This is a genomic window from Microbacterium sp. CnD16-F, from assembly GCF_024124465.1.
Lineage (GTDB): Bacteria > Actinomycetota > Actinomycetes > Actinomycetales > Microbacteriaceae > Microbacterium > Microbacterium gawkjiense.
In genome coordinates this window covers 1-57531 of sequence record NZ_JAMXSA010000012.1, presented here as the reverse complement: position 1 = coordinate 57531, position 57531 = coordinate 1, and the positions used below count along the sequence as shown (strand labels likewise).

The 57531-nt window shown below is 70.8% G+C and carries 52 protein-coding genes and 1 riboswitch (1 of these 53 only partly in view); of the genes, 31 read left to right on the top strand and 21 right to left on the bottom strand.

Translation table 11 applies throughout. The annotated features are described in order from the left end of the window. A protein-coding gene (gene glpK, locus NH287_RS05480) for a glycerol kinase GlpK (protein ID WP_253034797.1) crosses the window boundary here: on the bottom strand, positions 1–563 show its beginning. It extends 970 nt beyond the left edge of the window; only the first 563 of its 1533 coding nucleotides appear in the window; the start codon lies at positions 561–563; its stop codon lies beyond the left edge, outside the window. A gap of 54 nt (positions 564–617) precedes the next feature. Continuing rightward, positions 618–2315, bottom strand: coding sequence for a glycerol-3-phosphate dehydrogenase/oxidase (locus tag NH287_RS05475; protein ID WP_253034796.1), 1698 nt, complete (start codon positions 2313–2315; stop codon positions 618–620). Between the two features lie 130 nt (positions 2316–2445). Here NH287_RS05475 and NH287_RS05470 point away from each other — a divergent pair, with 130 nt between their 5' ends. The 8 genes from NH287_RS05470 to NH287_RS05435 all read left to right on the top strand — a co-directional run bounded on the left by NH287_RS05470 (position 2446) and on the right by NH287_RS05435 (position 10247). Further along, complete coding sequence (locus NH287_RS05470; RefSeq protein ID WP_253034795.1) at positions 2446–3405, top strand: sugar-binding transcriptional regulator; 960 nt, start codon at positions 2446–2448, stop codon at positions 3403–3405. Between the two features lie 278 nt (positions 3406–3683). Next, complete coding sequence (gene ribD, locus NH287_RS05465) at positions 3684–4703, top strand: bifunctional diaminohydroxyphosphoribosylaminopyrimidine deaminase/5-amino-6-(5-phosphoribosylamino)uracil reductase RibD (protein ID WP_253034794.1); 1020 nt, start codon at positions 3684–3686, stop codon at positions 4701–4703. After that, a complete protein-coding gene (locus tag NH287_RS05460; RefSeq protein WP_217531042.1) occupies positions 4703–5350 on the top strand; it encodes a riboflavin synthase in 648 nt (215 codons plus the stop codon). The genes ribD and NH287_RS05460 overlap by 1 nt, the downstream gene beginning before the upstream one ends. Further along, complete coding sequence (gene ribA, locus NH287_RS05455; RefSeq protein ID WP_217531041.1) at positions 5347–6627, top strand: GTP cyclohydrolase II; 1281 nt, start codon at positions 5347–5349, stop codon at positions 6625–6627. The genes NH287_RS05460 and ribA overlap by 4 nt, the downstream gene beginning before the upstream one ends. Beyond that, positions 6624–7097 (top strand): 6,7-dimethyl-8-ribityllumazine synthase, encoded by a 474-nt coding sequence (gene ribH, locus NH287_RS05450; protein ID WP_253034793.1) that lies wholly within the window; start codon positions 6624–6626, stop codon positions 7095–7097. The genes ribA and ribH overlap by 4 nt, the downstream gene beginning before the upstream one ends. 63 nt (positions 7098–7160) lie before the next feature. Continuing rightward, positions 7161–7508, top strand: a complete 348-nt coding sequence (locus NH287_RS05445; protein WP_253034792.1) for a Fe-S protein — start codon at positions 7161–7163, stop codon at positions 7506–7508. A 170-nt stretch (positions 7509–7678) separates the two neighbouring features. After that, positions 7679–9127 carry an MFS transporter gene (locus tag NH287_RS05440; RefSeq protein WP_253034791.1) on the top strand — a complete coding sequence of 483 codons (1449 nt, stop codon included), beginning with the start codon at positions 7679–7681 and terminating at the stop codon, positions 9125–9127. A gap of 127 nt (positions 9128–9254) precedes the next feature. Further along, positions 9255–10247 carry an NADP-dependent oxidoreductase gene (locus tag NH287_RS05435; RefSeq protein ID WP_253034790.1) on the top strand — a complete coding sequence of 331 codons (993 nt, stop codon included), beginning with the start codon at positions 9255–9257 and terminating at the stop codon, positions 10245–10247. Positions 10248–10250: 3 nt separating this feature from the next. Here the strand turns inward: NH287_RS05435 and NH287_RS05430 are convergent, their stop codons facing one another. Genes NH287_RS05430 through NH287_RS05420 form a run of 3 tightly spaced genes read right to left on the bottom strand, consistent with a single transcriptional unit; the run spans position 10251 to position 12888 of the window. Next, positions 10251–11072 (bottom strand): ABC transporter permease, encoded by an 822-nt coding sequence (locus NH287_RS05430; protein ID WP_253034789.1) that lies wholly within the window; start codon positions 11070–11072, stop codon positions 10251–10253. After that, positions 11069–11950 (bottom strand): ABC transporter permease, encoded by an 882-nt coding sequence (locus tag NH287_RS05425; RefSeq protein ID WP_253034788.1) that lies wholly within the window; start codon positions 11948–11950, stop codon positions 11069–11071. The genes NH287_RS05430 and NH287_RS05425 overlap by 4 nt, the downstream gene beginning before the upstream one ends. Further along, entirely contained in the window at positions 11947–12888 is a 942-nt protein-coding gene (locus NH287_RS05420) for an ABC transporter ATP-binding protein (RefSeq protein ID WP_253034787.1), read from the bottom strand. Before NH287_RS05420 ends, NH287_RS05425 begins: the two co-directional genes overlap by 4 nt. 59 nt (positions 12889–12947) lie before the next feature. On the opposite strand from NH287_RS05420, the gene NH287_RS05415 reads away from it, so the two are divergent. Then, complete coding sequence (locus NH287_RS05415; protein ID WP_253034786.1) at positions 12948–14822, top strand: ABC transporter ATP-binding protein; 1875 nt, start codon at positions 12948–12950, stop codon at positions 14820–14822. An 89-nt stretch (positions 14823–14911) separates the two neighbouring features. On the opposite strand, the gene NH287_RS05410 is transcribed toward NH287_RS05415, so the two are convergent. Then, on the bottom strand, positions 14912–16813 hold the full coding sequence (locus NH287_RS05410) for a phosphoenolpyruvate carboxykinase (GTP) (RefSeq protein ID WP_253034785.1): 1902 nt from the start codon (positions 16811–16813) through the stop codon (positions 14912–14914). 110 nt (positions 16814–16923) lie between these two features. Between NH287_RS05410 and NH287_RS05405 the strand changes: the two genes are divergently transcribed. After that, a complete protein-coding gene (locus NH287_RS05405) occupies positions 16924–18357 on the top strand; it encodes a helix-turn-helix transcriptional regulator (protein ID WP_253034784.1) in 1434 nt (477 codons plus the stop codon). A gap of 187 nt (positions 18358–18544) precedes the next feature. On the opposite strand, the gene NH287_RS05400 is transcribed toward NH287_RS05405, so the two are convergent. After that, entirely contained in the window at positions 18545–18889 is a 345-nt protein-coding gene (locus NH287_RS05400) for a DUF6054 family protein (RefSeq protein ID WP_253034783.1), read from the bottom strand. Positions 18890–19059: 170 nt separating this feature from the next. On the opposite strand from NH287_RS05400, the gene NH287_RS05395 reads away from it, so the two are divergent. After that, positions 19060–20718 carry a thiamine pyrophosphate-binding protein gene (locus NH287_RS05395; protein ID WP_253034782.1) on the top strand — a complete coding sequence of 553 codons (1659 nt, stop codon included), beginning with the start codon at positions 19060–19062 and terminating at the stop codon, positions 20716–20718. A 157-nt stretch (positions 20719–20875) separates the two neighbouring features. Further along, positions 20876–22036, top strand: a complete 1161-nt coding sequence (locus NH287_RS05390) for an MFS transporter (protein ID WP_253034781.1) — start codon at positions 20876–20878, stop codon at positions 22034–22036. A 118-nt stretch (positions 22037–22154) separates the two neighbouring features. On the opposite strand, the gene NH287_RS05385 is transcribed toward NH287_RS05390, so the two are convergent. Next, on the bottom strand, positions 22155–22523 hold the full coding sequence (locus tag NH287_RS05385) for a helix-turn-helix domain-containing protein (RefSeq protein WP_253034780.1): 369 nt from the start codon (positions 22521–22523) through the stop codon (positions 22155–22157). 73 nt (positions 22524–22596) lie between these two features. Here NH287_RS05385 and NH287_RS05380 point away from each other — a divergent pair, with 73 nt between their 5' ends. Further along, complete coding sequence (locus tag NH287_RS05380; RefSeq protein WP_253034779.1) at positions 22597–23007, top strand: RidA family protein; 411 nt, start codon at positions 22597–22599, stop codon at positions 23005–23007. 19 nt (positions 23008–23026) lie between these two features. Here NH287_RS05380 and NH287_RS05375 read toward each other — a convergent pair whose 3' ends face one another. The 3 genes from NH287_RS05375 to NH287_RS05365 all read right to left on the bottom strand — a co-directional run bounded on the left by NH287_RS05375 (position 23027) and on the right by NH287_RS05365 (position 25060). Beyond that, a complete protein-coding gene (locus NH287_RS05375) occupies positions 23027–23209 on the bottom strand; it encodes a hypothetical protein (RefSeq protein WP_253034778.1) in 183 nt (60 codons plus the stop codon). A gap of 23 nt (positions 23210–23232) precedes the next feature. Next, positions 23233–24201 (bottom strand): squalene cyclase, encoded by a 969-nt coding sequence (locus tag NH287_RS05370; RefSeq protein ID WP_253034777.1) that lies wholly within the window; start codon positions 24199–24201, stop codon positions 23233–23235. Positions 24202–24265: 64 nt separating this feature from the next. Next, positions 24266–25060 carry an NAD(P)H-binding protein gene (locus tag NH287_RS05365; RefSeq protein WP_253034776.1) on the bottom strand — a complete coding sequence of 265 codons (795 nt, stop codon included), beginning with the start codon at positions 25058–25060 and terminating at the stop codon, positions 24266–24268. 170 nt (positions 25061–25230) lie between these two features. Between NH287_RS05365 and NH287_RS05360 the strand changes: the two genes are divergently transcribed. Genes NH287_RS05360 through NH287_RS05350 form a run of 3 tightly spaced genes read left to right on the top strand, consistent with a single transcriptional unit; the run spans position 25231 to position 27688 of the window. Then, positions 25231–26091 (top strand): ABC transporter substrate-binding protein, encoded by an 861-nt coding sequence (locus NH287_RS05360; RefSeq protein ID WP_253034775.1) that lies wholly within the window; start codon positions 25231–25233, stop codon positions 26089–26091. A gap of 20 nt (positions 26092–26111) precedes the next feature. Next, on the top strand, positions 26112–26957 hold the full coding sequence (locus NH287_RS05355) for an amino acid ABC transporter permease (RefSeq protein WP_253034774.1): 846 nt from the start codon (positions 26112–26114) through the stop codon (positions 26955–26957). Beyond that, positions 26954–27688 (top strand): amino acid ABC transporter ATP-binding protein, encoded by a 735-nt coding sequence (locus tag NH287_RS05350; protein ID WP_253034773.1) that lies wholly within the window; start codon positions 26954–26956, stop codon positions 27686–27688. Before NH287_RS05355 ends, NH287_RS05350 begins: the two co-directional genes overlap by 4 nt. A gap of 278 nt (positions 27689–27966) precedes the next feature. Here the strand turns inward: NH287_RS05350 and NH287_RS05345 are convergent, their stop codons facing one another. Together NH287_RS05345 and glyA are read right to left on the bottom strand one after the other, a co-directional pair. Further along, positions 27967–28857 (bottom strand): bifunctional methylenetetrahydrofolate dehydrogenase/methenyltetrahydrofolate cyclohydrolase, encoded by an 891-nt coding sequence (locus NH287_RS05345; protein WP_253034772.1) that lies wholly within the window; start codon positions 28855–28857, stop codon positions 27967–27969. Between the two features lie 124 nt (positions 28858–28981). Beyond that, positions 28982–30256: a serine hydroxymethyltransferase gene (gene glyA / locus NH287_RS05340; RefSeq protein WP_253034771.1), complete on the bottom strand. Its 1275-nt coding sequence runs from the start codon at positions 30254–30256 to the stop codon at positions 28982–28984. 38 nt (positions 30257–30294) lie between these two features. Further along, positions 30295–30378, bottom strand: a riboswitch (ZMP/ZTP riboswitch). 67 nt (positions 30379–30445) lie between these two features. Here glyA and NH287_RS05335 point away from each other — a divergent pair. Together NH287_RS05335 and nagA are read left to right on the top strand one after the other, a co-directional pair. Further along, complete coding sequence (locus tag NH287_RS05335) at positions 30446–31924, top strand: family 20 glycosylhydrolase (protein ID WP_253034770.1); 1479 nt, start codon at positions 30446–30448, stop codon at positions 31922–31924. After that, positions 31912–33060 carry an N-acetylglucosamine-6-phosphate deacetylase gene (gene nagA / locus NH287_RS05330; RefSeq protein ID WP_253034769.1) on the top strand — a complete coding sequence of 383 codons (1149 nt, stop codon included), beginning with the start codon at positions 31912–31914 and terminating at the stop codon, positions 33058–33060. Before NH287_RS05335 ends, nagA begins: the two co-directional genes overlap by 13 nt. 366 nt (positions 33061–33426) lie before the next feature. Here the strand turns inward: nagA and NH287_RS05325 are convergent, their stop codons facing one another. After that, on the bottom strand, positions 33427–34563 hold the full coding sequence (locus NH287_RS05325; RefSeq protein ID WP_253034768.1) for an ROK family transcriptional regulator: 1137 nt from the start codon (positions 34561–34563) through the stop codon (positions 33427–33429). A gap of 106 nt (positions 34564–34669) precedes the next feature. On the opposite strand from NH287_RS05325, the gene NH287_RS05320 reads away from it, so the two are divergent. Together NH287_RS05320 and NH287_RS05315 are read left to right on the top strand one after the other, a co-directional pair. Next, on the top strand, positions 34670–35068 hold the full coding sequence (locus tag NH287_RS05320; RefSeq protein ID WP_253034767.1) for a YrdB family protein: 399 nt from the start codon (positions 34670–34672) through the stop codon (positions 35066–35068). Then, positions 35065–36432: an FAD-binding oxidoreductase gene (locus NH287_RS05315; RefSeq protein ID WP_253034766.1), complete on the top strand. Its 1368-nt coding sequence runs from the start codon at positions 35065–35067 to the stop codon at positions 36430–36432. Before NH287_RS05320 ends, NH287_RS05315 begins: the two co-directional genes overlap by 4 nt. Here the strand turns inward: NH287_RS05315 and NH287_RS15200 are convergent. Continuing rightward, a complete protein-coding gene (locus NH287_RS15200) occupies positions 36423–36545 on the bottom strand; it encodes a hypothetical protein (RefSeq protein WP_290440369.1) in 123 nt (40 codons plus the stop codon). The genes NH287_RS05315 and NH287_RS15200 overlap by 10 nt on opposite strands. A gap of 87 nt (positions 36546–36632) precedes the next feature. Between NH287_RS15200 and NH287_RS05310 the strand changes: the two genes are divergently transcribed. The 3 genes from NH287_RS05310 (at position 36633) to NH287_RS05300 (ending at position 39120) form a co-directional block, all read left to right on the top strand. Next, positions 36633–37064 carry a hypothetical protein gene (locus NH287_RS05310; RefSeq protein WP_253034765.1) on the top strand — a complete coding sequence of 144 codons (432 nt, stop codon included), beginning with the start codon at positions 36633–36635 and terminating at the stop codon, positions 37062–37064. A gap of 111 nt (positions 37065–37175) precedes the next feature. Continuing rightward, positions 37176–38600 carry a L,D-transpeptidase family protein gene (locus NH287_RS05305; protein WP_253034764.1) on the top strand — a complete coding sequence of 475 codons (1425 nt, stop codon included), beginning with the start codon at positions 37176–37178 and terminating at the stop codon, positions 38598–38600. A gap of 67 nt (positions 38601–38667) precedes the next feature. Beyond that, complete coding sequence (locus NH287_RS05300; RefSeq protein ID WP_217531611.1) at positions 38668–39120, top strand: GNAT family N-acetyltransferase; 453 nt, start codon at positions 38668–38670, stop codon at positions 39118–39120. A 63-nt stretch (positions 39121–39183) separates the two neighbouring features. On the opposite strand, the gene NH287_RS05295 is transcribed toward NH287_RS05300, so the two are convergent. Further along, complete coding sequence (locus tag NH287_RS05295; protein ID WP_253034763.1) at positions 39184–41400, bottom strand: NADP-dependent isocitrate dehydrogenase; 2217 nt, start codon at positions 41398–41400, stop codon at positions 39184–39186. Positions 41401–41536: 136 nt separating this feature from the next. Between NH287_RS05295 and NH287_RS05290 the strand changes: the two genes are divergently transcribed. Then, positions 41537–42505 carry an acetylxylan esterase gene (locus NH287_RS05290; RefSeq protein WP_253034762.1) on the top strand — a complete coding sequence of 323 codons (969 nt, stop codon included), beginning with the start codon at positions 41537–41539 and terminating at the stop codon, positions 42503–42505. 6 nt (positions 42506–42511) lie between these two features. On the opposite strand, the gene NH287_RS05285 is transcribed toward NH287_RS05290, so the two are convergent. Beyond that, positions 42512–43516, bottom strand: a complete 1005-nt coding sequence (locus tag NH287_RS05285) for a LacI family DNA-binding transcriptional regulator (protein WP_253034761.1) — start codon at positions 43514–43516, stop codon at positions 42512–42514. 272 nt (positions 43517–43788) lie between these two features. Between NH287_RS05285 and NH287_RS05280 the strand changes: the two genes are divergently transcribed. The 7 genes from NH287_RS05280 to NH287_RS05250 all read left to right on the top strand — a co-directional run bounded on the left by NH287_RS05280 (position 43789) and on the right by NH287_RS05250 (position 52449). Then, a complete protein-coding gene (locus tag NH287_RS05280; RefSeq protein WP_253034760.1) occupies positions 43789–45105 on the top strand; it encodes an ABC transporter substrate-binding protein in 1317 nt (438 codons plus the stop codon). 14 nt (positions 45106–45119) lie between these two features. Next, positions 45120–46118 (top strand): carbohydrate ABC transporter permease, encoded by a 999-nt coding sequence (locus NH287_RS05275; protein ID WP_253034759.1) that lies wholly within the window; start codon positions 45120–45122, stop codon positions 46116–46118. After that, positions 46115–47011 (top strand): carbohydrate ABC transporter permease, encoded by an 897-nt coding sequence (locus NH287_RS05270; RefSeq protein ID WP_217531605.1) that lies wholly within the window; start codon positions 46115–46117, stop codon positions 47009–47011. The genes NH287_RS05275 and NH287_RS05270 overlap by 4 nt, the downstream gene beginning before the upstream one ends. Beyond that, positions 47008–49509: a glycoside hydrolase family 2 protein gene (locus NH287_RS05265; protein WP_253034758.1), complete on the top strand. Its 2502-nt coding sequence runs from the start codon at positions 47008–47010 to the stop codon at positions 49507–49509. Before NH287_RS05270 ends, NH287_RS05265 begins: the two co-directional genes overlap by 4 nt. A 26-nt stretch (positions 49510–49535) precedes the next feature. Then, positions 49536–50471, top strand: a complete 936-nt coding sequence (locus NH287_RS05260; RefSeq protein WP_253034802.1) for a 1,4-beta-xylanase — start codon at positions 49536–49538, stop codon at positions 50469–50471. Beyond that, a complete protein-coding gene (locus NH287_RS05255; protein WP_253034757.1) occupies positions 50468–51391 on the top strand; it encodes an N-acetylglucosamine kinase in 924 nt (307 codons plus the stop codon). Before NH287_RS05260 ends, NH287_RS05255 begins: the two co-directional genes overlap by 4 nt. Positions 51392–51612: 221 nt before the next feature. Beyond that, positions 51613–52449 carry an endonuclease domain-containing protein gene (locus tag NH287_RS05250; protein WP_253034756.1) on the top strand — a complete coding sequence of 279 codons (837 nt, stop codon included), beginning with the start codon at positions 51613–51615 and terminating at the stop codon, positions 52447–52449. 195 nt (positions 52450–52644) lie between these two features. Here NH287_RS05250 and NH287_RS05245 read toward each other — a convergent pair whose 3' ends face one another. The 4 genes from NH287_RS05245 to NH287_RS05230 all read right to left on the bottom strand — a co-directional run. Then, the gene (locus NH287_RS05245; protein WP_253034755.1) at positions 52645–54456 is read right to left on the bottom strand and encodes an ABC transporter ATP-binding protein; all 1812 of its coding nucleotides are present in this window, start codon (positions 54454–54456) and stop codon (positions 52645–52647) included. Beyond that, a complete protein-coding gene (locus tag NH287_RS05240) occupies positions 54453–56273 on the bottom strand; it encodes an ABC transporter ATP-binding protein (RefSeq protein WP_253034754.1) in 1821 nt (606 codons plus the stop codon). The genes NH287_RS05245 and NH287_RS05240 overlap by 4 nt, the downstream gene beginning before the upstream one ends. 314 nt (positions 56274–56587) lie before the next feature. After that, complete coding sequence (locus NH287_RS05235; RefSeq protein ID WP_253034753.1) at positions 56588–57079, bottom strand: methylated-DNA--[protein]-cysteine S-methyltransferase; 492 nt, start codon at positions 57077–57079, stop codon at positions 56588–56590. Continuing rightward, positions 57076–57531, bottom strand: a 456-nt coding sequence (locus NH287_RS05230) for a DNA-3-methyladenine glycosylase (RefSeq protein WP_374209364.1), incomplete at its 5' end; no start/stop codon positions are given. The genes NH287_RS05235 and NH287_RS05230, both read right to left, overlap by 4 nt.

Below are 57531 nucleotides of genomic sequence, written 5' to 3'. Positions count from 1 at the left end.
GCATTGGTGACGTCGGTGATGTGGATGCCGCCGTCGCTGCCGCCCGTGAGGTTCCAGACGACCCAGGTGTCGGGCGTCCCGAAGAGCAGGTCGCCGCGGCGTGCCGCCTCGCGCGCCCCGTCGACGTGGTTGAGGATCCACGCGATCTTCGACGCCGAGAAGTACGACGCGAGCGGGAGCCCGGTCACCTCGGCGAAGGCGTCGACCCCGCGCGCCTCGATGAGGCGGTCGATCGCGGGCTGCGTGCGGGTGTCCTGCCAGACGAGGGCGTTATGGATCGGCCGGCCGGTGCGACGGTCCCAGACGATCGCCGTCTCGCGCTGATTGGTGACGCCGATCGCGGCGACGTCGGCGGCGGACAGGCCCACCTGCCCGAGCGCGTTGGCGAGCACCCATTCGGTGTTCGTCCAGATCTCGACCGGGTCGTGCTCGACCCTGCCGGCCCGGGGGAAGATCTGCTCGTGCTCCCGTTGCGCGGTCGCGACGAGGGTGCCCTCCCCGTCGAACACGATCGCTCGTGTCGAGGTCGTTCCCTGGTCGATGGCGATCACGTGATCGGTCACGTCTCGTCTCCTCTTCGAGTGCTCATCGCCGGTGCGGCGACGGGGATGCCGGCGTCAGACGGCGACGGGATCGGCGGCGTGCACCGCGGCGAGCGCCCGATCGATCTCGGTGCGGCGCGTCGCGGCATCCCAGCCCATCACATCCGCGACGGCGTCGGCCACCTCTTCGACGACCTCGGGGGTCGCCTCGCCGCGGAACGCGATGTTGGTGCGGCGCAGCAGGATGTCCTCGAGGTGCACGATCGATTCGGTGCGCGCGATGTGGCGGAACTCGCCCGAGCTGAAGCGGGGCAGCGAGCTGAGGGGTGCGTCCTGGGCGTCCTGCCGGAGCGAGGCTGCCACGGCGAGGGCATGCGTGCCGTAGCGGTGCAGCAGACGGGTGCCGCGCTCGGCACCGAAGTCCGACAGGTGGTGGTGCACCCAGGCGTCGCGCTCGGCGTCGGTGCGGGGGAAGCCGACGGCGCCGCCGATGGGGAGCCCCTTCGTCGAGCGGACCCGCGTGCGTCCGATCCGGGACATCAGTTCGTCGGCCAGGCGTGCGGCGACGGCGCGGAAGGTCGTCCACTTGCCGCCGACGAGGCTGAGCACCGGCACGCCGTCGGAACCCGGCAGCGTCGCCTCCTCGATGCGGTAGTCGCGCGAGACGAAACCTGCGGCCATGTCGCCGTGACCGGGGAGCGGGCGGACGCCCGAGTAACGGAACACGATCTGGGACCGGTCGACGGGGATCGACGGGAAGACGTGGCCGATGAGGTCGAGGAAGTAGTCGACCTCCTCCTCCGTGCAGACGGCGGGCTCGGACATGTCGTGCTCGAGGTCGGTCGTGCCGACGAGGACCCGACCGTTGAGCGGGTAGATGAGCACGATGCGACCGTCGGAGTGCTCGAAGAAGATCTCCCGACCACCGGTCGCCTGCATCAGTTCGGGGTGGTCGAGCACGATGTGCGAGCCCTTGGTGCCGCCCATGTACCGGGTCGCGTCGCCGAGGGCCTCGTTGGCGAGGTCGGTCCACGGGCCGGCCGCGTTGAGGACGACGGATGCCGCGAACGGGAACTCCTCGCCGGTGACCTCGTCGCGGAGGACGACCTTGCCGCCGTCCACTCCGACCGCGGAGGTGTAGTTGGCGGCGCGGGCGCGGCTGCCGCCGAGCGCGACGCCGTCACGGACGAGGTCGAGGCCGAGGCGCTCGGGCTCGCGGAGGGAGGCATCCCAGTAGGTCGCCGTGTACTTCACGTCGGCGTTCAGGTCGGGGAGCTCCCGCAGCGAGCGGCGCCGACCGCGGAAGGTGTGCCGCGGGACGCGGCCGCCGCCGCGCGAGAACGAGTCGTAGATGATGAGGCCGACCTTGATCAGGAGGGCGCCGCGCTCGGTGGAGGCGGTCTTGCGGTGGAGCACCATGCGCAGCGGCGCGGAGAGCAGACCCGAGAACGTCGAGAAGATCGGCACGGTGGTCCGCAGCGGACGCACGTAGTGGGCCGCCGTCGTCAGGAGGTCGTTGCGCTCGGTGACCGCTTCGTGGACCAGGCGGAGCTCGCCGTTCTCGAGGTAACGGATGCCGCCGTGGATCATGTGGCTCGAGGCCGCCGACGCACCGGAGAGGAAGTCGCTGCGCTCGACGAGAGCCACGTCGACGCCCTGCAGCGCCAGGTCGCGGAAGGTCGCGACGCCGTTGATGCCGCCGCCGATGATGAGCACGTCCGCCTGCGGCCGCTCGCGCAGCGCCGTCGTCGCCTGTCGGGTCTCGGTATCCACGTCACACTCCCACTTCTGCCGGGCTCTCGCCCCGCTTGCCTCAGACCGCTTCCGAAGAAGCCGATGGGACCATGATGACAGCGGTGGACGGGATTGCAGTCCGGTTGCACATACGTGCACACTGTCATCCGTGGACGAGACCCTGGACCCCGACGACATCCGACGCGCGCTCACCGCGGCGCACCTGTACTACGTCCAGGACCGCACGATGGAGGCCATCGCCCGGGAGCTCGGCACCTCGCGGTCGACCGTCTCGCGTCTGCTGTCGCGCGCCCGCGCGACGGGCATCGTCGACATCCGCATCCGCTCCCCCTTCGCCGCTCCGCAGCTGCTGGAGCAGGAGCTCGCCGATCGTTACGGCATCACCGCTCACGTCGTCCCGGTCCCCGACGACGCGAGCGAGGTGGAGCGACTGGAGCGGGTCGCGACCGCCGCGGCGCACCTGCTCGGCGATCTCATCGAAGCGGATGCGACGGTCGGCGTCGCGTGGGGATCCACCACCGCCGCGGTCAGCCGCCGCCTCGTCCCCAAGGCCGTGCACGGCACGACCTTCGTGCAGCTGAACGGCTCCGGGAACACCCGCACCACGGGCCTGCTGTATGCGAGCGACATCCTGAGCCGCTTCGCCGTCGCCTACGGCGGCAGCGCGCAGCAGTTCCCGGTGCCCGCGTTCTTCGACGATCCGCGCACGAAGCAGGCCATGTGGCGCGAGCGGAGCACCACCCGCATCCTGGCCATGCAGGCGGCGATGGACCTCGTCGTCTTCAGCGTGGGGGCGGCGGATTCGCGCGTCCCCAGCCACGTGTACTCCGGCGGCTACCTCGAACCCGAGGAGCTCGCGGCGCTCGACCGCGAGGGCGTGGTGGGCGACGTCGCCACGGTCTTCTACCGCCTCGACGGGTCGACCCGCGGGATCGAGTTGAACGACAGGGCGACCGGGCCCCGCTTCGAGGTGCTGCGTCGCGTGCCGAGCCGGGTGTGCATCGTGTCGGGCGTCGACAAACGCGACAGCCTCCGGGGTGCGCTCGCGGCGCGGCTGGTCACCGAGCTCGTCGTCGACGAGGCCACCGCCCGCGCGTTGACCGGATGAGCGTCCGCGTCAAGAGATGACGGGGAATGAATCCGCGTCATCCCGGTTGACTACACTTCGAGAGCAAGAAACGTGCTCCGGGGTCGGTGGGAATCCGAACCGGCGGTGACAGTCCGCGAGCGGGACCCGAGGTCCTGCTGATCCGGTGGAAATCCGGAACCGACGGTGATGCGACGCGAGTCGCTAGTCCGGATGGGAGGCAGCACGGGCGCCTGCAGCGACCCTGCGGGACCGCCTGACGCGCCCGCGCCCCGGAGCACCCCATCGTGAGGATCCGGATGAGTGCCACCGACGCAGAGCGCGCCGCGCTCCGCCACGCTTTCGCGCTCGCTCAGCGTGGACCGCGGGGGGTCAACCCGCAGGTCGGCGCGGTCATCCTCTCCCCCGCGGGTGAGGTGCTCGCCGAGGGCTGGCATCACGGCGCGGGGACGCCGCACGCCGAGATCGACGCCCTCTCGAAGCTCGGACCGGATGCCGCGCGCGGCGCGACGGCCGTCGTGACCCTCGAGCCGTGCAACCACACCGGGCGCACCGGCCCCTGCGCGGTCGCGCTCATCGAGGCCGGCGTCGCCCGCGTCGTGTACGCCGTCGACGACCCGGGCGAGGTGTCCTCCGGGGGCGCCGCGCGGCTCCGCGACGCCGGCGTCGAGGTCGAGGGCGGCGTGCTGCGCGACGAGGGCGAGACGATCATCGCGTCGTGGCTGACCGTGCAGCGCCTCGGAAGGCCCCACGTGACCCTGAAGTGGGCGCAGTCGCTCGACGGGCGGGCCGCGGCATCCGACGGCACCAGCCAGTGGATCACGGGACCCGAGGCCCGCGCCGACGTGCACCGCCGACGCTCGCTGGCGGACGCGATCGTGGTGGGGACGGGAACCGTCCTCGCGGACGATCCCGCACTGACGGCACGGCGCGAGGACGGCGGACTCTACGAGGACCAGCCCCGACCCGTCGTGGTCGGCGTCCGCGCCGTGCCGCAGGAGGCGCGGGTGCGGAAGCACCCGCGCCCGTTCATGCAGGACGAGGGCGAGGACCTGCGGGACCTGCTGGACCGCCTCCGCGAGCTCGGCGCCCAGCGTGTGTTCATCGAGGGCGGCCCGACACTGGCGGCATCCTTCCTGCGCCAGGGGCTCGTCGACGAGCTCCTCGTCTACATCGCACCGACGCTGATCGGCGGCGACCGCCTCGCGGTCGGAGACATCGGCGTCGCGACCATCTCCCAGCAGCGACGCCTCGACATCACGGGCGTCGACCGACTCGGCGACGACATCCTCGTCACCCTCACCCCACAGGAGGCCTGATGTTCACCGGCATCATCGAAGAACAGGGCGTCATCACGGCGATCGAGCCCTCCGGCGACGGCGTGCGACTCACCGTGCGCGCGCCCCTCGCCGTCTCGGACGCGCAGCGGGGCGACTCGATCTCGATCAGCGGCGTCTGCCTGACGGTCACCGACCAGACCTCCGAGGGGTTCACGGCCGACGTCATGAAGCAGACGCTCGACATGTCGACGCTCGGCACCCTCGGGGTCGACTCCCGAGTGAACGTCGAGCGTGCCCTCGCCGCGCACACGCGCCTCGGCGGGCACATCGTGCAGGGACACGTCGACGGCACGGGCGAGGTCCTCGAGGTCCGCCCCGGCGAGCAGTGGCGCGTCATCCGCGTCTCGCTGCCGGCCGACCTCGCCCCGCTCGTCGTCGACAAGGGGTCCATCACGGTCCAGGGCGTCTCGCTCACCGTCTCGGACGTGTCCGAGCCCGACGCCGCGTCGCACTGGTTCGAGATCTCCCTCATCCCCGAGACGCTCGAGGTGACCACCCTCGGCACGCTCGCCCCCGGCGACCGCGTCAACCTCGAAACCGACATCCTGGCGCGGCACGTGCAGCGCCTGCTCCGATTCGCCTCAACCGACGGCATCCCGTCCGCAGAAGAAGGAGGCTCCCGATGAGCCTTTCGTCCATCCCCGACGCCCTGGCAGCCCTCAAGGAAGGCCGACCGATCCTGGTCGCCGACGACGAGAGCCGCGAGAACGAGGGCGACATCATCCTGTCCGCCGAGCTCGCCTCGCCGGAGTGGCTGGCATGGACCATCCGCTGGTCGAGCGGATTCCTGTGCGCGCCGATGCCCGCCGACTGGGCCGACCGCCTCGACTTGCCTCCCATGGTCGAGCAGAACCAGGATGCCCGGAGCACGGCGTACACGGTGAGCGTCGACGCGGCGGAGGGCGTCACGACCGGCATCAGCGCCTCGGACCGCGCCCGCACGGCCAACGTGCTGGCCGACCCGGACTCGGTGCCGTCCTCGCTCATCCGCCCGGGGCACGTACTCCCCTTGCGCGCCGTCGACGGCGGCGTGCGCGAGCGCGCCGGCCACACCGAGGCCGCCGTCGAGCTCATGCAGCTCGCGGGCCTGCAGCCGGTCGCCGTGATCGGCGAGGTCGTCGCCGACGACGGCAGCATGATGCGGATGCCGGGGCTCCTCGAGATGGGCGAGCGCGAAGGCATCCCCGTCATCACGATCGAGCAGCTCATCGCGCACGTCAGCGCGGCCGACGGCGACGGTACCGCCGCCCACACCGACCACACCGCCAAGCGCCGCGTGAGCCTGCGCGCCGAGGCGACGGTCCCCACCTCGCACGGCCAGTTCCGCTTCCTCGCCTACAAGGACCGGATCACCGGCACCGACCACATCGCCGTCGTCTCGGGCGACCTCACCGAGGAGGCACCGCTCGTGCGCGTGCACTCCGAGTGCCTCACGGGTGAGGCGTTCGGCTCGCTCAAGTGCGAGTGCGGACCGCAGCTCGAGGCGGCGCTCGACGCGATCGAGCAGGACGGCGGCGTCGTCATCTACATGCGCGGCCACGAGGGCCGCGGCATCGGCCTCATCAACAAGCTGCGCGCGTACAGCCTGCAGGAGCGGGGGCTCGACACCGTCGACGCGAACCTCGCGCTCGGCCTGCCGGCCGACGCCCGCGACTACGCGGCGGCCGCCGGCATCCTGTCCGACCTCGGCGTGAAGCAGATCCGTCTGCTGACCAACAACACCGACAAGGTCGCGCAGCTGCGTGCCCTCGGTCTCACCATCGTCGACCAGGTGCCCCTGCTGGTCGGGGTCGGCGCGAACAACCATCAGTACCTGGCGACGAAGGCCGACCGCATGGGCCACATCATCGACGCCGACGAACTGCGCGAGGCCCTCGCGCACAGTGAGGAGCACACCGCATGAGCGGACACGGAGCACCCCGGGCCGAAGCGGTCGACGCGAGCGGCCTGTCCGTCGTCGTGATCGCCGGGCAGTGGCACGACACGATCACCGACGGCCTCATCGCGGGCGCGAAGCGCATCCTCGACGCCTCGGGCGCCACGTGGCGCCTCGTGCGCGTACCGGGCTCGTTCGAGCTGCCCGTCGCCGCCAAGGCCGCGCTCGACGCCGGCGCTGACGCGGCCGTCGCGCTGGGCGTCATCATCCGCGGCGGGACCCCGCACTTCGACTTCGTCTCGTCCGCCGCGACGGACGGACTCACCCGCGTCGCTCTCGACACCGGCAAGCCCGTCGGCTTCGGCGTGCTGACGCTGGACGATGAGCAGCAGGGCCTCGACCGCGCCGGCCTCGCAGGCTCGAAGGAGGACAAGGGCGCAGAAGCAGCGGATGCCGCCATCCGCACCGCGCTCGTCCTGCGGGACCTCCGCGGCTGACGCGCGACGCGTCACGCCTTCTCGGTGCTGCGCGGGGTTTCGACCTTCAGGTAGCCTGAGGGCATGGAGATCCTGCGCAGCATCGTCGTCCTCGTCCACCTCGTCGGTTTCGCGACGCTCTTCGGGGCGTGGGTGGTCGAACTCGTCGGACAGCGCCGAGTGACGCGCATCATGCACTGGGGCCTCGGCATCGCACTCGTCGCGGGCCTCGCGCTCTCGGCGCCGTGGGGTCTCGACCACGACCTGAACTACGCCAAGATCGGCATCAAGCTCGTCGTCCTCGTCCTCATCGGCGGCCTCCTCGGTGCCGGCGCGGGACGCCTGCGGAAGTCGGGGTCGGTGCCCGCCGGGATTTTCTGGCCCATCGGCATCCTCACCGTCCTCAACGCCGGGCTCGCGGTCATCTGGTGACGACCCCCGCTCGCGGGGACATGCGGGAGTAGGCTTGAGGTTTGGCGCCGGCGACTCCGTCGGCGCCTCGGTGATCCCAGAGCTGTGATGTCCTCGCGTCACCCCTGCGAGGACGTCCGCCGCCGACGCGTCCCATGAGGACCCACCGCTTCGTTCCGAAGGTCCCCCGCATGTCATCCGCAGCACCCGCGGCATCCGCCGCACCCGCCAATCCCCGCTCCCGCGTCATCACGGCGAGCCTGATCGGCACCACGATCGAGTTCTACGACTTCTACGTCTACGCGACCGCCGCCGTCCTCGTCTTCCCCATCCTGTTCTTCCCCGCCGGCAACGACACCACGAACCTGCTGCTCTCGTTCAGCATCTTCGGCGCCGCCATGGTCGCCCGCCCCGTCGGCGCCGTCATCTTCGGCCACTTCGGCGACAAGTTCGGACGTAAGGCGACCCTCGTCGGGTCGCTGCTCACAATGGGTGTCGCGACCTTCGTCATCGGCCTCCTGCCGACGTTCGACCAGGTCGGCGTGCTCGCCCCGATCCTGCTGCTCGTCCTCCGCCTCGCGCAGGGCTTCGCCCTCGGCGGCGAGTGGTCGGGTGCCGCACTCGTCGCGACCGAGAACGCCCCGAAGGGCAAGCGCGCCTGGTACGGCACGTTCCCGCAGCTCGGCGCGCCGATCGGCTTCATCATCGCCAACACGGTGTTCCTGGTGATCTACTTCCTGCTGCCGCACCCCGACGGCCCCGCGCAGCGCAGCGAGGAGTTCCTCGCCTGGGGCTGGCGCGTGCCGTTCCTGTTCTCGGCGGTCATGGTGATCGTCGGCCTGTACGTGCGTCTCAAGCTCGTCGAGTCCGACACGTTCGCCAAGGCCGAGAAGACGGGCGCGATCCGCAAGTTCCCCCTCGGCGAGGTCGTCCGTCGCCACTGGAAGCAGCTGATCCTCGGCACGTTCATCATGCTCGCCACGTACGTGCTCTTCTACCTGATGACGAGCTTCACCCTCGCCTACGGCACGAAGGCCACGGCCGAGGGAGCCGCCGCCGCAGCGGAGGCTGCGGGCACGGCGTTCGATGCGGCCACCTACGTGCCGGGCCTCGGGTTCGGGTACACCGACTTCGTCATCATGCAGATCGTCGGTGTCGTCTTCTTCGGCGTTTTCACGCTGCTCTCGGGCCCCGTCGCCGACACGATCGGCCGTCGCCGCCTGCTGCTGTGGATCACGGGGGCGATCGCCGTCTTCGGTCTGCTCTTCAACGTCTTCCTCCTGCCCCAGCTCGACCCGAAGTTCAGCGGCGCCCTCGTGCAGGCCTTCCTGATCTTCGGGTTCATGCTCATGGGTGCGACGTTCGGCCCGATGGGTGCCCTGCTCCCCGAGCTGTTCCCGACGAACGTCCGGTACACCGGGTCGGCGATCTCCTACAACGTGTCGTCGATCCTCGGCGCCGCGCTCGCCCCGATCGTCGCGACCGCCCTCTGGGCCGCCGCCGGCGGATCGCCGTGGCTCGTCGGCGTCTACCTGTCGGGCTCGGCCGTCCTCACCTTCATCGCCCTGTGGCTGTCGAAGGAGACGAAGGACGTCGAGTACGAGACGAACATCGGACACGTCGACCTCGGCGCACGCTGACCCGACCCTCACGAGCGGATGCCGCGCCCCACCCCACCGGGAGGGTCGCGGCATCCGTCTGTCAAGAGCTCCCCTCCGTGCGGGCGCAGGGCTATCGTCGGCCTCACAGGCACGTGAGGAGTGGACGATGGCCAGCAAGAAGGTCACACAGGCATCGGTCGTCGAGTACGACGAGACCGGCGGACCCGAGGTGCTCCACCTCGTCACCCGCCCGCTTCCGGAGCCCGGCCCGGGCGAGGTGACCGTCGAGGTCATGACGATGGGCCTCAACCACATCGACGGCTTCGTCCGCTCGGGCGCCGAGAAGGAATGGGACGACCCGTTCCCCCGCCGATCAGGCAGCTGCTTCGCCGGCACCGTGATCGCTGTCGGCCCCGACACGGCGGGGTTCCCCGTCGGCAGCGACGTCGTCGGTCACGTCCGCTCGGGAGCGCAGGCCAGCCACCTCACGGTGTCGACCGACCGGCTCGTGCGCAAGCCCAAGAACGTCACGTTCGAGACCGCGGGCGGTCTCTACCTCGCCGGCACGACGGCCCTCGACATCCTCGACGAACTCAAGGTGGGCGCCGGCGACACGGTGGTCGTCTCAGCCGCGGCGGGCGGTGTCGGCAGCGTCGAGGCGCAGATCGCCATGCACCGCGGTGCTCGCGTGATCGGGACGTGCGGCGACCGCAACTTCGACTACCTGCGTCAGCTCGGTGTGAAGCCGGTGCGCTACGGCGAGGGGATCGTCGACCGGATCCGCGCCCTCGCCCCCGACGGGGTCAGCGCGTACATCGACAACTTCGGGCAGGACGGACACGAGATCGCCGAAGCCCTCGGCGTCCCCACGAGCAAGTTCCGCTCGAGCGCCGACCGTCGCGATCGCGAGGTCGCCCTGCTGTCGGACGACCCCGCGGCCGTCGCCCATGGCACCGACCAGCTGCGCAAGGTCGTCGAGCTCGCCGAGAAGCGGGCGGTCAACGTCCTCGTGTCGGGCTTCTACCCGCTCGCCGACGTCGCCGAAGCATACGACGACCTGCAGAAGCTGCACTCGCGCGGCAAGGTCGTGCTCGCGACGCATCCGGTCAACCCCCGCCGCATCCGCAAGGCGCGCGAGGTCATGGAATCGGGACGCTGACCCTCAGTCGAGGAACAGCGCGCGCAGGCGCTTCGTCGTGAAGACGAGTCCGACCGCGATCATCACGACGTAGTACAGGACGTGCCACAGCATGCCCGCCGACAGGATGCCGGTGGTCAGCCCGCGGATCAGTTCGACGCCGTGCCAGAGCGGCAGCGCCATGACGATCGACTGCACCCACTCGGGGTACACGGTGATCGGGTAGAAGGTCGCCGAGAACAGGAACATGGGCAGCAGGACGAAGTTGATCCAGTCCATGTGCTGGAACGTCTTCATGTAGCTCGTGACGGCCATGCCGAGACTGGCGAAGCCGAACGCGATGAGCAGCACCGCCGGGATCGCGAGGATCGCCGTCCACGCCAGGTTCAGCCCGAGGATCTGCATGACGATCATGAACCCGGTCGCGTAGAGCAGACCGCGCAGGAGCGCGTAAAGGATCTCGCCGAGGGCCACGTCGAGCGGACCGAGCGACGTCGCCAGCATCCCCTCGTAGAGCTTGCCGTAGTTGAGCTTGAAGAAGACGTTCCAGGTGGAGTCGTAGATCGCCCCGTTCATCGCCGAGACGGCGAGGAGGGCGGGAGCGATGAACGCGGCGTAGCTCACCGGGATGCCCTGCGATGTCTCGACGTCGCCGATGAGCGACCCGAGCCCCAGGCCCATCGAGGCCAGGTAGAACACCGGCTCGAAGAACCCGGAGAGGACGACGGCCCAACTCGACGACCGGGCGGCGAGGAAGCCGCGCTGCACGACCGCGCCGGGGTTGCCCGCCCACAGCGCCCGCACTCCCCCGCGACGCGCGGTGGCCTGCACCGTCGCGGCGCTCACTTCGCAAGCCTCTCGACGAAGACCTTGCGGCCCCACAGATAGCCGACGCCCGCGAGCACGACGAGGTAGGCGAGGTGGACGGCGATCAGCACCGGCGGCACGGCGGCACCGTAGGTCGCCAGCCGGCCGAGCTCGGCGCCGTGCCACAGCGGCGAGACCCACCCGATCCACTGCAGCCAGCCGGGCAGGGCCTCGAGCGGGTAGAAGGTGCCCGAGAACAGGAACATCGGCATGAAGATGAACCGCTGCACGAGCGCGAACTGCCCCTTGTCGTCTTCGATCGAACCCGCGTACGCCATGAGCGGGATGCCGAAGGCGAGGCCCGCGAGCAGACCCGCCGGGATCGCGAGCCAGCCGGTCTCGGGATGGGGCACGGTCGTCCACCCGAAGCCGAGGGCGCCCAGAAGCCAGATGAAGAGGTAGTACGCCGCGACCGCGAACGCCATGCGGGCGGCGGCGCCGATGACCACGCCGTTCGCGATCTGTGGACTCGACAGAGCGGACGCGTTGAACCCGAAGAAGTAGCGCCGCCACTTGAACCCGGCCATGACGGGGTAGGTCATCTCCTCGGAGGCGACCGAGATCGCCGCCGTGACGAGGAGGGCAGGGGCGACGAACACGAGGTAGTCCACCTGCACGCCGCGGTCGTCGATGGGCGCCTGGATGAGGGCGGCGAGACCCGCCGCGAGACCCAGCAGATACAGCACCGGCTGCCCGAGGGCGCCGACGACGATCGTCCACCCGTACGCGCGCATCGCGCGGACCATGTGCTCGGTCACGTACCAGCTGCCGTGCCGGCGCGGCTTGCGGCCCCACTCCAGGGCCTCAGCGCGCAACTCGTCGAGCGTCGGCTGCACCGACGGGGTCGTCCCGCTCATTCGATCAGCGACCGTCCGGTGAGACGGAGGAAGACGTCCTCCAGACTCGAGCGGCGCACGAGACTCGTGAGGGGCTGCAGGCCCGCCGCGGTGACGCGCTCGAGCGCCGCTTCGCCGTCGTGCGCGTACACGAGGATGCGGTCGGGCAGCACCTCGATACGATCGCCGACCCCCTGCAGCTGCGCCGCGACCTGCTCGTTGCGGTGGGACCCGAAGCGCACCTCGAGCACTTCGCGGCTGGAGTGCTCGCGGATGAGGGAGGCCGGGCTCCCCTCGGCCATGATGCGCCCCTTGTCGACGACGACGAGCCGGTCGCAGAGCTGCTCGGCTTCGTCCATGTAGTGCGTCGTGAGGACGAGGGTCGTCCCGCGCTCCTTGAGGCGGAACAGGCGGTCCCACAGGACGTGCCGAGCCTGCGGGTCGAGCCCCGTCGTCGGCTCGTCGAGGAGCAGGATGCGGGGGTCGTTGATGAGTCCGCGGGCGATCGTGAGGCGACGCTTCATGCCGCCGGAGAGCTGGTCGACCTTGCTCTTGGCTTTGTCCTCGAGCTGCGCGAAGGCGAGCAGCTCGTCGGCCTTCTCTGCGCACACCTTGCCGGGAAGCCCGAAGTACCGGCCGTAGATGTACAGGTTCTCGCGGGCGTTGAGCTCACCGTCGAGGTTGTCCTGCTGCGGAACCACCCCGAGGCGGGACCGGATCTCGGGTCCGTAGCGGTCGGGATCGAGCCCGAGGATCGAGAGATCGCCGCTCGTGCGGGTCGAGACGGCGCCGATCATCTTCATCGTCGTCGACTTGCCCGCGCCGTTCGGACCGAGGAGTCCGAACGACTCGCCCGGCGCGACCTCGAACGACAGGCCGTCGACGGCGACGAAGTCGGGCTTGCCCTTGGTCTTGTAGGCCTTCACGAGGCTCTCGGCGCGGATCACGGCTTCTGGCACCGCACCACCCTACCGACGGCATCGGACATCCCCTCAGCCGCGAGGGGGAAGATAGAGGGATGTCCACGCCCCGCCGCGGTCTGCGTCGCCCCTCGAAGGACGACGGTCCCCGCGCCAGCCTCCGCCAGCTCCTCCCGTTCCTGCTCGAGCACAAGGGCGTCCTCGTCGTCGTCGCCGTCCTGAGCGTCCTCGAGGCGGCCGCCACCCTCGTCCAGCCGGTCCTCGTCGGCGACGTCATCGGGCGCGTGCAGGCCGGACAGGCCCTCGGCATCCTCGTCTGGGTCCTCGTGGGCCTCGTGGTCGTCTCGTCCCTCATCGGCGGGTTCCAGCACTACCTCCTGCAGCGCACCGGCACCGCGGTCGTCTACTCGAGCCGGCGACGTCTGATCGCGAAGCTTCTGCACCTGCCGGTGCAGGAGTACGACGCGCGGCGCACCGGCGACCTCGTCTCGCGCGTGGGCACCGACACGACACTGCTCTACGCCGTCCTCACGCAGGGCTTCGCGGACTCGATCGGCAACGCGCTCATCTTCGTCGGCGCGATCGTCGCGATGCTCGTGATCGACCCGGTGCTGCTGCTGCTCATCGTGGTCGTGATCGGCGCCTCGGCCGCCGTCGTCGGCGTCCTCAGCGGACGCATCCGCCGAGCGACGTCCGTGCAGCAGGAGAAGGTCGGCGCCCTCGCCTCGGGTGTCGAACGCGCGATCGGCTCGATCCGCACGATCCGGGCATCCGGCGCCGAATCCCGCGAGCAGGCCGCCATCTCCGCCACCGCGAGCGAGGCGTACGACGCCGGCGTGTCGGTCGCGAAGGCGTCGGCGATCGTCGTCCCCGTCGCGGGCATCGCGCTGCAGGTGTCGCTCCTCGTGGTCCTCGGCGTGGGTGGCTTCCGCGTCGCGTCGGGCGCGATCGAGATCGCCCAGCTAGTCGTGTTCGTCATGTTCCTCTTCTTCCTCGTCCAGCCGCTCGCCTCGTTCTTCGGAGCCATCACGTCGGTGAACCAGGCCCTCGGCGCGCTCGGCCGCATCCAGGAGGTCCTCGACCTGCCGGACGAGACGGCAGAGGATGCCGCGATTGCCGCATCCGCCGTCACCCCCTCCCCCGACGGCACGGCGGCGATCGAGTTCCGCGACGTGCACTTCTCCTACCCCGAAGCGGTCGTCCGCGCCCGACGCAGCGCGCAGGACGAGGCGCTGAAGACCCTCGCGGACGCGCGCGCGCCCCTGCCCGAGGACGCCGAGCCGGAGCCCGAGGCCACGGTGCTGCGGGGCGTCTCGTTCCGGGTGACGCGCGGGTCCCGCGTCGCCCTCGTCGGCCCGTCCGGCGCCGGGAAGTCGACGACCCTCGCCCTCATCGAGCGGTTCTACGACCCGACGGCCGGCGCTGTGCTCATCGACGGGGTCGACGCCCGCGCGCTCGACCGGCTCTCGCTGCGCGCCCGCCTCGGCTACGTCGAGCAGGACGCCCCGACCCTCGCCGGCACGATCGCCGACAACCTGCGGCTCGCCTCACCCGACGCCTCCGACGCGGACTGCGAACGGGTCCTGGCCGCCGTCAACCTGACGGACGTGCTCGAGCGCTCACCACTCCGCCTGCAGGCACCCGTCGGCGAAGCGGGCGTCATGCTCTCGGGCGGCGAGCGCCAGCGCCTCGCGATCGCGCGGGCGCTGCTGGCCGCTCCTCCGATCCTGCTGCTCGACGAGTCGACGTCGTCGCTCGACGGGCTCAATGAGCAACGGATGCGGGAGGCGATCGACGCCGTCGCGGCCGGCCGCACGCTCGTCGTGATCGCCCACCGGCTCTCGACCGTCGTCGACAGCGACCTCATCGTGGTCCTCGACCACGGCCGCGTCGTCGGCCAGGGCACGCACGACGAGCTCATCCGCGACGTGCCGCTCTACCGCGACCTCGCCGCCCGCCAGCTGCTCGTCTGACCCGAACGCACCGCGAGCCGACGCGAACGGCGGCTCCCGGCATCCGAGAACAGCAGTTCGCGTCGGATCGACGGCCGAAACGCGGCGCGTCAGGCGCGCGGCTGGGTGCGCTGCAGGCGGTAGCGGAGGGCGGCGAGCTCGGCGTACAGGGCCGCGGGGACCTTGCCGCCGAAGGTGCGGTAGAACTCCTCGGTGAGGTCGGCTTCGGCGAGCCAGGATGCCGGGTCCACCGCGAACAGCTCGTCGAGATCCGCCTGCGGCACCTCGATGCCCGCGAGGTTGAGCTCCTCGGTGCGCGGCAGGCGTCCGACGGGGCTGTCGACGGCGCCGACGGACCCGTCGATCCGGCGGATGATCCAGTCGATGACGCGCGCGTTGTCGCCGAAGCCCGGCCACAGGAAGCGTCCGTCGGATCCCTTGCGGAACCAATTGACCTGGAAGATGCGCGGGGCGCGGTCGAAGCGCAGCTGCTGCCCGACCTTCAGCCAGTGGGCGAAGTAGTCGGCCATGTTGTAGCCGCAGAACGGCAGCATGGCGAACGGGTCGCGGCGCAGCTCGCCGACGAGTCCCTCAGCGGCTGCGGTGCGCTCCGACGAGATGTTCGAACCCATGAACACGCCGTGCGTCCAGTCGGTCGCCTCGACCACGAGCGGCACGTTGGTCGCGCGGCGTCCGCCGAAGAGGATCGCGTCGAGCGGCACACCCTCGGGGGCATCCCAGTCCTCGGCGATCTGGGGGCACTGGCTGGCGCTGACGGTGAAGCGCGCGTTCGGGTGGGCGGCGGGACGACCGGATGCCGGGGTCCAGGGCTTGCCCTCCCAGTCCGTGAGCTCGGCGGGTGTCTCGTCGGTGAGACCCTCCCACCAGACGTCGCCGTCGGGGCGCAGCGCGACGTTCGTGAAGATCGTGTTGCCCCAGAGCGTGTCGACCGCCGTCACGTTGGTCGACTCACCGGTGCCGGGCGCGACGCCGAAGAAGCCGGCCTCGGGGTTGATCGCCCAGAGGCGTCCGTCCTCGCCCGGGCGCAGCCAGGCGATGTCGTCGCCGAGGGTCTCGACGCGCCAGCCCGGGATCGTCGGGCGGAGCATGGCGAGGTTCGTCTTGCCGCAGGCCGAGGGGAACGCGGCGGCGACGTGGTAGGACTTGCCGGCCGGGTCGATGACGCGGATGAGCAGCATGTGCTCGGCGAGCCAGCCCTCGTCCCGGCCGATGACCGACGCGATGCGCAGCGCGAAGCACTTCTTCGCGAGGATCGCGTTGCCGCCGTAGCCCGAGCCGAAGGACCACACCTCGAGCGTCTCGGGGAAGTGCACGATGTACTTCTCGTCGTTGCAGGGCCAGGCGGCGTCCTGCTCGCCGGGCGCGAGCGGAGCGCCGACGGAGTGCACCGTCTTCACCCAGGGCTTGCCGTCGGCGATCTGCTCCAGCACCGACGCGCCGACGCGCGTCATGATCCCGATCGAGGTGACCGCGTAGGCGCTGTCGGTGACCTGCACGCCGATGTGCGAGAGCGGCCCGCCGACGGCTCCCATCGAGAACGGGACGACGTACATCGTGCGACCGCGCATGCTGCCCTCGAACAGGGGCGTGATGGTGGCGCGGATCTCGTCGGGCGCGATCCAGTTGTTGGTGGGCCCGGCATCCTCTTCACGCTCCGACGCGATGAAGGTGCGCGCCTCGGTGCGGGCGACGTCGCTCGGGTGCGAGCGGGCGAGGTACGAACCGGGCCGCCACTCGGGGTTGAGCTTGATGAGCTTGCCCTCGTCGACCTGCTGGCGCAGGAGCGCCTCGTTCTCGGCGGCGGAGCCGTCGACCCAGTGGATGCGGGCGGGCTGCGTGAGGGCGGCGATCTCGTCGACCCAGGCGTGCAGGGCCGCCATGCCCTCACCCGTGACGGTGGGGCGGATGCCGGTGGGCGCCGCCGCGGCTGTGTGCGCCGCGGGCGTGGGCGCGGTGGGGGTGGGGCGGGTGAACAGGTCTGCGATGGCCATTCGGCGCTCCTCGGTCGGGGTGGTCGTGGTTCCACTGTGCCGGGTGGATCGCGGCGCTTTCCGGGATTCTCGACGTAAAGAATCCGAAATTTTTCGCTAGGCTCAAGATCATGGCGACGCCCCTCCAGCTCTCGACCCTCGGCCACCGCATCCGTCATCAGCGCCAGGCCCACGGGTACACGCTCGACGAGCTCGGGGCGATCGTCGGCATCGCCGGCAGCCAGCTCAGCCTGATCGAGAACGGCAAGCGCGAGCCGAAACTGTCGGTCCTGCAGGCGATCGCGACGGCGACCGGGACCGATGTGACCGACCTGCTCTCGAACGAGCCGCCGAACCGGCGGGCCGCGCTCGAGCTCGAGCTCGAGCGCGCGCAGCAGAGCCCGGTCTTCCGCCGCCTGGGCGTGGCGCCCGTCAAGGTCACCAAGACGATGACGGACGAGACGATCGAGGGGATCCTCGCGCTCCACCGCGAACTCGAGCGCCGGGAGCGCGAGTCGATCGCGACCCCGGAGGAGGCACGTCGCGCCAACACGGAACTGCGACTGCGGATGCGAGAGCAGAACAACTATCTGCCCGACATCGAGAAGCTCGCGGAGAAGAAGCTGAAGGCAGCCGGCCACACGACCGGTGCGCTCACCCACCGCACCGTCAGCATCATGGCGGAACAACTGGGCTTCGAGCTGATCTATGCGAACGACCTCCCCCACTCCGCTCGCTCGGTCACCGACCTGGAGAACGGCCGGATCTATCTGCCCCCGGCATCCATCCCCGGCGGACACGGCCTGCGCTCGATGGCCCTGCAGGCGATGGCGCACCGCCTGCTCGGGCACGCCCCACCCACGGACTACGCCGACTTCCTGCAGCAGCGCCTCGAGATCAACTACTACGCCGCGTGCTGCCTCATGCCCGAGACGGCATCCGTCGCGTTCCTGTCGCAGGCGAAGAAGGAGCGCAACCTGGCCGTCGAGGATTTCCGCGACGCGTTCGGCGTCACGCACGAGGCGGCCGGGATGCGGCTGACGAATCTCCTGACGCAGCACCTCGACATCCCGCTGCACTTCCTGCGCGTCGACGGGGCGGGTGCCATCAACCGCGTCTACGAGAACGACGGTCTCCCGCTGCCCATGGACGTCACCGGCTCGGTCGAGGGTCAGGTCGTCTGTCGGAAGTTCGCGGCGCGGTCGGCGTTCGCCGAGCAGAACCGCACGACCGAGCACTACCAGTACACCGACACCCCCGGCGGCACCTTCTGGTGCTCGAGTCAGACGGGAACGACCGCCGAGGGCGAGTTCTCGATCACCGTCGGCGTACCCTTCGACGATGCCCGCTGGTTCCGGGGGCGCGAGACGCAGAAGCGCGCCACGTCGACCTGCCCCGACGAGGCCTGCTGCCGGCGGCCTGACGCCGATCTCACCGAACGCTGGCAGGGCAAGGCGTGGCCGAGCGCCCGCGTGCACATGCAGATGTTCTCGCCGCTGCCGCGCGGGATGTTCCCCGGAGTCGACGACGGCGAGGTGTATGCGTTCCTCGACCGACACGCGTGAACGTCGTGTTGATCGCCGCCGCGGGACGGGTGTAGCGCGAGTGAGGTTCGCCTGAAGTCCTGCGCCTGCAGGGCGCCCAGATGCTCGGCGACCTCCACGACGCTCGCCGCGGGCGAGGCGAGCAGGTGCGAGCGGAGCCGGTGCGCGCGGACCGTCGCGGCATCCGTCATCTCGGCATCCAATCCGCTCAGGCCGACGTCGCGTAGGGCTCGAGCGCGTCGATCACGCTGGAGGCGAAGTCGGCGCTCGCGCCCCAGTCGAAGCGGAACAGCGCCCCCTCGCCGCCGCCGGATCCGCGGAAGACGGCCTTCGTCGGGCCGGCGAGGTTCTCGATCACGACCGTGAGGGACGCGCGACTGCTCGTGCGCATGTAGTACTTCTCGAAGATCAGCAGCGCCATCTGGTGACCGGACTCCGTCGCCGTGGCGTGCTGCCCCACGCACTCGACCGTCACGCCCGACGACTGCACGTGGTCGAGGACGATGCGTGCCGCGTCGAACGGGGTGAGGCTGATCTCCATCGTCTGCAGCATGACCGCAGTGTGGCACGCGGGCGTGATTCCCGCACGCATCGTGGCTACACTGAATGCCGTCCAGGGGCGCGACCGACCCTGGTGCTCGGAAAAGGGGCACGCAGCCACCCGCGACGCCGCGGGGAGCGAGACACATACGGCATCCGTCGTCATCGTCTCCAGGAGCAGCCATGCCCACCGTCGCCGCCCACGTCGCCTCCGCCCTCGCCGCCCACATCGACCACGTCTTCGGCGTGATGGGCAACGGCAACGCCCTCGTCCTCGACGCCCTCGAGCGTCGCGACGACGTCACCTTCACCGCCGTCCGCCACGAGGCGGGCGGGGTCGTCGCCGCCGACGCGCACCATCGGGCCGGGGGCGGGCTCGCCGCCGCGACCGCCACCTACGGCGCCGGGTTCACGAACACGCTCACCGCGCTCGCCGAGGCGGCACAGGCGCGGGTGCCGCTCGTGCTCGTGGTCGGCGACGAACCGACCTCGGGTTCGCGGCCGTGGGACGTCGACCAGCTTTCGCTCGCGTCAGCCGTCGGCGTCCGCACCTACACGGTCGGACGGACGGATGCCGCGGCCACGACGGTCATCGCCATCGAGCACGCCCTGTCGTTCCGCATCCCCGTCGTCCTCGCGATCCCCTACGACGTCGGCGGCCGCGAGGCGGGCGAGATCCCCGCGACACCCGATCCGGTGCTGCCCGCCCCGCTCGTACCCACCGGTGCGCACGCCGAGGCGACCGTCGCGACGATCGCGCGTCTGCTCGCCGCGGCGGAGCGACCCCTGCTGCTCGCCGGCCGCGGCGCATGGACCGCGGGGGCCGGCGACGAGCTCGGACGTCTCGCCGACGCAGCCGGCGCGCTGACGGCATCCACCGCCCTCGGCCGGGGAATCTTCCCGCGCGCGGAGTTCGACCTGGGGGTCACGGGCGGCTTCGGGGCCGAGCGGGCCATGGCGACGGTCCGCGAGGCCGACGTCGTCGTCGTCTTCGGCGCCTCGCTCAACCAGTTCACGATGCGCTTCGGCGAACTGTTCGCCCCCGACGCGACGATCGTTCAGGTCGACGTCGCACCCGCGGCGACGCATCCGCAGGTCGGCCGGTACCTGCGGGCGGATGCCGCCCTCGCCGCGCGGGCGATCGCCGACGAGCTCGAGCGTCTCGGCGGCGGCGCGTCGCGCTGGCGGGAAGGCGTCGACGTCGCCGCACTGCGCGCGCGGGAGCACGGCGACGGGATCGCCCCCGACGGCCGGCTCGATCCCCGCAGCGCGGCGGCGGCCATCGCGGAGCTGCTGCCCGAGGACCGCGTCGTCGTCTCGGACGGGGGTCACTTCATCGGCTGGGCCAACATGTTCTGGCCGGTCGCCTCACCCGACCGAATGATGATGGTCGGCACCGCGTATCAGTCGATCGGGCTCGGCTTCCCATCGGTCCCCGGTGCGGCGACGGCGCGTCCCGAGTCGACGATCGTTCTCACGACCGGTGACGGCGGCGGACTCATGGCGATCGCCGACCTCGAGTCCGCCGTCCGGGTCGCCCGCGGCCGAGGCCTCGCGGTCGTGTGGAACGACGGCGCGTATGGCGCCGAGGTGCATTTGTACGGGGTGATGGGACTGGCGCGCGGGCCGATGGAGATCCCCGAGGTCGACTTCGCCGGCCTCGCCCGCGCCGTCGGTGCCGAGGGCGTCGTCGTGCGGACCCTCGACGACCTCGACGCGCTCGCACACTGGCGGGAGCTGCCGGAGGACGAGCGCCCGTTCCTGCTGCTGGACCTGCGCGTGTCCGGCGCCGTCCGCGCGCCGTACCAGGAGGAGATCCTGCAGGTGAACCTGCGGCGCTGAGGCGCGAACCGTCAGGTGCGGGAGTCGGGGCGGCCCTCGAGGCCGGCCCGCCGACCGACCGCGAGCCAGCGTGTCGACGTCGACGGGCCGGGGTTGACACTCGTCCCGAAATCGATCGTTTCTGGCGCGACTGCGTGGACGCCTTATCCTCGGGCGAGTGGCTACGACACACGTGCGCGGACTGGGCCCGCTCTACCTCGCTGGGTTCACGACCGCGTTCGGTGCTCACGGTGTCGCCGCGGCGCTCGGAACCGAGACGGACAATATCGGCCTCACCTTCGCGACCCTCGGGTTGATTCTCGCGATCTACGACATCGCAGAGGTCATCCTCAAGCCCGTGTTCGGTGCGCTGAGCGACCGGGTCGGCGTGAAGCCGATCATCGTCGGCGGCCTGCTCGTGTTCGCCCTCTCATCCGCACTCGGCGCCTTCGCGACGACACCGATCCTGCTCGCTGCCGCGCGGCTCGGACAGGGTGCAGCAGCTGCGGCGTTCTCACCCGCGTCGTCATCGGCGGTGGCCCGCCTCGTCGGCCCGTCCCTCGCGGGCAGGTACTTCGGGAAGTACGGATCCTGGAAAGGCCTCGGCTACGCCGCGGGACCTCTGATCGGCGCCGGCCTCATCATGTGGGCAGGGCTGCCGGCACTATTTCTTTGTTTGGCCGTTCTCGCCCTCGCGGCCGCCGTCTGGACGGCCATCACGATGACACCCCTGCCGATCATCCCCAAGCAGCGGGCGACACTTCTCGAGCTTGTGAAGCAGTCGACGGCGCCCGTGTTCCTCAGTCCGGTCATCTTCTTGGCCACCGCGACGGCAACGCTCGGCGTCGCGGTCGGGTTCCTACCCCTCATCGGATCTCAGCTGGGCCTCGATCCGCTGATCAGCATGGGCGCGGTCACCGTCCTCGCGGTCGTCTCGGCCATCGTGCAGCCTCGCATCGGCCGGCTCCACGACGCGTCGCCCGGCCGATCGGCAACGATCATAAACCTCGGCGCCTTCCTGCTCGTCGTCGCGCTCGTCGTGGTCGCAGCAGCACCCTCACTCCCGACAATCCTCACCTCCGCGATCCTCGTGGGCCTCGGGGTGGGCGCAATCACCCCAGTCGGATTCGCTCGCCTCGCGTCCACCACGCCGTCTGAGCGGATGGGACGAACGATGGGGAGCGCCGAACTCGGGCGCGAGGTCGGAGATGCAGGGGGCCCCATCCTCGTCGGCATCGTCGCCGGAGCTGCGACGCTGCCTCTCGCGCTCGGCGTGATGGCGGGCGCCGCGGCGCTGGCCACTGCCGCCGGCAATGTCCTCTCGCGTCGAGCGAAGTGAAGCCGCAGCAACCGCCGCCTCAATAACGATCGTTTTCGGTTTGTAACGCCATCGATAAAACAGAACGGAGTTGTGTTTCAACGGCCGAATGATCGACGCCACCCGCACTGCATAGTCCTCATTCAGCGACGTTGTCGAATTGTGCTCGTGCTCGTTCGACGTCGGGCAGGTGCAATGTCGTCCATCGGAAAAGAGCGTCGATGAGGTCCTGGAGACCATGCCCGACTGGAGCGATGCGGTACTCGACCGCCATCGGTCGGGTGCTCACGACCACGCGGTTGACCATGCCGTTGCGCTCCAGTCGCCGAAGAGTGGCGGTCAGCGATTTCTGGCTGATGGCGGGGATCGCTCGGCGCAGCTCGTTGAAGCGCATTGCTCCGTGTTCGCAGAGTTGGTCGAGTACCTGGAGCGACCACTTATCGAGTAGCTGATCGAGCAACTCGCGGTGGTCTTCGGTGAGGGGAAGTGTGGGGTCAGTTACCTGCATGACACCTAGTTTCGTTGAAGTGTCCTTCTGATACCAGGTAGACAAGAGATATCTACAACGAGAGAGGACAAACATGACAGTGACAGCTTTCAGCCCCGATGGACTCATCCAGCCAGTTCCGTATCATCACGTCGCCATCAGCTCCGGAGCCCGTCAGGTTCACGTCGCCGGACAAATTGGCCGCGACCCGTCCGGCGGACAGCTGGATCCCGGAGACCTGACCGGGCAGGTCGAGCAGGCGCTGCGTAACACCGCCCGCGCCCTCGCGGGTGGCGGCGCGTCCTTCACCGACGTGGTTCGTCTGCGCTTCTTTGTCACCCAATGGCACCCTGACCGGATGGGAGCATTCATGGCGGGCGTCGAGAACGTAGCCGACGAGCTCGGACTCACGCTACCCGTGCCCCCAACTTCCCTCATCGGCGTCGAGATGCTGTTCGAACCCGATGTCCTCGTCGAGGTCGAGGCCTACGCTGTGCTCGACTGACAGGAAGTGCCAGTTTCGGTTAAAGCCGAAACTGGCACTTCAGCGAACCAGGCGTTCCGCTGTTCTCAGAGACGAAGGCGGCTTCGAGCGCGCCTGCGCGCGCGAGCGACACGAGCGCGACGACGGCCAGCGCGACCACGATCACCGCGACGAGCGACCAGACCACGTCGTAGCCGGACGGGAGCAGCGGGTTGACGATCACGTCCCCGAACCTACGCGGTCCGGTCACCGCGCGGCATCCCACCACTGCAGCGCGCGGAGCGCGAGGAAGGTGAGCCAGCGCGAGGGCTGCCCCTCGGGAGCGTCGACGTCGAACCAGCGGCGCCCTTCGAGGACGTGACCCTGGTGCCACGTCCCGTCGGGCTGCTGCGCGGCCCGCACCAGGTCGACGGCGTCCGAGAGTCGCTCGTCGGGGGCGACGCCGTCGTGCAGGGATGCCTCGCGGAAGTGGTCGAGGGCGGCGAGTGCGCTGTAACGGTGCCGGTTCGGGTAGACGAACTGCGTCACGAAGGGTCCGACGAGGTCGCCGGTCGACAGCCGGTACAGCAAGCGGCGCTCGAGCAGATACTCCTGACCGCGTCGGCGACTGTCGCGCAGGGCGGCGTCGCCCGTGAACTCCTCGTAAGCGAGCATGCCCCGCAGGGCGTTGAGGGTCGAGTGGAACGAGCTGCGGACGGAATCACCCTCCTCGGCCTCGCAGTTCCACCCGCCGTCGGCGAGCTGATGCTCGGGGAACCACTGCGCGAGCCGCGAGACGTCGGCGCCGAGCCAGGCCCCGGTCCCGAGCGTGAAGGCGTTGATGCAGACGTCGACCTCGCCGCCCCAGTACGGCAGGTCGTCGTATTCCCACCGGCTGTGGCGGTCGAGCTTGTCAGCGGTGTCCCCGAGGGCGGATGCCGGGACTCCCCACTCGCGCAGATCCTTCAGCGTCCAGGTCGTCGCCGTCCACGGCTGCCCCGGCATCTCCGATTCAGGGCTGCCGAAGAACCCGGCCGGGAAGTACGCGCCGCCCTCCCACTGTCCGTCCTCACCCTGCTGCGCGAGCAGGGCCGCGCCGTACCCCACCGTCGCGACACGGGCGCGCGTCGCCTGCCACACCTCGGCGGGCTCCCCCGCGAGGTCGCGCTCGACCTGCCATCGCAGCGACGGGTCGGAGTCGCGCAGCCAGTCGAGGATCCGGGGGTCGACGCTCATGTGCTCATCCTCCCGCGCGCCACCGACACCGGCCAGGGGTCAACGCTCAGGGCTCCCGCGGCGGTCAGCGCTCAGCGAGCATCTCGCCGTAGCCGTCCTCGAACGTCGGGTAGGCGAGCGGGCCGACGACCGCGCGCAGCAGCGCACCGTCGAGCACGGTGCCGCGCCGATCACCCGGTGCGCCGCGCGGCGGCACCGGCACACCGAGGCGTCCGGCAAGGAAGGTCACGACCTCGCCGAGCGTGGCGGGGCGCTCGTCCGCGCCGTGCAGCACGCGCGGCGGGGCGTCCGCGGCGAGCAGGGCAAGGATCGTCCGCACGACGTCGGTCTCGTGGATGCGGTTGGTCCGGCGCTCGTGGTCGACCGGCACGCCGCCCTGCACCTGGCGGATGAGGCGGTCGCGCCCGGGCCCGTAGATCCCCGCCGGCCGCAGGATGACCGCGTCCAGCAGGTCGACGGCGCGCACCTCTCCGTCGACGAGCTGCTGCGCGCGCGGACCCGCCGGGCGCGGCTCGTCGGCCTCGGTCAGGGGGCGGTCGTCGCCGTACCCCTCGAAGACGCGCGTCGACGACACCCACACCGTCCGCCCCGGCGCCACGGGGAGCGCCGCCGCGAGATGGCTCGCCGCCATAGCGAGGAAGTCGTCGTCCCCGGGCGGCAGTGTCACGACGACGGCGTCGACGGCCGGCAGCGGGCGTTCCAGCGGACGCGAAAGGTCGGCCGCGATGTGATGATGGTCGGGCTCGGATGCCGCCGACCGACGCAGTGTCCAGACCTCGCCGCCCGCGTCGCGCAGCGCGGCCGCGACACGCGAGCCGATCCGACCAGAACCGACCACGAGCGTGCGAGAGGGAGTCACCCCGTCATCCTCTCAAGCGAGCGGCGATGACGGGCGTGTAACAAAGCGACGCTCCGGGGCCCGCGGCATCCCTCCCCGCGCGAGAATGAGGGTCGGCACCCGCCCGATCGCGCGGCGTCGCCACCCGAACCCCCTCAACCGAGCCTGCTCGGCGCCTCCGGAGGCCCCTCATGTCCCGACGTCCCGCCCTGCGCACCGCACTCGCGGCATCCGCTGCCGCCCTCGCCCTGCTCCTCGGAGGCTGCGCGCCGAGCGCCGCGCCGAGCGCCTCGTCCTCATCGGATGCCGGCCCCTCCCCCGACGACTACGTCACCCCCGGCAAGCTCACGATCGCGACCGGCGAGACCGCGTACGAGCCGTACGTCATCGACGACGACCCGGAGTCCGGCGAGGGCTTCGAAGCCGCCGTCGCCTACGCCGTCGCCGACAAGCTCGGCTTCGCGAAGGACGACGTCGAGTGGGTGCGGACGAGCTTCGACGCGGCGATCGCTCCGGGGCCGAAGAGCTTCGACTTCAACGTCCAGCAGTACACGATCACCGACGAGCGCAAGCAGGGCGTGGACTTCTCGTCGCCCTACTACTCCGCCAGCCAGTCGCTGATCGCCCTCAAGGGCGGAAAGGCCGATGGCGTCACCGACCTCGCCGGACTGAAGGACATCACGATCGGCGCGATGGCGAACTCCACGAGCGCCCTCACCCTCGACGCGCTCGACCTCGGACTGGAGCCGAAGCTCTACAACTCGAACGAGGACGCCACCGCCGCCCTCAGCGCCGGCCAGGTCGACGCCGTCGTCCTCGACACCCCGACCGCCTACGTCGCGGTGAACTTCTACATCGAGAACTCGTTCTTCGTCGGCGAGCTGCCGAAGTCGGGCATCGAGGACCAGTGGGGCCTCCTCCTCGCGAAGGACTCGCCGCTGACCCCCGCCGTCAGCGCCGCGGTCGACGAGCTCCGCGAGGACGGCACCCTCGCCGACCTCGAGGAGAAATGGCTCTCGGGTCTGACCGAGGGCGTCACCGAGCTCCAGTGAGGGCGCGCTAGCGTCGATCCGTGACCACCCGCATCCCGAGCGAGCTCGAGCTCGACCGTCGCGCCTACCGGCGCGGCCGCGAACGGCGATCCGTGCTGATCGCCATCGCGTCGACCCTCGTCTTCGCCGTCGTCGTCTGGGCGACGGTGATCAACACCGAGGGCTGGTCGAAGGTCCAGCAGAGCTTCTTCGACCCCGCCGTCGCGTTGCAGGCGCTGCCCAAGGTATGGGACGGGTTCCTCGTCAACCTCACCGTCCTCGGCGTCTCGATCTTCACGGTCGGCGGCGTCGCGCTGGCGATCGCGTTGCTGCGGACGCTCCGCGGTCCGGTGTTCTTCCCGGTCAGGATGCTGGCGGCCGGCTACACCGACCTGTTCCGCGGCCTGCCGTTCATCATCGTCCTCTACCTGGTCGGGTTCGGTCTGCCGACGATCGTCGGTGAGCGGATCGACGAGCTGTTCCTCGGTGTGCTCGCGGTGACCCTCACCTACTCGTCGTACGTCGCCGAGGTGATCCGCGCGGGCATCGAGTCGGTGCACCCGTCGCAGCGCCTCGCCGCCCGCGCGCTCGGTCTCAGCCACGTGCAGACGCTCCGCCGCGTCGTGCTGCCGCAGGCCCTGCGCAAGATGACACCGGCGCTCATGAACGACTTCATCTCGATGCAGAAGGACGTGGGACTCATCTCGATCATCGCGGGGATCGACGCGATCGCCGGGGCGCGATCGGTGACCGCGACGACGTACAACTTCACGCCGTACGTCGTCGCCGGCATCCTGTTCATCCTGCTCGCGATCCCCACGATCCGCCTCGCGGACTGGTACACGGCGCGGCTGCGCGAGCGCGAGCAGACGGGATCGGTGCTGTGAGCGCGGTCCTGCGAGCCACCGGCATCCACAAGTCCTTCGGCGACCGCGAGGTGCTGAAGGGCGTCGACGTGTCACTCGCCGCGCACGAGGTCGTCGCCCTCATCGGCGCGAGCGGCTCGGGCAAGTCGACGCTGCTGCGCTGCCTCGGGCTGCTCGAACCGATCGACGACGGGCAGATCTTCCTCGGCGACGAGGACATCTCCGACCCGCGCGTCGACGGCAACCGCGTGCGGTCACGGCTCGGCGCGGTGTTCCAGAGCTTCAACCTCTTCCCGCACCTGTCCGTGATCGACAACGTGACGCTCGCCTCGCGCGTCGTGCACCGGGTGCCGCGGCGCGAGGCCGAGAGCCGCGCCCGCGAGCTGCTGGACCGCGTCGGCCTCGCCGACAAGGCGAAGGATCACCCCGACCGACTGTCGGGAGGTCAGCAGCAGCGCGTCGCCATCGCCCGCGCGATCGCGACCGACCCCGAGGTGCTGCTGCTCGACGAGATCACGTCCGCGCTCGACCCCGAGCTCGTCGGAGAGGTCCTGGAGCTCGTCCGCGATCTGGCGTCCGAGGGCGCGACGATCCTCATGGCGACGCACGAGATGGCGTTCGCCCGCGATGTCGCCGACCACGTCGTCTTCCTCGACGCCGGCACGATCGTGGAGCAGGGCCCGCCGTCGGAGGTGCTGCGGCATCCCCGCGAGGAGCGCACCCGCGCCTTCCTCGCCCGCTTCACCGCCTGAGGCCCCGCGCGGGTCACTCCCCAGTCACGACACGCCGCGCACCCCCGCAGTTTGCGACAGGCGAGCGGCGTCGGGCACCACCCCCACGGCTCCCCTGTGACAACACGCCGCCCGCCGCCGCAGATTGCGACAGGCGAGCGGCGTCGGGCACCACCCCCACGGCTCCCCTGTCACAACACGCCGCCCGCCGCCGCAGATTGCGACAGGCGAGCGGCTTCCGAAGACGTGAACGAGGGATGCCGGGCGACACCCGGCATCCCTCGTTCACGGCGAGTGCGTCAGGCGCGCAGGCCCGCCGCGCGCTCGGCGACCTCGACGACGTTCGTCATGAGGAGCGCGACGGTCATGGGGCCGACGCCGCCGGGGTTCGGCGAGAGCCAGCCGGCGACCTCAGCGACGTCCGGGTGCACGTCGCCGTAGACGCGGCTCTTGCCGGTCTCGGGGTCGTCCTCGCGGGTGACGCCGACGTCGAGCACCGCCGCGCCGGGCTTCACGTGCTCGGCGGTGACGATGTGCTTCACACCGGCTGCGGCCACGATGACGTCGGCCTCGCTCAGGTGCGCGCCGAGGTCGGTCGTGCCGGTGTGGGTGAGCGTCACGGTCGCGTTGTACTCGCGGCGCGTGAGCAGCAGACCGATCGACCGGCCGATCGTGACACCGCGGCCGACGACGACGACGTGCTTGCCCGCCAGGTCGTAACCGTTGCGCACCAGCAGCTCGATGACGCCCCGCGGCGTGCACGGCAGCGGCGAGGTGATCGGGGTGTTGACGTTGAGCACCAGGCGGCCGAGGTTCGTCGGGTGGAGGCCGTCGGCATCCTTCTCCGGGTCGATGCGCTCGAGGATCCGGTCGGTGTCGAGGTGCTTCGGCAGGGGCAGCTGCACGATGTAGCCGTGGCACGCGGGGTCGGCGTTGAGCTCGTCGATCAGCGCCTCGACCTGCTCCTGCGTCGCGTCGGCGGGAAGCTCCCGCTGGATCGAGTTCATCCCGATCGCTTCGGACTGCCGGTGCTTCATCCCCACGTAGAGCTGGGATGCCGGGTCCGCCCCCACGAGCACGGTGGCGATCCCGGGCGTCACACCGTGCTCCTTGAGCACGGCCACTCGCTCCGCCAGCTCGGTCTTGATCGCGGCCGAAGCCGCCTTGCCGTCGAGGACCGCCGCGGTCATCGTGTCTCCTGTCGTCGCCCCTCGACCGCGAGACTGCACCGGGAGCTCGAGACTGCGGTCCAAGACCGCTGTCTCGAGGCGTGCGTGCAGTCTCGCGGGCGGAGGAGGGGCCGGATGCCGGAGGTCACTGCTGCAGGCCCGGGTACAGCGGGAACGCGTCGGCGAGCGTCGCGACGCGCGCGCGGAGCGCCTCGAGGTCGGCGCCGGGCTGCAGAGCCAGGGCGATGACGTCGGCGACTTCGGTGAACTCGGCGTCGCCGAAGCCGCGGGTCGCGAGCGCCGGGGTGCCGATGCGGAGCCCCGACGTGACCATCGGCGGGCGCGGGTCGTTCGGGACCGCGTTGCGGTTGACGGTGATCCGGATCTCGTGCAGCAGGTCCTCGGCCTGCTTGCCGTCGATCGCCGCGGCGCGCAGGTCCACGAGGACGAGGTGCACGTCGGTGCCGCCGGAGCGGACCGAGATGCCGGCATCCTTCACGTCCTGCTGCGAGAGCCGGTCGGCGAGGATCGCCGCGCCCGAGACGGTGCGCTGCTGGCGCTCCTTGAAGGCGTCGGATGCCGCGAGCTTGAACGCGGTCGCCTTGGCGGCGATGACGTGCATGAGCGGGCCGCCCTGCTGACCCGGGAAGACGGCCGAGTTGATCTTCTTCGCGATGTCGGCGTCGTTCGTGAGGATGAAGCCCGACCGGGGGCCGCCGATCGTCTTGTGCACGGTCGACGAGACGACGTGCGCGTGCGGCACGGGCGAGGGGTGCAGGCCGGCCGCGACGAGACCGGCGAAGTGCGCCATGTCGACCCAGAGGAGTGCCCCGACCTCGTCGGCGATCGCGCGGAACGCGGCGAAGTCGAGCTGACGCGGGTAGGCGGACCAGCCGGCGATGATGACCTTCGGCTTGTGCTCGAGGGCGAGACGCCGCACCTCGTCCATGTCGACGAGCGAGGTCTCGGCGTCGACGCCGTACGCGACGATGTTGTAGAGACGGCCCGAGAAGTTGATCTTCATGCCGTGGGTCAGGTGGCCGCCGTGGTCGAGCGAGAGGCCGAGCAGCGTGTCGCCGGGGCGGGCGATCGCGTGCAGCACGGCGGCGTTGGCGGATGCGCCCGAGTGCGGCTGGACGTTGGCGAACTCGGCGCCGAACAGCGCCTTGGCGCGCTCGATGGCGAGCTCCTCGGCGACGTCGACGACCTCGCAGCCGCCGTAGTAGCGGCGACCGGGGTAGCCCTCGGCGTACTTGTTGGTGAGGACGGAGCCCTGCGACTGCAGCACCGAGACGGGAACGAAGTTCTCGGAGGCGATCATCTCGAGGAACCCGCGCTGGCGGTCGAGCTCGCGCTCGAGCACATCGGCGATCTCAGGATCGACCTCGGAGAGGGGGGCGTTGAACAGCGAATCGGTCATGACGATCTCCTGACGACGGCTTTCGGGATGAGGAATCTCGCATCGGCCCAGGCGCGCGGTCGAATGCCGTGTCAATCGCTCCCCGGTGGTAGCCCACCTCAACGCCAGTCGCGACTCTGCGAGCATAACGGATGCCGCCGCTGCTAGGCTGGCCCGATCGGTTTTGTTAGGACACCTTACAGAACGGTGGTGGCGGTGCTCCCCCTCCCCCTCGTGCCCCTTCCCGCAGACGTCGCCGTCGCGGACGGCGCCCCATTCGCGCTGACGGGGGCGGCGGTGACGGGCGATCCGGATGCCGCCGCGCACCTACGCGCGCTCGTCCGGACCCGCACGGGACTCGACCTCGGCACGGGCGACGGCATCGCACTGGCGGTCGACGGGTCGGGCCCGGCGGAGTCGTACCGGCTCGAGGCGTCGACCACCGGCATCCGGATCACCGGAGCGGATGCCGCGGGCCTCTTCTACGGCGTGCAGACCCTCGTCCAGCTGGTCGGACGCGACGGCGGCGCGTGGGTCGTCCCCGCCGTGCGGATCGTCGACAGCCCGCGGTTCGCGTACCGCGGCGTCATGCTCGACGTCGCACGGTACTTCCACGACCTCGACACCGTGCGGGCGTACATCGACCGTGCGGCATCCCTCAAGCTCAACGTCCTGCACCTGCACCTGTCGGACGATCAGGGCTGGCGGCTCGAGCTGCGCTCGCGCCCCGAGCTCGCCGCGGAGGCGTCGGCCACCGCCGTCGGCGGCGCCCCCGGCGGGTACTACACGCAGGACGACTACCGCGCGATCGTCGCGTATGCAGCATCCCGGCACATGACGGTCGTGCCCGAGTTCGACATGCCCGGCCACACGCACGCCGTCGGGCTCGCGTACCCCGACCTCGCGGAGCCCCCGGCCGTCGAGGTCATCACCGAGGGGTCGACGCCGGTCGCCGGCGCGCCCTACACCGGGATCGGCGTCGGGTTCTCGTCGCTGCGCATCGGCGAGGAGGCAACGGATGCCTTCGTGCGCGACGTGTTCGCCGAGCTCGCCGACCTCACCCCCGGCCCGTGGCTGCACTTCGGCGGCGACGAGTCGCTCGGCACGACGCCCGAGGACTTCGCCGGTTTCGTCGCGTCCGCGAGCGCCGCGATCACGGCGCTCGGCAAGACCCCAGTCGCCTGGCACGAGGCCGGCGCCGCGGCAGGTCTCGCGCCCGGCACGGTCGGTCAGTTCTGGGGCTTCGTCTCGCCGATGGATGCCGCGGCCCGGCACGCGCGCGCGTTCGCCGAGCGGGGCGGCCGGCTCATCCTGTCGCCCGCCGACGCGGTCTACCTCGACATGAAGCCCATCGCAGACTCCCCGCTGGGGCTCACCTGGGCGAACGGTCCGACGAGCCTCGCCCGCGCGTACGACTGGGAGCCGACCCGTGTCGTGGACGGTGTCGACGAGGCGGCGATCCTCGGCGTCGAGGCGCCCCTGTGGACCGAGACCGTCGCGACCCTCGAGGACATCGACGCCCTCGCGTTCCCCCGCATCGCGGCCGCGGCGGAGATCGCCTGGTCGCCCGCGTCGGGCGCGGAGCGCTCGTGGGAGTCGTTCCGCAGCCGCGTCGGCGGTCTCGGACCGCTGTGGACGACCCTCGGCATCCGCTTCCCCGCCCTCGAGGAGGTCCCGTGGACGACCTGAGCCGCATCGTCCACTCGGTCCGACTCGTCGACGGCGGCACCGAGACCCCGGACGCGTGGATCCACGTCGTGGCCGGCCGGGTCGCGGCATCCGGCACAGGTGACGCCTGGCGCGGGCTCGACGCGGTCGAGGTCGTCGACGCGCGGGAGGTCGCCGGCGACGCGGCGCTGCTCACGCCCGGCTTCATCGACCTGCACGGCCACGGCGGCGGCGGCCGGGCGCACGAGGAGGGGCGCGACGCGATCCTCGCGGCCCGCGCGCTGCACCTCGCCCACGGCACGACCCGCGCCGTCGTCTCGCTCGTCGCCGGCTCTCCGGCGGATCTGCAGACCCGCCTCGGTGTCATCGCGGATCTGGCGGGGACGGATGCCTCGGTCCTCGGCGCGCACCTGGAGGGACCGTTCCTCGACCCGGGTCACCACGGCGCGCACGACCCCGCGCTGCTCGTCGACCCGACACCCGATGCGATCGAGGCGCTGATCGCCGCCGCGCGCGGCTCGCTCGTGCAGGTGACCCTCGCCCCCGAGCTGCCCGGCGGACGCGACGCGATCGCACGCCTCACCCGCGCCGGGGTCGTCGTCGCGGTGGGACACACCTCCGCCGACGCCGACCTCGCCCGCGACGCGTTCGAGGCGGGCGCCACGCTGCTCACGCATGCGTTCAACGCGATGCCCGGCCTGCACCATCGCGCCCCGGGCCCGGTGGCCGCGGCGACCGGCGACCCGCGTGTGACGATCGAGGTCATCGCCGACGGCGTGCACGTGCACCCCGACGTCATCCGCATCCTCTTCGCCGCCGCCCCCGGCCGCATCGCGCTCGTGACCGACGCGATGGCCGCCGCGGGGGCGACTGACGGGATCTACCGCCTGGGATCGCTGTCCGTCACGGTGCAGGCGGGCGTCGCGCGTCTCGCGGACGGCACGATCGCGGGGTCGACGCTCACGCAGGACGCCGCTCTGCGCACCGCCGTCGCGGCGGGGGTCGCGCTGCCGGACGCGGTCACGGCCCTGACCTCGACGCCGGCGCGCACGATCGGCCGGCCCGAGCTCGGCTCGCTCGCCGTCGGCGCCGTCGCCGACGCGGTGCTGCTCGACGCCGGTCTGCAGGTGCGGCGGGTCTTCACCGGCACGGTCTGACGCGGCATCCGCTCGGCGCGGGGTTCGCGTCGTCGTCCCGGATCAGGCACCCGTGGGCCGTTTGGACCGTGAGCGACTCGCCGGGACTGAATTCGGTACCGCGGCCCGCCTCAGACCCCGGTCACCGCGGTCGCGCCCGCCAGGAGCGCCGGGCGCCTGGGTGTTGCCCACCTCGACGATCTCGGGCGCATCGTTGGACGACAGCGCGGCGTCGTACCCTTCGGCGGTGTCGGCCCAGGTCTTCTCCTCGAATCGTGATGGTCCACCCGTCTTTCTGCTCCTCGAGGGTCTTCTCGAGGTCGTCGCGCGTCCTGGGGGGTATCGGTGCCGGCGAGCCAGACGGTCAGGTCGGCCGATTCGGCGCTTTCAGGACACGCCGAGACGGCCGGACAGGACCATGACGGCCGCACCGCGCAGGACGATGTCCTCGCTGTGGGTCGACATGCGCACCTGGAGCCCGTCGTGGAACGTGGCGAGGGTCCGGGTGCGTACGGTCTCGGCGGCAGCCTCGGCGAGGGTGCCGCCGAGCAGGTCGGCGGGGCCGGAGAGGGCGATCTCCGACAGATCGAGAGCGCCGACGATCGGCGCGAGGGCGATGCCGAGGCGCTCGCCGGCGTCGCGGAGCACCCCCTGCGGGTCGTCCGCGGCGGCGAGCCGCTCGGTGAGGGCGGGGACCGCGAGCCAGGCCTCGAGGCATCCGATCTTGCCGCAGGCGCACGCGGGGCCGCCGTCGGTGCCGACCGTCACGTGGCCGATCTCGCCCGCGGCGAAGCGGGCGCCGGCGAGCGGCTCGCCGCCGGTGAGGAGCCCCGCACCGACACCGCGGCCGACCCGGACGAGGATGACGTCGTCGCCCGCTCCCCCGAACGTGTGCTCGGCGAGGACGGCCGCGTTCGCGTCGTTGGCGACGAGGACGGGGAGACCGAGCTCGGCCTCCAGCTGCCCGGCGAGATCGACGTCCGTCCACCCGAATCCGGGCGCCGCGAGCACGACGCCGCGGTCGTCGACGACACCGGGCGTGCCGACGCCGAGGCCGAGCACCGGCGCGTGCGCGTCGGCGATGACGTCGCGCGCGAGGCGGACGATCGCGGCAAAGACGTCGCTGCGGTCGGCGGGTACGTCGACGGCGTGCCGGGCGACGATCTCGCCGTCGAGGGTGAGCACGGCGCCGGCGAACTGCTCGCTGCCCGACAGGTCGAGCCCGGCGATGCGGTGGCCGTCGCGGTCGATGTCGACGAGGATCGCCGGTTTTCCGGGACCGGATGCCTCGCGCACCCCCTGCTCGATCACGTAGCCGTCGTCGATGAGGCCGACGACGAGGTCCGAGATCGTGACGCGGGTGAGGCCCGTCTCGCGGGCGAGGTCGGCGCGGCTCATGGCGCCCTGCGTGAAGAGCGCCTGGAGCACGAGCGCGCGGTTGTGGGCGCGGGCGTGCTCGGGCAGGATCTTGCCGGCGGTGCGGCGGCTGCGGGTCGCGGGGGCGGGTCGCGTCGGGGTCGACATGTTTGTTAGTAGACCTTACGAATAGGGTCGCTACAAGATGCCCGACCCTGTTTGCGAGCAGTCTTAACAAACTCGTTACACTTCCCCGCCCGCGTAGGATCGAACCATGTCCGAGCTCCCCCACGTCCGGCCCGAACGACCCGCGGAGCCCGCCCCCGCCGCGACCACCCCGGCACGTCTCTCCGGACTCGACCTCCTCAGCTTCCTGTGCGCGATGTTCGCCGTCGTGTCGCTCGCCATCTGGGGTTTCACGGCGTGGGACGCCCCGTGGAACGTCGTCCTCGGCATCGCGACCCCGCTCGCCACCCTCATCGTCTGGGGCCTGTTCGCCTCACCGCGCGCCGTGGTCCGGGTCCACCCGTTCGTGCGCGGGCTCGTCGAACTGCTCATCTACCTGTCGGCGACGATCGCGTGGTGGAGCGCCGGTCAGGCCTGGATCGGCCTGGGCTTCGCGCTCGTCGCCGTCGTCGTCGGCGTCCTGGCGGGTCGTCGACGGCTGTCGTGACCGACGTCGTCGACCGCCTCCGCGACGCGCTCGGCGAGCGCGTCGACACGAGCGAGGCCGCCCTCGAAGACGCCCGCGCCGACAAGTCAGGACACCGCGCGTCGGGACGACCGCTCGCCCTCGTGCGGGCGGCATCCGTCGCGGACGTGCAGACCACGATGCGGATCGTATCCGCCACGGGCACGCCGGTCGTCACCCGCGGCGCCGGCACGGGCCTCGCCGGCGGCGCGAACACCGGCTCGGGCGAGATCGCCCTGTCGCTGCGCGGCATGGACCGCATCCTCGAGGTGCGGCCCGACGACCTCCTCGCCGTCGTCGAACCCGGCATCCTCAATGCGGATCTCGGCCGCGCCCTCGCTCCCCACGGCCTGTGGTGGGCGCCCGACCCCGCCAGCCGCGAGATCTCCACGGTCGGCGGGAACATCGCCACGGGGGCGGGCGGACTGCTCTGCGCGAAGTACGGCGTCGTCCGCGACGCGGTGCTCGCGCTCGACGTGGTCCTCGCCGACGGGCGCCTCATCTCGACCGGCCACCGCAGCGTGAAGGGTGTGACCGGCTACGACCTGACCGCGCTGATGATCGGCTCGGAGGGCACGCTCGGGGTCGTCGTTGGTGCGACGCTCAAGCTCCGACGGCTCGTGCCGGGGCAGTCCCGCACCCTGACCGCGCAGTTCGCCGATGTGCGCGCCGCTGCCGCGGGTGCTGCCGCCGTGACCGCCGCCGGGGTGCAGCCCGCGATCATGGAGCTGATGGATGCCGTGAGCCTGGCGGCCGCGCACGCGCTGCTCCGGCTGCCGAGCCCCACACCGGGTGCGACGCAGCTCACGCTCCAGACCGACGGCATCGCCGCCGGCGCGGAACAGGCGGAGATCGCCGAGATCCTCACCGCCGCGGGCGGCGCGGTGCGCCTGGCCACCGACGACGCCGAAGCGGCGCAGCTGTGGGCGGTGCGCCGGGCGATGCACCCCGCGATGGAGAGCCTCGGGACGGCGCTCATCGAAGACGTGTCGGTGCCGCGCAGCGCCCTTCCGGCGATGTTCGACGAGATCGCGCGCATCGAGGCGGAGTTCGGCCTCACGATCCCGACCGTCTGCCACGCCGGCGACGGCAATCTGCACCCCAACTTCATCTTCGACGGCGACGAGGTTCCCGAGCGCGTCTGGCAGGCCGCCGACGCGCTCTTCCGCGCCGCGCTCGCCCTCGGGGGCACCCTCACCGGGGAGCACGGGATCGGCGTCCTCAAGAGCCGGTGGCTCGCCGACGAGATCGGCGACGATCAGTGGGCGTTGCAGCGCGGCATCAAGGCCGTGTTCGATCCGGCCGGCATCCTCAATCCGGGCAAGGTGTTCGCCGCTCAGCCGTGACGCGCGGTCGCGCCGGCCGCCGCGGTCGTCTCGCGTGGCACGGCGGGACTCGTCGTCACCGCCAGCACCATGGAGACGATGCCGACGACACCCGGGATGGTCGCGGGCAGCACCCCGACGGGTCCGCCCGCCCCCGGTCCACCGTTCCCTCAGGGCGATCGTGGCAGTCTCGAACGGTCCCGTCCTCGAGGAGGTCCGCTGTGCCCGCATCCCGCTTCGTCCGCACGACCGGTGCGCTGGTCGTGGCCGGCCTCGTCGCGCTGGGCGGCGCCGCGTGCTCGTCGTCGTCGCACCCCGCACCGGACGGCCAGAGCGTCGCCGCCGCGTGCGCGACCCTCGCCGACACGGTCGAGCAGGCGATGACGGCGTTCACCGAGGCGAATGCCGCCGACCCGGCCGCCGCGGCGCAGGCGACCGCCGATGTGCGCGACGACCTCGCCGCCGCGGTGACGTCGATCGGCAACGCACGCATCGAGGCCGTCGCGGCCGATCTGCGGGCGGGGTTCGACGTCCTCGCCGAGGCGACTGCCGCGGCCTCGGCGGGCGACATCGCCGGCGCGACGGGTCTCGCCGACGCCACCGATCGCATCCGCACCGGCCTCGCCGAATATCACGATCTGTGCAGCGGATGATCGGTGATCCGCCCTCGTCACGTACCATTTCCTGAAGCGACATTCGCCTGACGACGAGACCCCGGATCCCCGCGGCGTCCGGAACGCCGGGCCGCAGCTCGGGGGAGACCGATGTCGGAGATCATCACACGCCAGGACACCGACGACACGCCCGCCTCGGGCGAGCACCTCGACGTGCGCTGGGCTCCCGCCGAGCCCGCGCCGCGCCCCCGTCGCCTCTGGCTGAAGATCGGTCTGCCCGCCGCCGCGGTCGTGGCGGCCGCGACGGTCTGCTCCCTCGTGCTGATCGCTCCCGGCACGACCGCCGCCGGCGTCCCCGTCGGCGGACAGACGGTGGGCATGGCCGCCGACTCCATCTCTTCCCGGCTCTCCTCGATCCAGGTCTCCCTGGGCGACGGCGGCCCGACGGTGTCCGCCGCCGACCTCGGCGCGACCGTCGACGCATCCGCCCTCGCCGACGAGGCCTTCGCGGGCAGCCCCCTCTGGAACGTCTCGGCATGGTTCGCCGAGTACGGCACGCCGACGGTCACCCTGAACGCCGAGCGCGCCGCGACGACGCTGCGCGCCGCGCTCCCCGACGCGTACGTGGATCCCACTCCCGCCGCGGTGTCCTTCCAGGACGGCGCCTACGTCAGCACGCCCGCCGTCGACGGCACGGGCATCTCGCTCGCCGCCGTCAGCGACGCCCTCGGATCCGCTCTCGCGTCGGGCGCCTCCACGGCGACGGTCGACGCGACTCCCGAAGCCGTCCCCGCCACCGTGACGACCGCCGCCGCCGAGTCCGCCGTCGAGCGCCTCAACGGCATGATCGCCGAGGCCGGTTTCTACGCGGGCGACGATCGCGCCGTTCCCGTCCCCGCCGCGGAGCTCGCCTCGTGGCTGAACGTCGAGACCGACGCCTCCGGCGCCTTCACGATCACCGTCGACGCCGCCGCGATCCAGCTCGCCGTCGACAAGCTCCTCGAGGTCGTCAACCAGGACCCGATCACGGCTCAGGTGCTCGCGAACGAGGCCGGTGAGGTCCTGACCACGATCGTCGAAGGCCAGGACGGGCGCGTGCTGGGCGACACGTCCGGCGTCGCGCGCGATTTCGCCGACCAGCTCGCGACGGGCGATGCGTCGTACGCGCTGCCGGTCGACGTCACGCCGCGGGAGACCGTCAGCACGGTGCGTCTGGCCGAGGTCGACCTGGGCGAGCAGCGCCTGTACCTGAAGGAGAACGGCAAGGTCGTCGACACCTGGCTCATCTCGAGCGGCCGCGACGGCGCGGTGACCTTCACGGGCCACTACTCCATCGGCTGGCGCACCCCCCTGCAGGACATGACCGGCACTTCCCGCGACACCGGGACGAAGTACACGCAGCCCGACGTGCCGTGGGTGATGTACTTCAATGGCAACCAGGCCTTCCACGGCGCCTACTGGCACAACAACTTCGGCAACCAGATGAGCGCCGGCTGCGTGAACATGCCGCCCGCCCTCGCGAAGAAGCTCTACGACTGGATGCCCGACGGCGGCGACGTCTGGATCCACTCCTGAGCGTCATCTGACGACCCGCATCCGTCGTCCCCGTGCGACGGGCTGCGATCACGGTTAGCCTGTGCTCATGGCTGACCTCCGCGTGGAAGAACTGTCGGCGTCGACGATCGTCGCCGTGAACACCCTCTCGCTCAAGCCGGGCCAGGAACGCTTCATCGCGCCCGAGAGCTACGCGATCGCCGCAACGGTGGTCGACCCCGCCACCTCGTGGCAGCGTGTGATCCTCGACGGTGACGAGGTGGTCGGCTTCGTGAGCGCCGGCTTCGACGCCGACGCCCCGCACGAGCACTTCCGCTCGGTGCTGTGGCGGATCAACGTGGATGCCGACGACCAGGGTCGCGGCGTCGGGCGCTACGCCGTCGAGCAGCTCATGAACGAGGCCCGCGCGCGCGGGTTCGATCACGTGAACGTCATCTATGAAGCCGGTGAGGGCGGGCCCGACGCGTTCTTCCGCCGCGTCGGCTTCACCCCCGTGGACGAGACCGAGTACGGCGAGGTCGTCGCGCAGATCCGGCTCTGACGCTCCCCCGAACGCACGGATGCCCCGGCCCGCTCTCGCGGCCGGGGCATCCGTTTGTGCGGATCAGAGTCCGTCGATGATGCCGTTCAGCGTCGCGGAGGGCCGCATGACCTTCTCCACCCGCGCCGGGTCGGGACGGTAGTAGCCGCCGATCTCGGCGGGCGAGCCCTGCACGGCGACCAGCTCGGCGACGATGGTCTCCTCGCCGGCGGTCAGCGCTTCGGCGACCGGGGCGAACGCCGCCGCGAGCTCGGCGTCGACGGTCTGGCGCGCCAGCTCCTGCGCCCAGTAAGTCGCGAGGTAGTAGTGGCTGCCGCGGTTGTCGATCGTGCCGAGGGCACGGCCCGGCGACTTGTCCTCTTCGAGGAAGGTCCCGGTCGCGGCGTCGAGCGTGTCGGCGAGGACCTTCGCGTGCGGGTTGCCGGTGTAGTCGGCGAGGTGCTCGAAGGATGCCGCCAGCGCGAAGAACTCGCCGAGCGAGTCCCACCGCAGGTAGTTCTCCGCGACCAGCTGCTGCACGTGCTTGGGGGCGGAGCCGCCCGCGCCGGTCTCGAACAGTCCGCCGCCGGCCAGCAGCGGGACGATCGAGAGCATCTTGGCGCTCGTGCCGACCTCGAGGATCGGGAAGAGGTCGGTGAGGTAGTCGCGCAGGACGTTGCCCGTGACCGAGATCGTGTCCTCGCCGCGGCGGATGCGCTCGAGCGAGTAGCGGGTCGCATCGGCCGGGGCGAGGATCTCGATCGTGAGTCCGTCGGTGTCGTGCTCGGCGAGGTAGGTCTTCACCTTCGCGATGAGGTTCGCGTCGTGGGCGCGGTTCTCGTCGAGCCAGAAGACGGCGGGCGCACCCGTCGCACGCGCACGGGTGACGGCGAGCTTCACCCAGTCGCGGATGGCGACGTCCTTGGTCTGCGTCGCGCGCCAGATGTCACCGGGCTGGACGGCGTGGGAGAGGAGGACCTCGCCCGCCCCGTTCACGACCTCGACGGTGCCGGCCGCGGCGATCTCGAACGTCTTGTCGTGCGAGCCGTACTCCTCGGCGGCCTGCGCCATGAGGCCGACGTTCGGCACGGAGCCGATCGTGGCCGGGTCGAGCGGACCGTTGGCGATGACGTCGTCGATCGTCGCCTGGTAGACGCCGGCGTACGAGGAGTCGGGGATGACGGCGATGGTGTCGTCCTCGCCGCCGTCGGCGCCCCACAGCTTGCCGCCGTTGCGGATGAGCGCCGGCATCGAGGCATCCACGATCACGTCGGAGGGGACGTGCAGGTTCGTGATGCCCTTGTCGGAGTTGACGTACGAAAGGCGCGGGCCGTCGGCGATGGCCGCCTCGAACGCCGCGCGGATCTCGTCGCCGCCCTCGACGCCACCGAGACCGGCGAGGATCGCGCCGAGGCCGTCGTTCGGGGTGAGTCCGGCAGCCGCCAGCGTGTCGCCGAAGCGCGAGAAGACGTCGGTGAAGAACGCGCGCACGACGTGGCCGAAGATGATCGGGTCGCTGACCTTCATCATCGTGGCCTTCAGGTGCACGGAGTACAGCACGTCGTCGGCCGCCGCCTGGGCGATCGTGTCGGCGAGGAAGGCGTCGAGGGCCTTCGCCGAGAGGAACGTCGCGTCGACGACCTCACCGGGCAGGACCTTCAGACCCGACTTCAGCTCGGTGACGGAGCCGTCCTCCCCCGTGAAACGGATCGTGAGGACGTCGTCGTTCTCGATGACCGTCGAGGTCTCGTTGGACTTGAAGTCGTCGTGGCCGAGCGTCGCGACGCGCGTCTTCGACCCCTCCGCGAACGCCTTGTTGCGGTGCGGGTGCTTGCGCGCGTAGTTCTTGACCGACAGCGGCGCACGGCGGTCGCTGTTGCCCTCGCGCAGGACCGGGTTCACCGCGGAGCCCTTGATGCGGTCGTAGCGGGCGCGGACGTCCTTCTCGGCGACATCCTTGGGCTCGTCCGGGTAGTCCGGGATGTCGTAGCCCTGGGACTGGAGCTCGGCGATGGCCGCCTTCAACTGCGGGATGGATGCCGAGATGTTCGGCAGCTTGATGATGTTGGCGTCGGGGAGCGTCGCGAGACCGCCGAGCTCGGCGAGCGCGTCGCCGACCTGCTGCTCGGGGGTGAGGTTCTGGGGGAAGGCGGCGAGGATGCGGCCCGCGAGCGAGATGTCGCGCGTCTCGATGCCGACGCCCGCCTTTCCGGCGAACGCTTCGACGATCGGCAGGAAGGACGCCGTCGCCAGCGCGGGAGCCTCGTCGGTGTAGGTGTAGATGATGGTGGAATCGGGCACGTGTCGTCTCCAAGAAAAGGGCGTCGCGGATCGGTCTCAGCGTATCGCACCGCCCCCGTTTCTCTCGATGTCGAGATATCTCGGCGGGCGCGGAAGACACCTGCGTGCGCGGCCGGATGACCGCTAGGGTGAGCGCGTGCCGCGCTTCGATCTGCCTCTGTCCGACCTCCGCGACTACCGTCCCGAGGTCCGCGTCCCCGCGGACTTCGACGCCTTCTGGGCGACCACGATCGCGGGTGCTCGCGAGGCGGGCGGGGCGCCCGTCGTCACTCCCGTGACGACGCCGCTGCGCGGAATCGAGGCGTTCGACGTCACGTTCCCCGGGTTCGCGGGCGACCCGGTCAAGGGCTGGCTGCTCCTGCCCGCTCACCGTGACGGGGCGCTGCCCGCCGTCGTCGAGTTCAACGGCTACGGCGGCGGACGCGGGCTCCCCGTCGAGCGGCTCGGGTGGGCGGCATCCGGGTACGCGCACTTCTTCATGGACACGCGCGGCCAGGGCAGCGCATGGGGGGCGGGCGGCGCGACGCCCGATCCGCACGGCTCGGGCCCCGCCTTCCCCGGCTTCATGACGCGGGGCATCGACGACCCCGAGACCTACTACTACCGGCGCGTATTCACCGACGCGGTGCGTGCGATCGACGCGGTCCGCACCCTTCCCGAGGTGGATGCCTCCCGCGTCGCCGTGACCGGGGGCAGCCAAGGCGGCGGCATCGCGATCGCCGCGGCCGCACTGAGCGACGGGCTCGTCGCCGCCATGCCCGACGTGCCGTTCCTCTGCCACTTCGAGCGCGCCGTGGGCATGACCGGCCGCGACCCGTACGAGGAGGTCGCGCGGTACCTCGCCGTGCACCGCGGCGCCGAGGAACGCGTCTTCGAGACCCTGTCGTACTTCGACGGGGTGAGCTTCGCCGCACGGGCGGATGCGGCATCCCTCTTCTCCGTCGCGCTCCTCGACCCGATCTGCCCGCCGTCGACGGTGTTCGCCGCGTTCAACGCGTGGGCGGGGGCGGACAAGGAGATCGAGGTGTTCCCCTTCAACGAGCACGAGGGCGGTCAGGCGCACCAGTGGCTGCGGCAGGCGGAGTTCCTCGCCGCGCGGGTCTGACCGGGATCAGTCGAACGGAGGCCGCTCGCCGGTCCCCCGCTCGATGATCCACGTCGGCAGGGTGATCTGGCGGACGAACCCCGACGGGTCGCCGATGCGCTCCATCGCGAGCGTCGCCGCGCGACGCCCCAGCTCGAGCGGGTCGTAGGAGATGACGGACACCCCCAGGACGTCGGCGGTGTCGAAGTCGTCGAAGCCGATCAGGGCTGTCCGCTGGTCGTCCCGTGCGCGCAGCGCGCGGAGGGCGCCGACCGTCACGCGGTTGTTCCCCGCGATGATGGCGGTCGGCACGGCGTCGCCCCGCCAGAGCCGTTGCACCAGGTCGACGGGAGAGATCTCGAGGTCGTCGCCGAGCATCTCCCACGGGGTCGGATCGACACCCGCCTCGGCCATGGCCTGCCGGTAACCGGCGAGTCGCTCCGATTGCGTCCAGACGGATGCCGGGTTGCAGACGTACGCGATGCGGCGATGGCCGAGCGCGGTCAGCCTGCGCGTCGCGTCGAGGACGGCGGTGCGATTGTCGAGCACGATCGCGTCCGCCGCGAGGTTGCGGGCGGGACGGTCGATCGCGATCACGGGCGTGCCCAGCTGTCGCTCACCCTCGAGGTAGGACTGGTCCTCGCCGACGGGGATGAGCAGCAGAGCCCCGACGCGCTGGGCCAGGAGCGCATCGGCGACACGCCCCTCGCCCTCCTCGGTGTCGTCGGTGGTCGCCACGACGAGACTGAACCCGTGGGACGAGAGCTCCTTCTCGATCCCCGCGGCGACCTTGTAGTAGAACGGGTTGCTCAGCTCGCCGATGATGAAGCCGACCGTGCGGCTGCCTCCGCGTCGGAGCCCCTGGGCGAGGCTGTTCGGTCGGAACCGCAACCGCTTGGCCGCCGTGAGCACGCGCTCGACCGTCTGCGGCGAGACCAGCTCGCGCTGTGCGAACACCCGGGACACCGTCTTCGAGCTGACCCCCGCCAGACGTGCGACGTCCTCGAGGGTGGCGCGCTGCTGCACCGTCATGGTTCCTCCTGACCCCGAGGATAGCAGCAGGGCGGCAATGACGACGATAGACATTTCGGCGACATAGGCGACATCGAGCTGTCCCCACCCCGCTATTGAAATCCAGTTCAGCGTTATTTTTCTCGACTTCGAAAGAGACCGGACAGACAGAGACAGCGCTGTCATTCCGTCCTTGTGGCGGCTCCTCCGCACGGCTAACGTGAGCGCCATCGGCGAAGTCGCCGACCCGCACCCGAGTGGTTTCGAAGACGAACCTGACAGGAGACGCACACATGGCACGCACACGGATCGGCGTCGCACTCGCGACGCTCACCGTCGCCGGCATCGCCCTCGCCGGCTGCGCCGGCGGCGGCGCCCAGCCGGCCGGCGACAACACGATCGACGGCGAGGTCGCCGGCGACATCAAGGTCATCACGTGGCGAACGGACCTCGTGGAGGACGGCACGTTCGCGGAGTACGCCAAGGAGTTCCAGAAGAAGTACCCCGACGTGAACGTGACCTTCGAAGGGATCACGGACTACGCCGGCGAGATGCTCACCCGCATGTCGACCACCAACTACGGCGACGTCATCGGCATCCCGGCGATCAAACCCGACCAGTACGAGCAGTTCCTCGAGCCGCTCGGTGACACGTCCTCGTTCGAGGACACCTACCGCTTCCTTCCGGCCGCCAGCTACGACGGCACGCAGTACGGCATCGCCTTCGGCGGCAACGCCAACGGCATCGTCTACAACAAGAAGGTCTTCGAGGAGGCCGGCATCACCGAGCTGCCCACCGACGAGGCGAGCTGGCTCGAGACCCTGCAGAAGGTGAAGGACGGGACCGATGCGATCCCGATGTACACCAACTACAAGGACGGCTGGCCGCTGACGCAGGCCTTCGGCAACCTCGGCGCGATCACGCACGACCCGGACGCGCCCATCACGATGGCCGAGGACCCGGCGCCCTGGACAGAGGGCACCGACGCCTACGCGGTCGACTCCTTCCTCTACGACACCGTCGAGGCGGGGCTCACCGAGGAGGACCCGCTCACCACCAACTGGGAGCAGTCGAAGGTCGACCTCGGCACGGGCAAGATCGCGACGATGCCGCTCGGCTCGTGGGCCATCTCGCAGATGCAGGCGGCCGCCGAGGCCAACGGCGGATCCGCCGACGACATCGGCTACATGGCCTTCCCGGCCAACGTCGACGGAACGCAGTACGCCGTCATCGGCGGCGACTACAACCTCGCCGTGAGCAAGCACTCCAAGGCGAAGGCCGCCGCGTGGGCATGGATCCAGTGGGTCGCGGCCGACTCGGGCTACACCGAGGCGCAGGGCATGATCTCGCCCGTGCTCGACAAGCCGCTCCCCGAGAACCTCGCCGGGTTCGAGGACTCCGGCGTGGAGCTCATGGAGATCAACCCCGCCCCCGCCGGCAAGGAGGGCCTCATCAACGCCGTCGCCGACGACTCGCAGATCGACCTCTACGGGCCCCTCTACCGCCAGAAGCTCATCGACATCGCCCGCGGCGCCGCCGACGGCGACAAGGAGAGCTACTTCGCCGAACTCAACGAGCGCTGGGGCGCATCGGTCGAGAAGCTCGGCTGAGAGAGGCATCCACGATGGCGATCGCAACTCCCGGCTCCGCTCCCGCGGACGCCCCTGCGGTCCTGTCCGCACCCGCCCGGGTGCGCCGGCTTCGCGGCTCGCGCCGCGGGACCGGCGCACCCGGCGCCGGGTCGCGCGGGGCGGGACGCGGGATCGTCCAGCGGCTGACGCCCTGGCTCTTCCTCTCGGGGGCCGTCGGCCTCCTCCTCCTGTTCACGTACTGGCCCGCGCTGAACCTCTTCTACTACTCCGTCACCGACTGGGACGGCATCGACCTCGAGAAGAACCTCGTCGGGCTCGACAACTACATCCAGGTGTTCACCGACCCGCGCATCTTCAGCGTCTTCTGGGTGAGTCTGTACTACTTCGCGGCGTCGTTCCTGCAGATGGGGATCGCCCTCTACTTCGCGACGATCCTCAGCTTCTCGACGCGGTTCTCGAACCTCTTCCGCGGCATCCTGTTCTTCCCATACCTGATCAACGGCGTCGCCATCGGGTTCGTCTTCCTCTACCTCTTCCAGCCCGGCGGCACCCTCGACACCGTCCTCGGCTGGTTCGGCCTCGCCGACCCGCCGCAGTGGCTCGGCGACCCGGACGTCGTCAACTGGTCGCTGGCGGGCACCTCGGTCTGGCGCTACACCGGCCTCAACTTCGTCCTGTTCCTCGGCGCGATCCAGTCGATCCCGCGCGAGCTCTACGAAGCCGCGGAGCTCGACGGTGCCAACAAGTGGCAGCAGTTCTGGTCGATCATCGCCCCCGGCATCCGCCGCATCATCGGCCTGTCGTTCATCCTCGCCATCGCCGGCAGCCTGTCGGTGTTCGAGGTGCCCTTCATCATGACCGGCGGCGCCAACGGTTCCGCGACGTTCGTCATCCAGACCCTGCAGACCGCGTTCTCGTTCCGGCAGGTGGGCCTCGCCTCGGCGATGGCCGTCGTCCTGCTGGTGATCGTCCTTGTCGTCACCTGGATCCAGCGACGCGTGTTCCCCGACGAGAAGGTGGACCTGACGTGACCGCGACCCTGATGCCGCCCACGAAGCCGACGGCGCTCCCCCGGCGCCGGTCCGCGCGGACGCCGCTGCAGCGCCTCGGCAGCCTGAGCGCGACGGCGGCGAAGTACACGAGCCTCGTGATCGCGGCGATCGTGACGCTGCTGCCGCTGTCGGTGCTGCTGTTCGCGGCGATGAAGAGCTCGAGCGAGTATGCGAGCACGGGCCCCTTCGACCCGCCCTCGAACTGGTTCAACGTCGACAACTTCGTGACCGCGTTCACCAGTGGCAAGATGCTCGAGGGCTTCGTCAACACGACGATCGTGCTCGCCGTGTCGCTCGTCGGCACGATCGCCCTCGGCACGATGGCCGCCTACGCCCTCGACCGCTTCCAGTTCCGCGGCAAGAAGGTCGTCATGGGACTCTTCCTGCTCGCGACCCTCATCCCGGGGGTCACGAGCCAGGTCGCGACCTTCCAGCTCGTCAACGGCCTCGGGCTCTACGACACGAAGGCCGCGCTCATCCTGCTGTTCATGGGCACGGACATCATCGCGATCTACCTGTTCATCCAGTTCATGCAGTCCATCCCGATCTCGCTCGACGAAGCCGCCATGATCGACGGGGCGAACCGGTGGACCATCTACTGGCGTGTGGTGCTGCCGTTGCTGCGTCCCGCGATCGCGACGGTCGTCATCATCAAGGGCATCGCCGTGTACAACGAGTTCTACGCCCCCTTCCTCTACCTGCCCTCCGAGGGCATGATCTCCACGTCCCTCTTCCGATTCAAAGGGCCGTTCGGCGCGCAGTGGGAGGTGATCGCCGCCGGGACGCTCGTCGTGATCATCCCGACGCTCATCGCCTTCCTGCTCCTGCAGCGTTGGATCTATCAGGGCCTCACCTCAGGAGCCGTCAAGTGACCCACCTCTCCCGCCGCCCCCTCCACGACGGGTGGACCGTCCGCGCCGCCGCAGGGCCCGTCTCCGACGCCCTCGCGGGTGTCGACGTCGACGCGGTCGTGCCCGGCAGCATCCACGTCGACCTGCTCGCCGAGGGGCGCATCCCCGACCCGTTCCACGGGGACAACGAGTCGCTGCTGGCCTGGATCGGTCTCGTGGACTGGACCTACCGCACCACGTTCGCCTGGACGCCCGACGGCAGCGACCGCCACGACCTCGTCTTCGACGGCCTCGACACGGTCGCGACGATCCGCCTGAACGGCCGCGCCGTCGGCGAGGTCGCCAACCAGCACCGGTCGTACCGCTACGACGTCGCCGCGCACCTGCAGGACGGCGACAACGAGCTCGAGGTCGCCTTCCGCGCGCCCGTGCCCTACGCGAATCAGGCCAGCCTCGACCTCGGTGCCCGCCCGCGCCCCTACCCGCTGCCCTATGAGGCGATCCGCAAGTCCGCCTGCAGCTTCGGCTGGGACTGGGGCATCGCCACCTACACGAGCGGCATCTGGAAGCCGGTGCACCTCGAGTCGTGGTCCACCGCGCGCCTGTCGCGGACGCGCGTCGTCGCGACACCGATGGGCGACGGCGGACGGGTCACCGTCGACGTCGACGTCGAACGGACGGATGCCGCCGGCTCGAACCTGGAGGTGCACGCGATCGTCCGCGGTCCCGGCCTGGACGGCGAGGCGACCGCGAGCGCCGCGGTCGTCGGCGAGACGGGCCGCGTCGAGGTGGACCTCTCGGCCGTCCGACGCTGGTGGCCGGTCGGTCACGGCGAGCAGCCGCTCTACACGGTCGAGGTCGTCCTCCACGCGGCGGGGCGGACGCTGGACGCGACCACCCGACGGGTCGGGTTCCGTACGGTCCACTGGGACACCGAACCGGATGCCGCGGGCACCCCCTACACGCTCGTCGTCAACGACCGGCCGATCTTCGTGAAGGGCGTCAACTGGATCCCCGACGACGCACTCCCCGTGCGCGTCGATCGGGACCGCTACGAGCGCCGACTGCGCCAGGCGATCGACGCGAACGTGAACCTCATCCGCGTGTGGGGCGGCGGCCTCTACGAGTCCGACGACTTCTACGACCTCGCCGACGAACTCGGACTGCTCGTCTGGCAGGACTTCCTGTTCGCCTGCGCCGCCTATCCCGAGGAGGAGCCCCTGCGCTCCGAGATCGAGGCCGAGGCGCGCGAGAACGTCGTGCGTCTGGCGTCGCACGCCTCGCTCGCCCAACTCGTCGGCAACAACGAGAACCTGTGGGGCTTCGAGGACTGGGGCTGGAAGCTGAGCCTGGACGGCAAGAGCTGGGGCGCGACGTACTACTACGAGATGTTCCCGGCGATCATCGCCGAACTCGCCCCGCACGTGCCGTACGCCCCCGGCAGCCCGTTCAGTCCGGAGACGGGGTGGGATGCCGCATCCGGCCGTCAGACCGGACCGCACCCCAACGACGAGAAGCACGGCAGCATGCACCTGTGGGAGCAGTGGAACCGACGCGACTGGTCGACCTACCGCGAGCACACGCCCCGCTTCGTGGCCGAGTTCGGCTGGCAGGCGCCGCCGGCGTGGACGACGCTTGTCGACTCGGTCGACGACAGTCCGCTCACCCCGGAATCGCCGGGCATGATCGTGCACCAGAAGGCGATGGAGGGGAACACGAAGCTCACGAACGGGCTGCTCCCCCACTTCCGGATGCCGGCCGACATGGAGACGTGGCACTGGGCCATGCAGCTGAACCAGGCCCTCGCTGTCGGCGCCGCGCTCGACCACTTCCGCTCGTGGGCGCCGCACACGATGGGCGCCGTCGTGTGGCAGCTCAACGACTGCTGGCCGGTCACCTCGTGGGCGGCGATCGACGGAGCCGAGCGGGTCAAGCCGCTGTTCCACGCGCTGAAGAACGCCTTCGCCCCGCGCGTCGTGACGGTGCAGCCGCGGGACGGCCGGCTCGTCGCCGTCCTCGGCAACGACACCGATGAGACGTGGAGCGTTCCGCTGCGCACCCGACGCGTCTCGTTCGGCGGCGACGTGCTCGCCGACGGCGCGGTGGACGTCTCCGTCGAGGCCCGGGGGACGCTCGCCGTGCCGATCGACACCGACCTGACCACGCCGACGGATGCCGCCGCTGAAGCGCTCGTCGTCGACGCCGACTCCGCGCGCGGGGTCTGGTACTTCGCCGAGCCGCGCGACTCGACGCTCGGCGACCCGGGCCTGACCGTCGCGACGCGCCCGGTCGAGGGCGGCACGGAGGTGAGCATCACGGCGGAGCGCTTCGCCCGCGACGTCTCGCTGCTCGCCGACAAGGTGCACGCCTCCGCGCAGCCGGCGGACGGCTTGCTCACGCTGCTCCCCGGCGAGACCGGGCGCATCGTCGTGCACCACGACGCCGGCGTCGCGCTCGATGCCGCCGCCCTCGCAGATCCGCGCGTGCTCCGCTCCGCCAACCAGCTGGTGACCGGATGACCGCCCTCGAGGGGCCCGTCTGCGGCATGACGTGGGGGTGGACGGGCGTCCGCGGAACGTGGACGACGCCCGCCGCAGCGGCATCCCTCGACGCGATGGCCGACCACGGCGTCACCTGGACGGCGCTCGCGTACGCCGCCGAGCAGGCGACCGCGTTCTCGACCGACATCCCGTTCCGCGACGAGCCGACGGTGACCGAGGACGAGATCGTGCACGCGATCCGCGCCGCGCACGAGCGTGGGATGAAGGTGTGCCTGAAGCCGGTCGTCAACGTCGCCGACGGGACCTGGCGCGCCTTCATCGGCTTCTTCGACTGGGACGTCCCCGGCGAACCGAGCTGGACCGAGTGGTTCGCGTCCTACCGGGCGTTCATCCTCGACGCCGCCCGCATCGCGCAGGCCGAGGGGTGCGCGATGCTCTGCATCGGCTGCGAGATGGTGCGCGCCGACGGGCAGGAGGCGCACTGGCGCGAGCTCATCCGAGCGGTGCGGGAGGTGTACTCCGGACTGATCACGTACAACTGCGACAAGTACCAGGAGGACCGGATCGGCTGGTGGGACGCGGTCGACGTGATCTCGTCCAGCGGCTACTACCCGATCGACGCGTGGCAGGAGAACCTCGACCGGATCGAGGCGGTGGTCGCGGCATCCGGCACGCCCTTCGTGTTCCTCGAGGCGGGCTGCCCGTCGCGGGAGAACTCCCCGATGAGGCCGAACGACTGGGCTCTCGAGGGCGCTCCGTCGGGCCAGGCGCAACTCGACTACTACCGCGCGATGTTCGACGCGTGCGGCGAGCGGGAGTGGGTGTCGGGCTTCTTCCTCTGGGACTGGCCGGCGGAGCTCTACGCCCCCGACGCGGCGGAGGACAACGACGACTACTGTCCATACGGGAAGCCGGCGGGTGAGTTCTTGCGCTCGCACTATCGTGCGCTGACGACGGCTGCCGCGGGAGGAGGACGATGAGCGCGCGCCGCGTGCTGGCCATCGACGCCGGCCAGAGCGACATCAAGGTGAGGGTCGATGACGGCTCCCGTCGGGAGGACCTCGCGTTCCGCGGCATCCACACCGGCGGACCGCTCCTGCCCCAGCTGGCGCGCGTCGTCCACGAGACCCTCGAGCGCACGGGCACCGAACCCGACGTCGTCGCGGCGGGGATCTCGGGACTGACCGACCGCGACGCGGATGCCGACGCGCTGCTCTCGCTCGTCCACGCCGACGGCGTGCGGGCCACGATGCTCGCGCACGATTCGACGACGTCGTTCCTCGGTGCGCTCGGCGACCGGCACGGCGCCGTCGTCGCGGCCGGAACGGGAGTGGTCACCCTGGCCGTCGGCGCGACCGACACGGCCCGTGTCGACGGGTGGGGCTGGATCATGGGCGACGCCGGCAGCGGCTACTGGATCGGTCGAGAGGCGCTCGACGCCGTCATGCGCGCATACGACGGTCGCGGACCGGCGACGCTGCTGACCGACGACGCCCTCGCCCGGTGGCCCGACCTCTCGCAGGCGTACATGGCCCTGCAGGCCGATCACGATCGTGTGCGGGTGGTCGCGTCGCTCGCGCGGGACGTCGCGCGGGCGGCGGATGCGGGCGACGCCGTCGCGCGGGAGATCTCGCACCGTGCCGCGCAGCAGCTCGCGTGGTCCGCTCGGACCGCCGTCCGCCGCGTGCGCACCGACGAGCCGGTGTTCGACGTCTGCGCGATCGGCGGGGTGTTCGCCTCGCGGACGCTGCACGACGCCTTCGAGGCCGCGCTCGGCGAGGGCGCGGGGCTGCGGCTCGTCGCCCCGCAGGGCGTCGGGATCGACGGCGCCCTCGCCCTGGCCGAGATCACGACGGCCCACCCCCTGGGTGCGGCCGTCCACCGCGCCGGCGCGATCTGACCCGCGGCCTGCGTGCCGCCCTGCGGCATCCGCCGCTCTGCCGCAGATTCGGAGATGTGCCCTGGATTCGGACGTGATCGCGCGAACACGTCCGAATCCAGGGCCGGGATCCGAATCCGACGCACGCCCTCGTCTTCTCCACGAACAGGCCGGCGCGGCACGCGCGCACAAGAACCGGCTCCTGCGGGTGTGCACGGCCTCCAGCGCGCCACGCTCACCGTATGGAACTTCGCGCGTTCGTCGACAGTCGCGGTGGCATCGTGCACCGCTCGGTGCTCCTCGCTGCCTGCGCATCCCCGCGGGCGCTGCAACGCGCGGCAGCGCGAGGCGAGATCGAGCGTGTGCGCCGATACTGGCTCGCCACGCCCTCCGCGCCGGCGGATCTGCGCGCCGCAGCACTCTCGACTGCGCGCGTCGCCTGCGTCTCCGCCGCACGTCACCGCGGGTGGTGGATGCCGCCTGAGGTCGATGCGAGGCTGCACTTGCACGTCCTCCCCCACGCGGAGCCTCCGCGCGGCGACCGCGTCGCGCATTGGACGCGGCCGCTCGCCCCCGTGGGACGCGCATCGCTCGTGGAGTCCGTCCACGACGCTCTCGACCACATCTCCGCGTGCGTCGACCGCGAAACCGCGACCGTCCTCTGGGAGTCGGCCTGCCGTGTCGAGAGACTCACGCCCGCCGATCTCCGGCGGGTGCGGTGGCGGTCAGCATCCGCTCGGGAGCTCTGCGACCAGATCACCGGACTGCACGATTCCGGTCTGGAGACGATCTTCGCGGTGAGGATGAGGAGCGCCGGAGTCGCCGTGCGTTTCCAGCAGTTCGTGGCCGGCCACCCCGTGGACGCACTCATCGGCGAGCGACTGGTCGTGCAACTCGATGGCTTCGCTTTCCACTCGACCTCCGCCGACCGCACCCGCGACGTCGCGCATGATCGCGAACTCGTCGCCCGCGGCTTCACCGTGCTGCGGTTCACCTACGCAGAAGTCCTGCACCGCTGGGACAGCGTCGAGCGGGCGATCTCTCGCGCCATCGCCCAGGGCGCGCACCTCTCCACCTGAAGACCCCTCCCCGCGCCGCTCGTCGCCGACACCGCACGCCTCGGATTCGGACATCCGCCTCGGATTCGGACGGGACCGCGCCTGCGCGTCCGAATCCGAGGCCGCGATCCGAATCCGGGACACACCGCACCCCGAACGACGGATGCCGGGGCCCCGACTTCGGGCCCCGGCATCCGTCAGCGGCTCAGCGCCGGCTCAGACGAGCGATTCGCGCCAGGCGCGGTGCAGCTGCGCGAACTTGCCCGTGCCGGCGATGAGGGCGTCGGGGGTGTCGTCCTCGATGATCCGGCCGTGCTCCATGACGAGCACGCGGTCGGCGATCGCCACCGTCGACAGGCGGTGCGCGATGATGATCGCCGTGCGGTCGGCGAGCAGGGTGCCGAGGGCCTCCTGGATCTGCCGTTCGCTCGGGATGTCGAGCGACGCCGTGGCCTCGTCGAGGATCAGCACCGCGGGGTCGGCGAGGAACGCGCGCGCGAACGAGATCAGCTGACGCTGACCGGCCGAGACGCGACCGCCGCGCTTGTTCACGTCGGTGTCGTACCCGTCGGGCAGCTTCTCGATGAAGGCGTCCGCACCGACCGCGCGGGCCGCCGCACGGATCTCGTCCATCGTCGCGTCGGGCTTGCCGAGCGCGATGTTGTCGGCGACGGTCCCGCTGAACAGGTACGCCTCCTGCGTGACCATGACGATCGCGCGGCGCAGGTCCTTCGGGTGCAGCTCCCGCAGGTCGACGCCGTCGAGGGTCACGGCACCCTTCGTCGGGTCGTAGAACCGCGCGACGAGCTTGGCGAGCGTGGATTTGCCGGCGCCCGTGGTGCCCACGAGCGCGATCGTCTGCCCCGCCGGGATGTCGAGCTGGAAGTGCGGCAGGATCGTCTTCGACTCGGAGTACCCGAACGTCACGTCGTCGAAGCGCAGGTGGCCGGTCGCCTGGCGCAGGTCCACGGGTTTCGTCGGGTCGGGGACGGTCGGGTCCTCCTCGAGCACACCTGACACCTTCTCGAGCGCGGCCGTGGCGGACTGGTACGAGTTCAGGAAGAACGCGACCTCCTGCATGGGGGCGAAGAAGTTGCGCACGTAGAGCACCGCCGACAGCAGGAAGCCGAGCTCGAGCGCACCGCTGACCACGCGCAGCCCGCCCCACAGCACGACGGCGGCGAGGGCGAACGAGGCGAGCGCCATCATGGCGGGCTCGAACGTGCCGAACAGGCGGATCGAGCGCATGTTGATGTCGCGGTAGTCGTTTGCGAGGCCGCCGAACTCGTCGTCGTTGGCCGGCTCCTTGCGGAACGCCTTGACGGCGCGGACGCCGGTCATCGTCTCGACGAACTTGACGATCACCTTGGCGCTCACGACGCGCGATTCGCGGTAGACGACCTGCGAGCGCAGGTAGAACCAGCGCATGAGGAAGAACAGCGGGATGCCCATGAAGGCGAGCACGAGGCCGGACTGCCAGTCGAGCAGGATCAGCGCGACGAGCGTGAACCCGCCGTAGAGCAGGCCCGAGACCAGCTCGTTGAGTCCGCCGTCGAGCAGCTCGCGGATCGTGTCGAGGTCGCTCGTCTGACGCGAGATGATGCGGCCGGATGTGTACGACTCGTGGAACTCGAGGCTGAGCTTCTGCGTGTGCAGGAAGATCCGCTTGCGGAGGTCCAGCATGACGGCCTGGGTCAGCCGCGCCACCACGACGGCGTACCAGCCGATGAGTGCCGCACCGCCGATCGCGGACACGAGGAAGACTGCCACGACGGCGATCGTCGGCATCCAGTCGGCCTCTTTCTGGACAGCGGGCAGGGCGTTCGCGATGCCCCAGCCGACGAGCGCCGGGCCGGCCACGCGGAGCACCGTCGAGACGACCAGCACGATGCCCGCGAGGACGAGCTGCATCTTCAGCGGCGTGACGAGCGACCCGAGCAGTCGCAGCGAGCGTCGCCGGATCTGCCGGCTCTCCTCGCGGGTGTAATCGGAGCGGTCTTCGCCGCTGGTGCCCGTGACGGTGCTCACAGGGACACCTCCCTCTTTTGCTGACGTTCCTGCTCGTCCTCGAGGCTCGAGATGACGTGCCGGTAGTGCTCGCTGGTGCGCAGGAGCTCGGAGTGCGTGCCGACGGCGGTGATGCGCCCCTCTTCGAGGAGGGCGACGCGGTCGGCGAGCGTGACGGTGGACGGCCGGTGGGCGACCACGAGGGCCGTCGTCTCGGCGAGCACCACGCGGAGGGCGTCCTCGACGAGCGCCTCGGTGTCGACGTCGAGAGCCGACAGCGGGTCGTCGAGTACGAGGACGGCCGGGCGGGCGGCGACGGCGCGGGCCAGTGCGAGACGCTGACGCTGACCGCCCGAGAGGCTCAGCCCCTCTTCGCCGATGACGGTGTCGACGCCGTCGGGCAGGTCGTCGACGAACGCCGCCTGCGCCACCTGCAGGGCTTCGCGCAGGACGCGCTCACCCTCGGGGCTGTGCGGATCGAGGTCCTCACGACCGAGGAGGACGTTCTCGCGCACGGTCTGCGAGAACAGCGTGGCGTCCTCGAAGGCCATGCCGACGTGACGGCGCAGCTCGGTCAGCGCCAGGTCACGGACGTCGACGCCGTCGAGCAGCACGCGGCCTCCGGTGACGTCGTAGAGGCGTCCGGGCAGAGTCGTGAGCGTTGTCTTGCCCGAGCCGGTGAGACCGACGAGCGCCATGGTCTCGCCCGGCCGCAGTGACAGGTCGATGCCGTCGAGCAGGTCTCGCTCGGTGGCCGCGGCATCCTGATACCGGAACCGCGCCCCCTCGAAGACCAGCTCGCCGCGGGGTTCGGCGATCGAGACGGGGTTCTCGGGGTCGACGATCGTGTTCTGCTCGTCGAACACCTCGAAGATGCGGTCCGTCGCGGTGCGCGCGTCGACGAGGAACGAGAACAGGAACCCGATGGACTCGACGGGCCACCGCAGAATGGTCGCCATCGCGAAGAAGGCGATGAGCGCCGCGGTGTCGATCTGCTCCACCGAAACGAGGTAGATGCCCGCGCCCAGGCACAGCGCGAACGCGATGTCGGGAAGCAGCACCAGCCAGAACCAGATCCAGCCGACGGCCTTGGCCTTGCTGATCTCGGTCTCGCGGAGCGTCTCCGCCTGACGCGTGAACTTGCGCAGGGCGTGGCTGCCGCGGCCGAAGGCCTTGAGGACACGGATGCCGTGGACCGACTCCTCGACGGCGGTCGCCAGGTCGCCGGCCTGGTCCTGGCTCTGCCGCGAGAGCATGCCGTAGCGGTTCTCGAAGACGTAGCCGGCGATCCACAGCGGTGCGGAGACGACGACGAAGATCGTGCCGAGCAGCCAGTGCCAGCTGAACAGGATGACGGAGCCGACGACGATCGTGATCATGTTCACGACCAGCAGCACGACACCGAAGGCCATCCATCGACGGATGAGGCCGATGTCCTGCATCATGCGGCTGAGCAGCTGGCCGGACTGCCAGCGGTCGTGGAAAGCGACCGGCAGCCGCTGCAGGCGCGCGTAGAAGTCGGTGCGCAGCTCGTACTCGACGGCGGTGGCCGGGGCGAGCACGAACCAGCGGCGCGCCCACACCATGAGCGCCTCGAGGAGGCCGAGCAGCAGCACGGCGCCGGCGCCGAGGGCGATCAGCCACGGGTCACCCGAGGCGATGGGGCCGTTCGTGCCGACGATCTGCTCGAGCACGAGGGGGATGGTGAGACCCAGCAGACTCGCGATGAGCGCACTGAGGGCGCCGAGCCCCAGGCGCGGGAGCACGGGCTTCGCGAAGGGGATCAGGCGGGCGAGGGAACGGGCGGTGGACAGACGGGGATGCGTCGAGGAGGTCATGATCCTGCACAGGTGAGGAGCGGATGCCGAAGCGGCGAGGAGCGCACGGGGGCGCGGACGATCGGGGTCTCGGGGACCCGTCGAGGGAGAACGATGAAAGGCGCGGGAAGCTTCCGCGCGAGGTCAGACCTCGGTCGTCATCCCCGACGGACGGGGCGTCCGGCGACGAGGAAGGCGGCGGACTTCGTGTAGACGATCTCCGGGGACATGGCTTCCTCCTTGATGGGGCCGGACGAGGCGCCCGCATCGTGCGGGAGCCCTCCAGGATATCCCTGAGGATTCGCTGTAAACAAGCGCTTACTCAGATGGATTGATCATTTCCCCGATTCGCGCTGCAGCAGGCTCTGCTTCACGTGCAGCCCCCAGGCGAACCCGCCGAGCGCTCCCCCGGTGCGGAGGACCCGGTGGCACGGGACGAACAGCGCCGGCGCGTTGCGCGCGCAGATGGATGCCGCGGCCCGGACCGCGTTCGGCGATCCGAGGTGGGCCGCGAACTCGCGGTACGTGAGCGGCCCCCCGGCCGGGATGCGACGCAGGGCCGCCCACCCGGCGGTCTGCAGGGCGGTGCCGTACTGCATCACGGGCACGTCGTCGATCGCGGTGAGGTCGCCGTCGTAGTACGCGAGCGTCCGCGCCGCCGCCTGCGTCCGCCCCGGCGCGACGTGCGGCGGCACGCGGTCTGCGCGGAGGCGCCCGAGGATGCGCTCGGGGTCGTCCGTCCACCCGGACGACAGCACCCGACCGTCGTCCTCGAGGATCGTGAACGGGCCGTCGGGGGTGTCGATGGTCTGCAGGATCGCGGTCATGAGGCGGCCTTCCGGGAAGAGGGATCGAGGTCCACGGCACGCCAGGCCTGCGTGACGGGCGCGGCGCACCAGAGGTGCGCCATGAGGTAGCTGCGCCAGGGCGCGACCCGCGCCGCCCAGGCGGTCAGGCCTTTCGCGTCCGACGGGATGCCGGCGGCCGCCGCTCCCGCCCGGGCCGCGACGTCGCCGGGCAGCAGGACGTCGGGGTCGCCGAGCACCCGCATGCGCACGTAGTCGGCGGTCCACGGCCCGATCCCCGGGAGGGCGAGCAGGGCGGCGCGCTGTTCGTGGGTGTCGTCGCCGGGTCCGAGCCGGAGCGAGCCGTCGGCGAGGGCCGTCGCCGCGTGGACGATGGCGCGGATGCGCGCGCCCGGTCCCCGCAGCACCTCGGCACCGTGCTCGGCGACGGCCTGCGGCGTCGGGAACAGGACGGCGGGTCCGAGCGGCGTCTC

Coding starts and splice junctions, on each gene's coding strand:
- NH287_RS05380 (WP_253034779.1), top strand. CDS start 22,597: ATGACAGTGACAGCTTTCAGCCCCGATGGACTCATCCAGCCAGTTCCG.
- NH287_RS05345 (WP_253034772.1), bottom strand. CDS start 28,857: ATGACCGCGGCGGTCCTCGACGGCAAGGCGGCTTCGGCCGCGATCAAG.
- NH287_RS05240 (WP_253034754.1), bottom strand. CDS start 56,273: ATGACCTCCTCGACGCATCCCCGTCTGTCCACCGCCCGTTCCCTCGCC.
- NH287_RS05370 (WP_253034777.1), bottom strand. CDS start 24,201: ATGAGCGTCGACCCCCGGATCCTCGACTGGCTGCGCGACTCCGACCCG.
- NH287_RS05285 (WP_253034761.1), bottom strand. CDS start 43,516: ATGACGGTGCAGCAGCGCGCCACCCTCGAGGACGTCGCACGTCTGGCG.
- NH287_RS05255 (WP_253034757.1), top strand. CDS start 50,468: ATGAGCGCGCGCCGCGTGCTGGCCATCGACGCCGGCCAGAGCGACATC.
- ribA (WP_217531041.1), top strand. CDS start 5,347: ATGAGCCTTTCGTCCATCCCCGACGCCCTGGCAGCCCTCAAGGAAGGC.
- NH287_RS05445 (WP_253034792.1), top strand. CDS start 7,161: ATGGAGATCCTGCGCAGCATCGTCGTCCTCGTCCACCTCGTCGGTTTC.
- NH287_RS05385 (WP_253034780.1), bottom strand. CDS start 22,523: ATGCAGGTAACTGACCCCACACTTCCCCTCACCGAAGACCACCGCGAG.
- ribD (WP_253034794.1), top strand. CDS start 3,684: ATGAGTGCCACCGACGCAGAGCGCGCCGCGCTCCGCCACGCTTTCGCG.
- NH287_RS05325 (WP_253034768.1), bottom strand. CDS start 34,563: ATGTCGACCCCGACGCGACCCGCCCCCGCGACCCGCAGCCGCCGCACC.
- NH287_RS05425 (WP_253034788.1), bottom strand. CDS start 11,950: ATGAGCGGGACGACCCCGTCGGTGCAGCCGACGCTCGACGAGTTGCGC.
- NH287_RS05275 (WP_253034759.1), top strand. CDS start 45,120: ATGGCGATCGCAACTCCCGGCTCCGCTCCCGCGGACGCCCCTGCGGTC.
- NH287_RS05300 (WP_217531611.1), top strand. CDS start 38,668: ATGGCTGACCTCCGCGTGGAAGAACTGTCGGCGTCGACGATCGTCGCC.
- NH287_RS05260 (WP_253034802.1), top strand. CDS start 49,536: ATGACGTGGGGGTGGACGGGCGTCCGCGGAACGTGGACGACGCCCGCC.
- NH287_RS05360 (WP_253034775.1), top strand. CDS start 25,231: ATGTCCCGACGTCCCGCCCTGCGCACCGCACTCGCGGCATCCGCTGCC.
- NH287_RS05235 (WP_253034753.1), bottom strand. CDS start 57,079: ATGACCGCGATCCTGCAGACCATCGACACCCCCGACGGCCCGTTCACG.
- NH287_RS05250 (WP_253034756.1), top strand. CDS start 51,613: ATGGAACTTCGCGCGTTCGTCGACAGTCGCGGTGGCATCGTGCACCGC.
- NH287_RS05415 (WP_253034786.1), top strand. CDS start 12,948: ATGTCCACGCCCCGCCGCGGTCTGCGTCGCCCCTCGAAGGACGACGGT.
- NH287_RS05400 (WP_253034783.1), bottom strand. CDS start 18,889: ATGCTGCAGACGATGGAGATCAGCCTCACCCCGTTCGACGCGGCACGC.
- ribH (WP_253034793.1), top strand. CDS start 6,624: ATGAGCGGACACGGAGCACCCCGGGCCGAAGCGGTCGACGCGAGCGGC.
- NH287_RS05305 (WP_253034764.1), top strand. CDS start 37,176: ATGTCGGAGATCATCACACGCCAGGACACCGACGACACGCCCGCCTCG.
- NH287_RS05320 (WP_253034767.1), top strand. CDS start 34,670: ATGTCCGAGCTCCCCCACGTCCGGCCCGAACGACCCGCGGAGCCCGCC.
- NH287_RS05280 (WP_253034760.1), top strand. CDS start 43,789: ATGGCACGCACACGGATCGGCGTCGCACTCGCGACGCTCACCGTCGCC.
- NH287_RS05410 (WP_253034785.1), bottom strand. CDS start 16,813: ATGGCCATCGCAGACCTGTTCACCCGCCCCACCCCCACCGCGCCCACG.
- NH287_RS05395 (WP_253034782.1), top strand. CDS start 19,060: ATGCCCACCGTCGCCGCCCACGTCGCCTCCGCCCTCGCCGCCCACATC.
- NH287_RS05460 (WP_217531042.1), top strand. CDS start 4,703: ATGTTCACCGGCATCATCGAAGAACAGGGCGTCATCACGGCGATCGAG.
- NH287_RS05405 (WP_253034784.1), top strand. CDS start 16,924: ATGGCGACGCCCCTCCAGCTCTCGACCCTCGGCCACCGCATCCGTCAT.
- NH287_RS05435 (WP_253034790.1), top strand. CDS start 9,255: ATGGCCAGCAAGAAGGTCACACAGGCATCGGTCGTCGAGTACGACGAG.
- glyA (WP_253034771.1), bottom strand. CDS start 30,256: ATGACCGATTCGCTGTTCAACGCCCCCCTCTCCGAGGTCGATCCTGAG.
- NH287_RS05440 (WP_253034791.1), top strand. CDS start 7,679: ATGTCATCCGCAGCACCCGCGGCATCCGCCGCACCCGCCAATCCCCGC.